This window comes from Marinobacter alkaliphilus, from assembly GCF_055394375.1.
Window position 1 is genome coordinate 3774850 of sequence record NZ_AP043751.1, and the last position, 54973, is coordinate 3829822.

The 54973-nt window shown below is 56.0% G+C and carries 62 protein-coding genes and 2 pseudogenes (1 of these 64 cut by a window edge); 44 read left to right on the top strand and 20 right to left on the bottom strand.

Features of this window, described 5'->3' with window-relative positions:
• The first annotated feature begins 116 nt into the window (after positions 1-116).
• The 5 genes and pseudogenes from ACZ5Q2_RS17245 to ACZ5Q2_RS17265 all read left to right on the top strand — a co-directional run.
• Complete coding sequence (locus ACZ5Q2_RS17245; protein ID WP_061331653.1) at positions 117-851, top strand: hypothetical protein; 735 nt, start codon at positions 117-119, stop codon at positions 849-851.
• Positions 852-1324: 473 nt separating this feature from the next.
• Positions 1325-1879 carry a DUF4352 domain-containing protein gene (locus tag ACZ5Q2_RS17250; protein WP_230715995.1) on the top strand — a complete coding sequence of 185 codons (555 nt, stop codon included), beginning with the start codon at positions 1325-1327 and terminating at the stop codon, positions 1877-1879.
• Positions 1854-2408 (top strand): hypothetical protein, encoded by a 555-nt coding sequence (locus ACZ5Q2_RS17255; RefSeq protein WP_432210634.1) that lies wholly within the window; start codon positions 1854-1856, stop codon positions 2406-2408. The genes ACZ5Q2_RS17250 and ACZ5Q2_RS17255 overlap by 26 nt, the downstream gene beginning before the upstream one ends.
• Before the next feature lie 340 nt (positions 2409-2748).
• Positions 2749-3120 carry a transposase gene (locus ACZ5Q2_RS17260; protein WP_432210633.1) on the top strand — a complete coding sequence of 124 codons (372 nt, stop codon included), beginning with the start codon at positions 2749-2751 and terminating at the stop codon, positions 3118-3120.
• Positions 3009-3827: pseudogene (locus tag ACZ5Q2_RS17265) on the top strand (IS3 family transposase); the annotation flags it as partial. The gene ACZ5Q2_RS17260 and the pseudogene ACZ5Q2_RS17265, both read left to right, overlap by 112 nt.
• Positions 3828-3863: 36 nt before the next feature.
• Here the strand turns inward: ACZ5Q2_RS17265 and ACZ5Q2_RS17270 are convergent.
• Entirely contained in the window at positions 3864-4892 is a 1029-nt protein-coding gene (locus ACZ5Q2_RS17270) for an IS630 family transposase (RefSeq protein WP_054645368.1), read from the bottom strand.
• 89 nt (positions 4893-4981) lie between these two features.
• On the opposite strand from ACZ5Q2_RS17270, the gene ACZ5Q2_RS17275 reads away from it, so the two are divergent.
• From ACZ5Q2_RS17275 to ACZ5Q2_RS17285, 3 genes are all read left to right on the top strand, one after another.
• Entirely contained in the window at positions 4982-5062 is an 81-nt protein-coding gene (locus tag ACZ5Q2_RS17275; RefSeq protein ID WP_464597180.1) for a hypothetical protein, read from the top strand.
• A 108-nt stretch (positions 5063-5170) separates the two neighbouring features.
• Positions 5171-5512, top strand: a complete 342-nt coding sequence (locus ACZ5Q2_RS17280; protein ID WP_061334043.1) for a hypothetical protein — start codon at positions 5171-5173, stop codon at positions 5510-5512.
• 123 nt (positions 5513-5635) lie between these two features.
• Positions 5636-6097, top strand: a complete 462-nt coding sequence (locus ACZ5Q2_RS17285) for a GNAT family N-acetyltransferase (RefSeq protein WP_061334041.1) — start codon at positions 5636-5638, stop codon at positions 6095-6097.
• Between the two features lie 78 nt (positions 6098-6175).
• Here ACZ5Q2_RS17285 and vapC read toward each other — a convergent pair whose 3' ends face one another.
• A complete protein-coding gene (gene vapC, locus ACZ5Q2_RS17290; RefSeq protein ID WP_061334040.1) occupies positions 6176-6577 on the bottom strand; it encodes a type II toxin-antitoxin system VapC family toxin in 402 nt (133 codons plus the stop codon).
• On the bottom strand, positions 6574-6768 hold the full coding sequence (locus tag ACZ5Q2_RS17295) for a type II toxin-antitoxin system VapB family antitoxin (RefSeq protein WP_061334038.1): 195 nt from the start codon (positions 6766-6768) through the stop codon (positions 6574-6576). The genes vapC and ACZ5Q2_RS17295 overlap by 4 nt, the downstream gene beginning before the upstream one ends.
• A gap of 147 nt (positions 6769-6915) precedes the next feature.
• On the opposite strand from ACZ5Q2_RS17295, the gene ACZ5Q2_RS17300 reads away from it, so the two are divergent.
• Together ACZ5Q2_RS17300 and ACZ5Q2_RS17305 are read left to right on the top strand one after the other, a co-directional pair.
• Entirely contained in the window at positions 6916-7521 is a 606-nt protein-coding gene (locus ACZ5Q2_RS17300; RefSeq protein WP_061334036.1) for a DUF6338 family protein, read from the top strand.
• Entirely contained in the window at positions 7514-7657 is a 144-nt protein-coding gene (locus ACZ5Q2_RS17305; protein ID WP_156471803.1) for a hypothetical protein, read from the top strand. Before ACZ5Q2_RS17300 ends, ACZ5Q2_RS17305 begins: the two co-directional genes overlap by 8 nt.
• A 132-nt stretch (positions 7658-7789) precedes the next feature.
• Here ACZ5Q2_RS17305 and ACZ5Q2_RS17310 read toward each other — a convergent pair.
• Positions 7790-8922 (bottom strand): IS3 family transposase gene (locus ACZ5Q2_RS17310; protein ID WP_156471801.1). Its coding sequence is split into 2 segments (ribosomal slippage): positions 7790-8652 and positions 8652-8922, totalling 1134 coding nucleotides; the frame shifts between segments, so codons are not numbered across the junction.
• A 132-nt stretch (positions 8923-9054) separates the two neighbouring features.
• On the opposite strand from ACZ5Q2_RS17310, the gene ACZ5Q2_RS17315 reads away from it, so the two are divergent.
• From ACZ5Q2_RS17315 to ACZ5Q2_RS17355, 9 genes and pseudogenes are all read left to right on the top strand, one after another.
• Positions 9055-9402 carry a DUF3024 domain-containing protein gene (locus ACZ5Q2_RS17315; RefSeq protein WP_061333984.1) on the top strand — a complete coding sequence of 116 codons (348 nt, stop codon included), beginning with the start codon at positions 9055-9057 and terminating at the stop codon, positions 9400-9402.
• A 474-nt stretch (positions 9403-9876) separates the two neighbouring features.
• Positions 9877-10275 carry an ankyrin repeat domain-containing protein gene (locus ACZ5Q2_RS17320; protein WP_061333986.1) on the top strand — a complete coding sequence of 133 codons (399 nt, stop codon included), beginning with the start codon at positions 9877-9879 and terminating at the stop codon, positions 10273-10275.
• Between the two features lie 137 nt (positions 10276-10412).
• Positions 10413-11984 carry a transposase gene (locus ACZ5Q2_RS17325; RefSeq protein WP_061333987.1) on the top strand — a complete coding sequence of 524 codons (1572 nt, stop codon included), beginning with the start codon at positions 10413-10415 and terminating at the stop codon, positions 11982-11984.
• Positions 11985-12203: 219 nt separating this feature from the next.
• Positions 12204-12578 carry a hypothetical protein gene (locus tag ACZ5Q2_RS17330; RefSeq protein ID WP_061333989.1) on the top strand — a complete coding sequence of 125 codons (375 nt, stop codon included), beginning with the start codon at positions 12204-12206 and terminating at the stop codon, positions 12576-12578.
• 117 nt (positions 12579-12695) lie between these two features.
• Entirely contained in the window at positions 12696-13010 is a 315-nt protein-coding gene (locus ACZ5Q2_RS17335) for a hypothetical protein (protein WP_041335042.1), read from the top strand.
• A 509-nt stretch (positions 13011-13519) separates the two neighbouring features.
• Positions 13520-14848, top strand: a complete 1329-nt coding sequence (ltrA, locus tag ACZ5Q2_RS17340) for a group II intron reverse transcriptase/maturase (RefSeq protein WP_432210632.1) — start codon at positions 13520-13522, stop codon at positions 14846-14848.
• A gap of 293 nt (positions 14849-15141) precedes the next feature.
• Complete coding sequence (locus tag ACZ5Q2_RS17345) at positions 15142-15444, top strand: CopG family antitoxin (protein ID WP_061333528.1); 303 nt, start codon at positions 15142-15144, stop codon at positions 15442-15444.
• Positions 15445-15728: 284 nt separating this feature from the next.
• Positions 15729-16463 (top strand): sporulation protein, encoded by a 735-nt coding sequence (locus tag ACZ5Q2_RS17350; RefSeq protein WP_227510283.1) that lies wholly within the window; start codon positions 15729-15731, stop codon positions 16461-16463.
• 67 nt (positions 16464-16530) lie between these two features.
• Positions 16531-16686: pseudogene (locus ACZ5Q2_RS17355) on the top strand (aspartate/glutamate racemase); the annotation flags it as partial.
• Between the two features lie 8 nt (positions 16687-16694).
• Here ACZ5Q2_RS17355 and ACZ5Q2_RS17360 read toward each other — a convergent pair.
• Positions 16695-17972 carry an MFS transporter gene (locus ACZ5Q2_RS17360; RefSeq protein ID WP_432210631.1) on the bottom strand — a complete coding sequence of 426 codons (1278 nt, stop codon included), beginning with the start codon at positions 17970-17972 and terminating at the stop codon, positions 16695-16697.
• Positions 17973-18009: 37 nt separating this feature from the next.
• Positions 18010-18900 (bottom strand): LysR family transcriptional regulator, encoded by an 891-nt coding sequence (locus ACZ5Q2_RS17365; RefSeq protein WP_432210630.1) that lies wholly within the window; start codon positions 18898-18900, stop codon positions 18010-18012.
• 109 nt (positions 18901-19009) lie between these two features.
• Here ACZ5Q2_RS17365 and ACZ5Q2_RS17370 point away from each other — a divergent pair, with 109 nt between their 5' ends.
• The 9 genes from ACZ5Q2_RS17370 to ACZ5Q2_RS17410 all read left to right on the top strand — a co-directional run bounded on the left by ACZ5Q2_RS17370 (position 19010) and on the right by ACZ5Q2_RS17410 (position 26874).
• Positions 19010-19450 carry a DoxX family protein gene (locus tag ACZ5Q2_RS17370; RefSeq protein ID WP_058092349.1) on the top strand — a complete coding sequence of 147 codons (441 nt, stop codon included), beginning with the start codon at positions 19010-19012 and terminating at the stop codon, positions 19448-19450.
• A 37-nt stretch (positions 19451-19487) separates the two neighbouring features.
• Positions 19488-20252: a dioxygenase family protein gene (locus tag ACZ5Q2_RS17375; RefSeq protein ID WP_342632046.1), complete on the top strand. Its 765-nt coding sequence runs from the start codon at positions 19488-19490 to the stop codon at positions 20250-20252.
• 111 nt (positions 20253-20363) lie between these two features.
• Positions 20364-20750 (top strand): cupin domain-containing protein, encoded by a 387-nt coding sequence (locus tag ACZ5Q2_RS17380; protein ID WP_286921760.1) that lies wholly within the window; start codon positions 20364-20366, stop codon positions 20748-20750.
• A 245-nt stretch (positions 20751-20995) separates the two neighbouring features.
• The gene (phnC, locus tag ACZ5Q2_RS17385) at positions 20996-21841 is read left to right on the top strand and encodes a phosphonate ABC transporter ATP-binding protein (RefSeq protein WP_432210629.1); all 846 of its coding nucleotides are present in this window, start codon (positions 20996-20998) and stop codon (positions 21839-21841) included.
• A complete protein-coding gene (gene phnD / locus ACZ5Q2_RS17390) occupies positions 21838-22698 on the top strand; it encodes a phosphate/phosphite/phosphonate ABC transporter substrate-binding protein (RefSeq protein WP_432210628.1) in 861 nt (286 codons plus the stop codon). Before phnC ends, phnD begins: the two co-directional genes overlap by 4 nt.
• A gap of 8 nt (positions 22699-22706) precedes the next feature.
• The gene (phnE, locus tag ACZ5Q2_RS17395) at positions 22707-23537 is read left to right on the top strand and encodes a phosphonate ABC transporter, permease protein PhnE (protein WP_286921763.1); all 831 of its coding nucleotides are present in this window, start codon (positions 22707-22709) and stop codon (positions 23535-23537) included.
• A 9-nt stretch (positions 23538-23546) separates the two neighbouring features.
• Positions 23547-24557, top strand: coding sequence for a phosphonate dehydrogenase (locus tag ACZ5Q2_RS17400; protein ID WP_286921764.1), 1011 nt, complete (start codon positions 23547-23549; stop codon positions 24555-24557).
• Entirely contained in the window at positions 24551-25411 is an 861-nt protein-coding gene (locus ACZ5Q2_RS17405) for a LysR family transcriptional regulator (protein ID WP_432210627.1), read from the top strand. Before ACZ5Q2_RS17400 ends, ACZ5Q2_RS17405 begins: the two co-directional genes overlap by 7 nt.
• 155 nt (positions 25412-25566) lie before the next feature.
• Entirely contained in the window at positions 25567-26874 is a 1308-nt protein-coding gene (locus ACZ5Q2_RS17410) for a short-chain fatty acid transporter (RefSeq protein WP_286921766.1), read from the top strand.
• Between the two features lie 52 nt (positions 26875-26926).
• On the opposite strand, the gene ACZ5Q2_RS17415 is transcribed toward ACZ5Q2_RS17410, so the two are convergent.
• The 8 genes from ACZ5Q2_RS17415 to ACZ5Q2_RS17450 form a co-directional block, all read right to left on the bottom strand.
• Positions 26927-27922: a branched-chain amino acid ABC transporter permease gene (locus tag ACZ5Q2_RS17415; RefSeq protein ID WP_152437593.1), complete on the bottom strand. Its 996-nt coding sequence runs from the start codon at positions 27920-27922 to the stop codon at positions 26927-26929.
• A 2-nt stretch (positions 27923-27924) separates the two neighbouring features.
• Positions 27925-28812, bottom strand: coding sequence for a branched-chain amino acid ABC transporter permease (locus tag ACZ5Q2_RS17420; protein WP_432210626.1), 888 nt, complete (start codon positions 28810-28812; stop codon positions 27925-27927).
• Positions 28813-28919: 107 nt separating this feature from the next.
• Positions 28920-30131, bottom strand: coding sequence for an ABC transporter substrate-binding protein (locus ACZ5Q2_RS17425; RefSeq protein WP_061333516.1), 1212 nt, complete (start codon positions 30129-30131; stop codon positions 28920-28922).
• 79 nt (positions 30132-30210) lie between these two features.
• The gene (locus ACZ5Q2_RS17430) at positions 30211-30933 is read right to left on the bottom strand and encodes an ABC transporter ATP-binding protein (protein ID WP_061333515.1); all 723 of its coding nucleotides are present in this window, start codon (positions 30931-30933) and stop codon (positions 30211-30213) included.
• Positions 30930-31733 (bottom strand): ABC transporter ATP-binding protein, encoded by an 804-nt coding sequence (locus ACZ5Q2_RS17435; RefSeq protein ID WP_061333514.1) that lies wholly within the window; start codon positions 31731-31733, stop codon positions 30930-30932. The genes ACZ5Q2_RS17430 and ACZ5Q2_RS17435 overlap by 4 nt, the downstream gene beginning before the upstream one ends.
• Before the next feature lie 88 nt (positions 31734-31821).
• A complete protein-coding gene (locus tag ACZ5Q2_RS17440) occupies positions 31822-32238 on the bottom strand; it encodes a PaaI family thioesterase (RefSeq protein WP_061333513.1) in 417 nt (138 codons plus the stop codon).
• On the bottom strand, positions 32235-33884 hold the full coding sequence (locus ACZ5Q2_RS17445) for an AMP-binding protein (RefSeq protein ID WP_061333512.1): 1650 nt from the start codon (positions 33882-33884) through the stop codon (positions 32235-32237). The genes ACZ5Q2_RS17440 and ACZ5Q2_RS17445 overlap by 4 nt, the downstream gene beginning before the upstream one ends.
• Positions 33885-34125: 241 nt before the next feature.
• Positions 34126-34695, bottom strand: coding sequence for a hypothetical protein (locus tag ACZ5Q2_RS17450; RefSeq protein WP_464597167.1), 570 nt, complete (start codon positions 34693-34695; stop codon positions 34126-34128).
• A gap of 218 nt (positions 34696-34913) precedes the next feature.
• On the opposite strand from ACZ5Q2_RS17450, the gene ACZ5Q2_RS17455 reads away from it, so the two are divergent.
• The 5 genes from ACZ5Q2_RS17455 (at position 34914) to ACZ5Q2_RS17475 (ending at position 38468) form a co-directional block, all read left to right on the top strand.
• A complete protein-coding gene (locus ACZ5Q2_RS17455; RefSeq protein WP_058091653.1) occupies positions 34914-35153 on the top strand; it encodes a type II toxin-antitoxin system ParD family antitoxin in 240 nt (79 codons plus the stop codon).
• Positions 35153-35449 carry a type II toxin-antitoxin system RelE/ParE family toxin gene (locus ACZ5Q2_RS17460; protein WP_061333510.1) on the top strand — a complete coding sequence of 99 codons (297 nt, stop codon included), beginning with the start codon at positions 35153-35155 and terminating at the stop codon, positions 35447-35449. Before ACZ5Q2_RS17455 ends, ACZ5Q2_RS17460 begins: the two co-directional genes overlap by 1 nt.
• A gap of 155 nt (positions 35450-35604) precedes the next feature.
• Positions 35605-36345: a phospholipase effector Tle1 domain-containing protein gene (locus ACZ5Q2_RS17465; RefSeq protein WP_061333509.1), complete on the top strand. Its 741-nt coding sequence runs from the start codon at positions 35605-35607 to the stop codon at positions 36343-36345.
• A gap of 79 nt (positions 36346-36424) precedes the next feature.
• Positions 36425-37129, top strand: coding sequence for an SGNH/GDSL hydrolase family protein (locus ACZ5Q2_RS17470; protein WP_061333508.1), 705 nt, complete (start codon positions 36425-36427; stop codon positions 37127-37129).
• Between the two features lie 7 nt (positions 37130-37136).
• A complete protein-coding gene (locus ACZ5Q2_RS17475) occupies positions 37137-38468 on the top strand; it encodes an acyltransferase family protein (protein ID WP_061333507.1) in 1332 nt (443 codons plus the stop codon).
• Positions 38469-38506: 38 nt separating this feature from the next.
• Here the strand turns inward: ACZ5Q2_RS17475 and mmsB are convergent, their stop codons facing one another.
• Genes mmsB through ACZ5Q2_RS17500 form a run of 5 tightly spaced genes read right to left on the bottom strand, consistent with a single transcriptional unit; the run spans position 38507 to position 44021 of the window.
• Complete coding sequence (gene mmsB / locus ACZ5Q2_RS17480) at positions 38507-39394, bottom strand: 3-hydroxyisobutyrate dehydrogenase (RefSeq protein ID WP_061333506.1); 888 nt, start codon at positions 39392-39394, stop codon at positions 38507-38509.
• A gap of 42 nt (positions 39395-39436) precedes the next feature.
• Positions 39437-40522 carry an enoyl-CoA hydratase/isomerase family protein gene (locus tag ACZ5Q2_RS17485; RefSeq protein ID WP_061333505.1) on the bottom strand — a complete coding sequence of 362 codons (1086 nt, stop codon included), beginning with the start codon at positions 40520-40522 and terminating at the stop codon, positions 39437-39439.
• A gap of 14 nt (positions 40523-40536) precedes the next feature.
• Entirely contained in the window at positions 40537-41316 is a 780-nt protein-coding gene (locus tag ACZ5Q2_RS17490) for an enoyl-CoA hydratase (protein WP_061333504.1), read from the bottom strand.
• A gap of 29 nt (positions 41317-41345) precedes the next feature.
• Complete coding sequence (locus ACZ5Q2_RS17495) at positions 41346-42512, bottom strand: acyl-CoA dehydrogenase family protein (protein ID WP_061333503.1); 1167 nt, start codon at positions 42510-42512, stop codon at positions 41346-41348.
• A 15-nt stretch (positions 42513-42527) separates the two neighbouring features.
• Positions 42528-44021 (bottom strand): CoA-acylating methylmalonate-semialdehyde dehydrogenase, encoded by a 1494-nt coding sequence (locus ACZ5Q2_RS17500; RefSeq protein ID WP_061333502.1) that lies wholly within the window; start codon positions 44019-44021, stop codon positions 42528-42530.
• Positions 44022-44136: 115 nt separating this feature from the next.
• On the opposite strand from ACZ5Q2_RS17500, the gene ACZ5Q2_RS17505 reads away from it, so the two are divergent.
• The 10 genes from ACZ5Q2_RS17505 to ACZ5Q2_RS17550 all read left to right on the top strand — a co-directional run bounded on the left by ACZ5Q2_RS17505 (position 44137) and on the right by ACZ5Q2_RS17550 (position 53616).
• Positions 44137-45057, top strand: a complete 921-nt coding sequence (locus tag ACZ5Q2_RS17505) for an AraC family transcriptional regulator (protein WP_061333501.1) — start codon at positions 44137-44139, stop codon at positions 45055-45057.
• Positions 45058-45109: 52 nt separating this feature from the next.
• Positions 45110-46090 (top strand): XdhC family protein, encoded by a 981-nt coding sequence (locus ACZ5Q2_RS17510; RefSeq protein WP_061333500.1) that lies wholly within the window; start codon positions 45110-45112, stop codon positions 46088-46090.
• A gap of 206 nt (positions 46091-46296) precedes the next feature.
• On the top strand, positions 46297-46707 hold the full coding sequence (locus ACZ5Q2_RS17515) for a hypothetical protein (protein ID WP_286921782.1): 411 nt from the start codon (positions 46297-46299) through the stop codon (positions 46705-46707).
• Between the two features lie 7 nt (positions 46708-46714).
• Entirely contained in the window at positions 46715-47323 is a 609-nt protein-coding gene (locus tag ACZ5Q2_RS17520; protein ID WP_082780640.1) for a sigma-70 family RNA polymerase sigma factor, read from the top strand.
• Positions 47320-48078, top strand: coding sequence for an anti-sigma factor (locus ACZ5Q2_RS17525; protein ID WP_061333498.1), 759 nt, complete (start codon positions 47320-47322; stop codon positions 48076-48078). The genes ACZ5Q2_RS17520 and ACZ5Q2_RS17525 overlap by 4 nt, the downstream gene beginning before the upstream one ends.
• Positions 48079-48182: 104 nt before the next feature.
• A complete protein-coding gene (locus tag ACZ5Q2_RS17530) occupies positions 48183-48620 on the top strand; it encodes a DUF7282 domain-containing protein (protein WP_061333497.1) in 438 nt (145 codons plus the stop codon).
• A 422-nt stretch (positions 48621-49042) separates the two neighbouring features.
• Positions 49043-50284: a TolC family protein gene (locus ACZ5Q2_RS17535; RefSeq protein ID WP_156471782.1), complete on the top strand. Its 1242-nt coding sequence runs from the start codon at positions 49043-49045 to the stop codon at positions 50282-50284.
• Positions 50281-51258 carry an HlyD family secretion protein gene (locus ACZ5Q2_RS17540; protein ID WP_061333495.1) on the top strand — a complete coding sequence of 326 codons (978 nt, stop codon included), beginning with the start codon at positions 50281-50283 and terminating at the stop codon, positions 51256-51258. The genes ACZ5Q2_RS17535 and ACZ5Q2_RS17540 overlap by 4 nt, the downstream gene beginning before the upstream one ends.
• Positions 51259-51373: 115 nt before the next feature.
• The gene (locus ACZ5Q2_RS17545; protein ID WP_197463880.1) at positions 51374-52429 is read left to right on the top strand and encodes an ABC transporter permease; all 1056 of its coding nucleotides are present in this window, start codon (positions 51374-51376) and stop codon (positions 52427-52429) included.
• Positions 52429-53616: an ABC transporter permease gene (locus tag ACZ5Q2_RS17550; protein ID WP_061333493.1), complete on the top strand. Its 1188-nt coding sequence runs from the start codon at positions 52429-52431 to the stop codon at positions 53614-53616. Before ACZ5Q2_RS17545 ends, ACZ5Q2_RS17550 begins: the two co-directional genes overlap by 1 nt.
• On the opposite strand, the gene ACZ5Q2_RS17555 is transcribed toward ACZ5Q2_RS17550, so the two are convergent.
• A complete protein-coding gene (locus tag ACZ5Q2_RS17555) occupies positions 53596-54561 on the bottom strand; it encodes a hypothetical protein (protein ID WP_156471781.1) in 966 nt (321 codons plus the stop codon). The two genes, ACZ5Q2_RS17550 and ACZ5Q2_RS17555, sit on opposite strands and share 21 nt — an antisense overlap.
• Positions 54562-54827: 266 nt before the next feature.
• Here ACZ5Q2_RS17555 and ACZ5Q2_RS17560 point away from each other — a divergent pair, with 266 nt between their 5' ends.
• Positions 54828-54973, top strand: the beginning of a protein-coding gene (locus tag ACZ5Q2_RS17560; protein ID WP_061333491.1) for a polyamine ABC transporter substrate-binding protein. 961 nt of this gene lie beyond the right edge of the window; 146 of the gene's 1107 nt are visible here — the first part of the coding sequence; it begins with the start codon at positions 54828-54830; its stop codon lies off the right edge, out of view.

Consider the following 54973-nt stretch of genomic DNA (forward strand, 5'->3'; position numbering starts at 1 on the left):
ATAGGTGGCTTTTCTAACAAGGCAATTAAATTCATTCCGGCCTACGGCCTCCACCGGACGCCCTTGTCAGGGCGCCGTTTATTGCTGGCGTTATTGGCTTCCGCTACTGAGGGAACATGAAGCAACCTGATAACGATTGGCGGATGGATGATTTTGTCACTCTTGCTAAAGACTGGCGCTCGCCTTGGTCTGGCCAGTTAGTTCCGAAAGGTAGTCAGATCACGAAGGTATCTGTTGCTCAGCTAACAAAGAAAAAAATGGTCCGTATTACGCTCCCAAATGCCACCGCACTTTTTTTGAGCGCGTCACGGAGGTCTTGGGAAAGCGCTCGGAGCATAAGAGAGCACTCGAAAATTGACCGTTCCATCAAATCAGAGGTCGCTTTCGATACCACTTCCGATTCATTCGACTACTTAGAGCAAGTGATGGAGTCGATAGTAATGGCCTTCACTGCTCTCGAAGCATTTGTAAATGAGCTAATTCCGGATGATTTTGTTTATCACACGCACAAAAGAAGTGAGATCGTCCTTGAGCGGATGAAAAAATCAGAGATTGAGAGGTTCTTGTCGTTGGACGAGAAGCTTTCGAAAGTCCTTCCAGAGGCGCTGAACGTGGAGTCACCAAAAGGAACGAAGTGCTGGAAAGGATTTGTAAAGCTCAAGCGCGTGCGGGACAGAATCATCCACATGAAGAAAGATGATCGCCGGTCGTCAGGTCCAGATATTCCGACACTATGGCATGAACTTTTCAGAGTTGAGCCACCCTTTCGTCAGGCAAAGGACATTTGCGACTTTTTTGTTCGCAGGCTCAACGTGGCCCCAAGGTGGGTGGATGAGTATCCAAGCAAATAACAAATCGCAGCAGTACGCGGCCGGTGGCCGCCGGACGTCCCTGACGGGCCGCCGCTGTGCTCCGCGTTATAAATTTTGAGAAGGCTTTGTTGGGCAGTAGACGGACAGTGGATAGCTGCTATTAGATTAAGGCCGAGGCAGGGCTTCTGGGGCATATGAGTAAATGGATCAAACTACTACAGCTACTTTTGCCAGCTTTTCTGATCTGCGCAGGAGTACTGCATGCATTGGCAATTTTGGTGGGCTCTGGTCTTGATACTGCTATAAGCCAGTTTGGGTCTCCGTTTATCTTTATCTTTACAGGTCTAGTTCTGGGAGACATCAACAAGCGCCGCAAGGATCTAAACTGAGGTTCCATGTCCCAATTTATAACAAGGCCAGGCACAGCGACGCCTACTACATTGCGGCTTCGCCTCCATTTCGCAGCCGCGCATGCTGGCTGGCGTTACACCAATTAAATGCAGGATTGATTTGTGGAAGTATCCGACAAAATAGCTCTAGGCGCCTTGGCTATTTCTATGGGGTCACTGCTTTTGGCCTTCTTCAGTTATCTTTCTTCGCGCAGAGCATTGAAATTATCGGAACAAGAGGTATCGGAACGTAAACTTCCAATAATCTCGTACCTGATAGACTGCTTTGTTTTTTATAACGGCGATGAAAAGTTCTGCTCGTTTGCAATTTCCTATACAAACCAATCGTCTAGCCCTCGAACGTTTTCTTCCTTAATTCTAGAGGCTGAATTCGTTGATAACGAAGGGGTTTCCGGTAAAGCAATTTCGGAACCCAGTTTGGAGGTAGAACCTCCAGGCCTCTCATATGGGTACAAAAAGCTGGAAATACCAATCAACTTACCTCCCAAGGAAACAGTGACTGGCTGGATTTCATTCAAGCTACCAAAAGGTGAAGATCGAGCGTTTCACATAAATTCGTACAGGGTTGTTGGCCGGTCTCCGGATGGCGGAGAGGCAGAGCTATATGCTTTTTTGATGAGGTTAGTTAGGAATGAAACGCAAGACGAAGATGGATGATAGTCATTTCGTCCCGATCGTTAGTGACGGGGCGATTGCCACAGGTGGTACTGCAGATGGGCGTGCAATTCCGGTACTGGTTGTGGACTGTGAAAACCATAAAGAAGTGCTCAACCTGGTGCATCTTCATACCGATTCCCCCCCAGGCGATGTTAACTGCACGTGGGGGATAAACAAAAAGTATGCGTTCTTGCTCTTTTCGTTTTCCAAACCTTCAGAGGTGAACTTTGGAGTCAAGTTCGACCTTCAAAGCCAAGCGAACCTCGCCGACGGCATAGTTCAGTCTCAAGGGGTCTATATTCAGCCAAGTGTTTTCGGGAAGCGCGTGGCAGAGGGCTTGGATAGTCCAAAAGTTCTGGTCGAGGTTGCGCCGCGAACCAAGATTCCTGATTGGGATGAAAGGTTAGTCAAAGCTATGACCAAGAAGATGAGAAGTCATGGAATGTCTAGGCGCCAAGCGAAAGAGGCAGCGAAAGACTACTTTCAAAGGACCAGAGAATTGTGGGCCCTGCGCATGGGCAGTGTGTAACAAAACGCGTAAGGCGGACGGCTTTCAGCCGCCGCTTCGCTCTGCGTTATTGGCCCAGGCCTCGGAAGGATTCAGTCGGTAGAGCAGGGAGTTGCTTTCAAGTGTTTACCACCGTCCAGCACTTCTCCCCGCAAATCTCTGCAAAATCCGAAAATTCCGTGTTCTGGTTCCTCACGCTATGGGCCAAGTTCGGTGCAAGCTAGTCAGTACACGGCATTCGGGTTTGGATGCCAGAGATTATCCACGGGGTATCCGGCCACTAACAAGGCGGTCAACCGGACGCTGGACTTCCCCCAGTTCAGTGGACACGCATCGATAACTCCGCAACAGGAGAAGAGCGATGCCAAAGATGCTCTCGGGGAAGAAGACCCAACGCTATAGTGTCGAGTTCAAAGTCAAAGCAGTGGAATGGAGCTACCAGGCGCACCGGAGCGTGAAAGGGGTAGCGGAAGCGCTGGATATTCACCCCTTCATGCTGTCACGCTGGCGAAAGGAATACAGAGAGGGAAAGTTCGCCATGAAACGGGTCAAGAAAGCTCCGGCGGGAGCCAAAGAACTGATGAAGGAGCGGGATGAGATCAATCGCCTGAAACGCCGAGTATCAGAGCTTCAGGAGGAAAACGACATCCTAAAAAAGTTTCAACGTTTTCAGGCCGAGGAACGACGGAAGCGTTCAGATTCGTCTGGAAACACCGGGGAGAACATGGGGTAAAGGCTCTGTGTCGCCACCTGAGCATCTCCCGCTCTGGTTACTATGCCTGGGCAAGCCGGAAGCCCAGTCAGAGAGCCGCTGCGAATGCCGATTTGCTGTTGAAGGTCAGTAGAGTCTACAACGACAGCAAGGGGCGCTACGGCAGTCCCAGGGTGTATCAGGCGCTGCGCCGTGAAGGCGAAGTGGTTGGCGAGAATCGGGTTGCCCGGTTAATGCAGGAATGGGGTATGAAAGCTCGAGTCATGCGCGTATACCGCCGTATGACAAAGCTCAGAGAGGATTTAAAAGCCCTTCCAAATCATCGGCTAGATGCGGATAAGCCGGTTGCTGTAAATCAGCACTGGAGCAGCGATGTCACCTACATCAAGCTGGGAAAGAAGTATGTGTTCCTGGCGGTAGTGCTGGACCTCTACTCACGACGCATCATCAGTTGGCGATTGGGCGAAAACCTGAGTGCAGACTTTACTAAGGCAACCCTAAGGGAAGCTTTTATATCGCGAAAGCCAGCCCCCAATCTGTTGTTCCACACGGATCGTGGCATCGAATATCGCGCTCACAAGACCCAGGCGCTGCTGAATCAGCATCGGGTACGACACAGCATGAACCGACCTGGACAGTGCACGGATAATGCGGAGGTGGAGTCCTTCTTCAAGACGTTGAAGGGAGAATTGCTGCATGCCACCAGCTTCGTGACAATGCGGCAGTTACGGAAACATACTAATTCGAAATAAAGTAAGCGAACATTACCCGGAGATATAAGCCAAATCCGGATGGCCAAAAAACGATTTCAATAGTCGTGGCAATTTTTGCAAACGTCGAAGCTGCCGGTAAACAGTGCTCCGAAGTTGTTCTTTGCTGTTAATGATCTTTTTACCGACGTGATGGTATTTGATATAGCCCCAAACAGACTCGTCAGGATTCAGCTCCGGCGAGTACGGCGGCAGGAAGAACAACCTGAGCTTGCCGTCGAGACTCTCAACATAGTCTCGAACCCGACGAGCATGATGAACCGGGTGGTTATCGAGGATCAGGAAAACCGGCTTGTCAACGTCTTGCACCAGAGCCTTGAGGAAACCAAGAAACGCATCGGTGTTCATGTTGCCCTGAATGGTCTTAAAGCGAAGCTCGCCGCGAGGCGAGATGGCCGAGATCAGATTGATGCTGAAGCGACTGCCCGTATTACGGATGATCGGAGTTTCACCCCTGGGTGCCCAGGTGGTGCCACTGTGATAATCAGACCGAATGCTGGCTTCATCGCCGAAATAGATGGTGGCGCCGACTTTTTTTGCTTCCTTGCGAATTTCCGGGTAGGTCTCTTCTTTCCATTGTTTCACGGCCTCTGGCTTTTGCTGGTAGGCCCGATGCAGGGGTTTCTGAGGCGTCAGCCCCAGGTTTCGAAGCAGACGACCGACCGAGACATCGCTTAACCGGACGTTGAACTTTTGCCGGATGAGCTCACGCACTCGGCCCCGAGTCCACAGGGCAAAATCAAACTTCAACTGGTCCGGCGTAAAGGTCGTTATCCAGATATACAGCTCCCGGATCTGAGCACCGCTCAGTTTCTTGGGACGACCGGAAATCTGCTTGGCCTTGAGCGCGTCAAAGCCACCCTCGCGGTAGGCAGCCAGCCATTCATAGATTCGTGCTCGGCTCATCCCCAGCGCTTTGATGACGACTTCTGGACTCTCGCCATCCATGACCCGTTGAACGGCGCGAACGCGAATGGCTTCTAATGTTTTGTGATCAAGTTTACGACCGTCATCGTGGCGCATGTGTGTAAATATCCGATAAGCTTGGCGAACGGAGCCTACATTATAAATGATGTTCGCTTACTTTCGAACTCATTAGTATATGTAACTATATTGAATGCTTTTATAACAGCCTACGGCTGCACAGTAGCCTTGGTTACCGGACTCCGATAGAGTTCGAGGGAATTAACTGATGGGGCGTGTCCATTTTATTGGGGGAAGTCCACGCCAAAAGCGTACCGCTTTTGGTTCCCTCCGCTACGCTCCGGCGCCGGTTACCTTCAGCGTTAGAGTTTTAAAAAATGGAAGAAATTGGAAGTTTGATAGGGAAGATTTTGCTCGTCGGAATCACTTTAATGGATGATGAAGAGCAGCTTATTGGCCAAGTGCAAGTATATGGTCCTATCACCCACGTAGATGGGAGCGGTATTATCATAAAGAGAAATGGCAGCGGAACCGAGTTCTACTTGCCTCCCGATTTCTCGAATATCCTGCCAGCGGATGAGGGCGAGTATCGTCTCAGGTCGACTGGAGAAGTTGTTGTCGACCCCGACTACCTCTCGAGCTGGACGGTTCGAGGGGCCAAGCCTGGGTCACTCGAAGAGTATTCCAACAATGGATTTCCGGGTTTTGAGCCTGAATGACTCTAACTATACATTCCAGTTCGTTCCGGCCCTGAAGGGCCTCCACCGGACGGCCTTTTCTCCGCTTCGCTACGCAAAGGCCGCCGCTGAATATCGGCGTTAGGCAAGCCTAGAGTCAAACGGATGGAAATACGGATCGACAATCTTAAAGGGAAGGAAATCGCCAACTTCCTGCAGCAGCATATTGAGGACATGAAGGCTGTCTCTCCGCCTGAAAGCAAGCATGCCCTGGATCTACAAGGCTTACAGGTGCCAGAGATAACCTTTTGGACAATCTATGACGATGGAAAGGTTTTAGGGTGTGGCGCACTCAAAGAGGTTGACCCATATCATGGTGAAGTCAAATCCATGAGAGTTTGTGCATCAGCTAGGGGCCAGGGTATCGGATCCAAATTGCTCAGCCACATTGTGGAAGAGGCGAGGAGCAGGAACTATCGGTCTCTCAAGTTGGAAACCGGCTCAATGCCGTTCTTCGATCCGGCCAGAAAGCTTTATTCAAAACACGGGTTTTCCTATTGCGGGCCTTTTGGCTCATATAAAGAAGACCCAAACAGCGTGTTTATGGAGCTACATATCAATGCCTAACAATCACAAGCACGCTCGCACCACTGCGTGGTGCTGGACCTCCGCACGCTGCGCGTGCTCCGGCCCGTGTTGTTGGCGTTATGTTTCTCTCAGGGCCGGCTCAAGTCCAAGATGATCAACAAAGGGGATAAAGTCGCGATCAAGGAACAACAGGGGTAGGTCCTTCTCTATGCAAAATGTCGCGATGATCACATCGGCAGTCTTTCTGATCGTGATGCCCTTTTTACGAAGGGCTCGATAATTGTCGGCGCACTTGGCTGCCATGTCTTTGCCAAACATTTCATATTGTTCCAGCGCCATCAGGCTTTGTTTGGTCTGACGATATTGTTTGTCGCTGCGGATGCCTTGCAGGATTTCCAGAAATATGAGGTCCCCGATAGCGACAGATCCTTGGACTATCGAGGCATCCAACAGGTCAGTATGTGGGTTAGTGACTCCGTTGAAATAGTCGATCCAGACGCTGGTATCCACCAGAATCATCGGGCGCTCCGCATTTCGTCCAGGTCGCCTTCCCACTTGATCTTGCCTCGCAGCTTTCGAATTTCCTGCTGCTTGCTCAACTGGACCAGAAGTTTCAGGCCTTGCTCAACCGCTTCTTTTTTGGTTTCGTAGCCAGAGGCTTTGAGGGCTTCGGCCATCAACTGGTCGTCAATGACAATGTTCGTTCTCATGGAGCACCTATGTGTATAGTTTTAGGTTTCTATACACAATTTAGCACTTCAGGGGAAACATAACAATCGGCTGCACAGCGACCGATTTTACGCCGCTTTGCGGCTCCAAACCGGCGCGTGAGCCGGGCGTTATATCGGGAGTAATCTTTGAATATCTGGGATGAAAGCAAGCTAATAATTTTCATCGCATTCGTGGTTCCAGGTTTCATTGCGATCAAAACCTACGAATTGCTAGCCCCCTCGCGCTATACCGAATCCTCAAAGCAGCTAATTGATGCGGTGTCATACAGCTGCCTTAATTACGCAATACTACTCTGGCCAATTTACTTGATCGAGAGCTGCTCAATTTCCGAGAGCCACCCGAATCTATATATTATTTTTTGGTCTTTCGTTCTATTTGTAGCGCCAATATGTTGGGTTTTTGCGTGGAAGTTTTTGCGCCAGAGGAGTTTTATACAAAACCTCATTCCACATCCCATCCAAAAACCTTGGGACTTTGTTTTTGGCCAGCGTCGGTGTTACTGGATTATAGTTACCCTGAAGGATGGCCAGAAGGTGGCCGGAAAATTTGGTCCAAACTCTTTCGCCTCAAGCGCACCTTCCGAAGAGCAGTTATACCTCGAGGAAGAATGGATATTGAACGAAGACGGTGGGTTTGAAAGGCAAGCTGAACAGTCTGCAGGAGTGATCATACTCTCCTCAGAAATACGTTCTGTTGAGTTCTACCACGGTGGAGAAGATGACGATGAGTGACCCTAAAAAAGGCAATTTCAGAGATGGCTATGTCCCCGAGAAAAAGGGGTGGCAGCCGCAGAAAGAGCCGGCGACAAATGGCCATAAACCAGAGACATCTGAAATGGCTCCGAAGAACCCGCCGAAGAAAAAATAAGATATAACAAATCGCTGTAGTACGCGGCCGATGGCCGCCGGACGCCCTTTTCATTGCGGCTTTGTGAGGTGGACCCATTCAGTTGGACAACCTGATGGTGTCCCTAAGCTATGATCCGGTTGTTTCCCTGGCTCAGGCTGCCAGAGATATGGGTTGCCCGTAGTACACCTCATCGGGCGTTTGGTAATCAAGGGTTTGGTGGTACCGGGTCTGATTGTAATGCCGGAAGTACCGGTGAAGCGCCTGCTTCAAGTGTCGGCCATCCTCAAAGGCAGTGAGGTAGACGCACTCGTGTTTGACGCTGCGCCAGAGCCGTTCCACGAAGATGTTGTCATGGTAGCAGCCCTTGCCGTCCATGCTGATCCGGATGCTATGTTCTTTGAGAACGCTTGTGAAGGCTTCACTGGTGAACTGGACACCCTGATCGGTGTTGAAGATCTCTGGCGTTCCATGGCGCTGTAAGGCCTCCTCCAGGGCATCAATACAGAAATCTGTGTCCATGGTATTGGAGACCCGCCAGGACAACACTTTGCGGCTGTACCAGTCGATGATGGCGACCAGGTACATGAAGCCCCTGGCCAGCGGAATATAGCTGATATCTGTTGCCCACACCTGGTTGGGGCGGTCAATTTTCAGCCCTTTGAGCAGGTACGGATAAACCTTGTGCCCGTCGCCCGGAATGCTGGTTCTGGGGCGTGGATACACCGCCTGAATGCCCATGGTGCGCATCAGGCGCTGAACCCGCTTGCGGTTTATCCGGTGGCCTTGGCGTTCCAGGTGGACACGCCTCTTACGAGAGCCATAGTACGGCGTTTCCAGATGCTGCTGGTCAATCAGGTACATCAGATCCAGATCCTCCTGACACTGTTTACGAGGGACGTAATACACCGACGAGCGGCTCAGTTTGAGCAGCTCGCACTGGCGTACAAGGCTGATTTGGGGATGACCACGCTCGATCATCGCCAATCGGCGTTGACGGCTTACTGATCGAGCTTGCGCGACAAAAAATCGCGTTCAACCGTCAGTCGGCCGATCTCGCGATAGAGTTCGTCAGAACTGGGCTCGTTGGACTGTTTGCCGGACTTTTTCTTGCCTTCGAAGAGGTCCGGGGCATTCTCTAGCAGCTCTCGCTTCCAGGTGCTGACCATGGTCGGGTGGATCTGGAAACGGGCGGCAATTTCGGATGTGGTCTGGTCACCCTTGAGGGCGGCCAGGGCGACTTTGGACTTGAATGATGCGCTGTATTGCTTGCGTTTCTTGCTCATGATTCTCCTCCTTGTGGAGATGATGAATCAGAGCTTAGGCACCTGTCCAAATTTCGGGGTCCACTTCATTGCCTCCATTGCAAGGGCGCCGCTAAGCTCAGCGTTATGTGGGCGTTCCCATTGAGAATCCATATGGCATTCAGTGAGTTTGAAGCAAAGAAAATTGAGCGGGCCGCCTCAGAATTTCTTGAAGCCCGGAGGCCGCCAGTCGAGATCCGGCCCAAGTTAGATCTAGACGTTCGAGTTTCTGGCCAAAGCGTGCAGATTGTCGAGATTCGCCCCCATTTCCGCGAGCCAGCCACGATCATTGAGTCGCCGGTTGCAAAAGCTACCTACGTCAAAAAATCTCAACGCTGGAAAATCTACTGGATGCGTAGCGATTTAAAGTGGCACTCCTACACGCCAGAACCTGAGTCACGCTCCATCGAGGAATTTTTTGCTATCGTAAATGCCGACGAGAATGGCTGTTTCTTCGGGTAGCACATAACCAGTCATTCAAGTTCGTTCCCGGCCTGGCGGCCGTCCACCGGACGCCCTAGTCGGGCGCCGCTTAATATTAGCGTTAGAACGTGAGGTAGCAGTATCAAAACCTGTCCCTATTGCTCTGAAACCCTGCCGTTCTTCAATCTGATCCGTCAGAGGCTCACCCCATCGGAGAACAAGGCAATTGAATGTCCTCACTGCAGATCAACCATTTCGGTGCAGGGGGGAGCCAGTATGTGGGTTTCTCTTGGTGCTGCGCCTATCCCTGGCTACCTGTTGGGGAAGCTATTCGGCGGATTTAGCGTCGAGGTGGTGCTGGTTTCTGTAGTTCTCGGGATTCTAGTTTTTATTTTTTTATCCTATTTCACGGCCCCAATTCGTCATGGGTAGTATTGTTCTAACAAGTCGCGTCACTCGGACGGCCTTGTGAGGCCGCCGGTGCGCTCAGCGTTAAGGCTCCAGGGGGATACCGTGAGTAGAGATAGAGATGGCAGAAATGAACTACTGAACGCCATTTTCAGAAAAGATGTTGATTTGTCCATCGAACTCATTGAATCAGGAAATTTTGACCTCGACGAGCAGGACAACAACGGCTATGCGCCCATTCATGCAGCCGCACAGTATCAGCTTGTTTCCGTCGTAGACCGTCTTCTTCTCTGTGGCGCATCCGTTAACTTGCTGGATGAATGGGGGAATCCGCCCATTCAGAGAGCGCTCGGAAACAAACCGGAAAATGCACTGATCATTAGCAAGTTGTTAGAGGCTGGTGCGGATATCCATATTCAGAACAAAAGTGGAAACTCGGTAGCCACGCACGTAGGCAAATTAAAAAACCATCCGAACTATGAACAACTTCAAAGCTACCTCTAGTTTAGGGTGGCCTTAACAATTACAGGCAAGGGACGCTCCTTACGTCGCGCCCCTGCTGTTGGCGTTGAGGCTGTAGAAAAACCCCGAAATCACCCTGTGTTTTGATAGGATCAGGCAAACGGACAAGGAGTGGTCAGATGCCCCGCTTCAAGCACTACAACTACGACCAGGACACCATGGTCGTCATCAACTACCAGGAACAGCTCCAGCCCGGCACCTTTGAACACGCGGTGCACTACCTGATCGAGCACAAGCTGGACCTGGCGGTGTTTCATCCCAAGTACCGCAACGAAGACACTGGCCGGCTGGCCTACGATCCGGCCATCCTGCTGAAGATCATCCTGTTTGCCTACTCCAAGGGCATCACCTCCAGTCGCGAAATGCAGTGGTGTTGCGAGACCAACATCCTCTTCAAAGCCCTCTCCTGCGATACCGTTCCGCATTTCACCACCCTGGCCAAGTTTGTCAGCAGCCACGCCGATGAGATCGAAGCGCTGTTCGAACAAGTTCTGCTGGTGTGCCACGAAGAAGGTCTGTTGGGTAACGAGCTGTTTGCCATCGACGGCTGCAAAATGTCCTCCAACGCGGCCAAGGAATGGTCCGGCACCTTTAAAGAGCTGGGCGAGAAGCGGGAGAAACTGCGACGACTGATCCGTCATCACCTCAGGGCGCATTACGAGCGGGACGAGGCAGACACCGAGGCCGAACTGGACCGCGACATCCGCCGAGCGAAGACCATTCTGTCGTTGGATGAGGCCGCTAAAAAGATTGATCGTTTCCTAAAGACGAGCCGCCCACGGATGGGCCGGGGGAAACGGAGCAAGGAAGTGAAGAGCAACGTCACCGATAACGAAAGCGCCAAGATGACCACCAGCAAAGGCACGATCCAGGGCTACAATGGGGTCGCCACGGTGGATAAGAAACACCAAATCATCATCGACGCCCAGGCCTTTGGCGAAGGCCAGGAACATCATACCCTGCAACCGGTACTGGAAACCGTCGAAGCCCGTTTCAAGAAACTGGGTATCGCTGACAGCATTTATCAGCAAGGCACCATCGTTACCGCTGACACCGGCTTCGCCAACGAAGCCAATATGAAGTACCTGCACGAACGGCAGATCAATGGCTACGTGCCGGACAACAAATTCCGCAGCCGGGACCCGAAGTTCACAAACCAGAAAGACAAGTACGGCAAGCGGCATCAAAACCTGCCGGACAAGGGTTGGAAAGACATCATTCCGGCCAGTGAATTCCAGTTCGATCCCGTGAACCTGATCTGCGTCTGCCCGACTGACGAAGAGCTTACCTATTGGGGTCAAAGGGAAGCCGAGAATGGCAAGGTCCGAGTTCACTTCGAAGGTCGATTGCTGCAATGTCGCCACTGTCCCAAGAAGCACCAATGCATGCAGAACCCTGCATCCGCTAACCACCGAAATGGGTCTGGCCGACAGGTGTCGTTCACCATTGAGAACAAGCGTCTGCCGAACTACACGGACTGGATGAAGCACCGGGTCGACAGCCAACAGGGCAAAGAGATATACAGCCACCGAATGTCGGTGGTGGAGCCGGTGTTCGGCAACATCGGCACGAACAAACGGCTGAATCGCTTCAGCTTGCGAGGCAAGAAGAAGGTGCAAGGCCAATGGCAGCTATACTGCCTGGTGCACAATATTGAGAAGTTGGCGAATTACGGGCGGTTAGCAGCGTGATGTCGGGATCAGGCGGTTACAAATGTGTCTGCTGGATGTCAGCTATACCGGCACTGACACCGTCAAAAGGACTGAAACTCATGGCTGAACATCGGAACGATGATAATCGGCTAACTGATGGCCGCTAAGAAAATTTTAGGAACCAGGTGCTGGGGAAGGCTCGGAATCGGGTTTTTCTACAGCCTCGTTATGTGATCGCAAGGTACGAGCAGGTGTGTAATGCCAATAGCTGATGACCGATTCAGGCCAGATGAAGAATTGCTAAAAAAGTTCATTGTTGGCTTTTTGAACCCAAAAATTGACGAGCTGGCTTCAGAAGGCGTAGAGCTAGATCCAATTGAGATCATAGTGGTGGAGTCCAGTCGTGAAGAAGTAGTGAAAACAGACGATAGAAAGCGATCGGTTTGCAAAGTTGCTTTCTACAATACGTATACTCCTGATCGATATTTAATTAAGTCTTGCGTTAGGTTACTTGAAAGGCAATCTGATTCAGGTTTTACGGGTTTGAATTTTACTGGTGACATTAAGATGGGTGTGCCAAACATGAAAGGCTGCACTCTCGTTTACAACGAATTAAAGTTTGGCAAGGTGTAGCACATAACAATCGGCAGCACTCGGAGCCAGCTACGGCGCACCAATATGTGGTCGCTGCGCTCTTACCACATATTGGCACACCGCAGCTGGTCCGGTGTGCCGGGCGTTATGCACTAGATGACCATGGAACATTATATTGAGCTCGTGAGGATTGACGGCGATTGGGAGGGTGGTCATCACGGCCAGTATCCTAAAGTATTCGGAGTCAGCCTCGAAAGCGATAAACCATTTGTGGTTACCGAGGGTTCCGGATGGGGGCTAGGCGGGGCGAGCTATACATTGCCCGGATTATTTGAGGGTAACGCAGCATCGATATTTGATCGGGCTGAGTCTTTGGAGCTGTTTCAGATTTTATCATCAGCTTACCATTCCGGTGCAAGTGATGAGGTTTTAGTGTTGGAGTTGATGCAGCGGTATGGTGGGCATGCATAACCAATCGTTCAAGTTCGCTACCGGCCTGGTGGCCGTCCGCCGGACGCCTACTACGCTGCGCTCGTGTGTCATGACGAAAGACTTCAGTCTTTCTTGCTGTACTCAAGATGAGGGAAGGCCCCTCGGTCTCGGTGACCAGACACCGGGATCAAACCGCCCTGTGCGGCTTGCATTAAGAGTGCGGGTCGTGAGCGACATGGGAAAAGGCCGTCAAGAGCGGTCAGGTACGTACCCAAGGAGATGAACGAAAGTGAACCGCCGATAAGGGGTCGAAATGTAGACAGATGTTGTCAGAACCGGGGACCGAGCGTCTCCCCGGGATGAGCTGTGACGTGAGCTGGCACAACGGACACAGCGGCAGCCGGTCTTGAGGCGGCATGACCTGGGTACAGGCTTGAGTATGGAACATGAGAACCTGTCGTCCTGATGTTAAGGGAGAAGCACAAGTGGAGATCCCACGAGGCGAGAGTACCGATGCAGGACACAGGGACGGATTGGCCCGTAGTAGTGTGGAAACACCTGTAATGGGTGTGGAGCGAAGGGGGCAAGTTATCCCGTCGGATCTAGATGGCCAACCGAATTCCGGGAGGAGCCGTCAGGGTCAGGCAAAACCATTTACCATCCCGAAGGCCTTGGTCTATCAGGCCTACAAGCGGGTTCGAGCCAACAAAGGTAGCGCCGGGGTAGATCATCAGAGTCTGGAAGACTTTGATGGTGACCTCAGCAATAACCTTTACAAGCTTTGGAACCGTTTGTCCTCAGGAAGCTATCATCCACCACCGGTTTTGCGCGTGGAGATCGAAAAGGCGGATGGGGCAACCCGTCGTCTCGGCATCCCAACGGTTGCCGACCGCATTGCGCAGATGGTGGTCAAGCTGCTGATTGAACCGGAACTGGAACAACACTTCCACCCGGACTCTTACGGCTACCGCCCGGGAAAGTCAGCGCACGATGCGCTGAAACAGACTCAGGCCCGGTGCTGGAAGAAAGCCTGGGTGCTGGATATGGACATTCAAGGCTTCTTCGACAACATCGACCACAACCTATTAATTAAGGCCGTGGATCGTCATGTGACCGAGGACTGGCAGAAGCTGTACATCCGGCGCTGGCTAAGCGCGCCGGTTCAGTTGGCGGATGGTTCCGTGGAGGAACGCGATCGGGGCACGCCGCAAGGCGGTGTGATCAGTCCCTTACTGGCAAACCTGTTCCTGCACTACGTCTTTGATCGCTGGGTGGAGAAGCGCTGGGGTGGCATCCAGTTCGAACGCTATGCGGACGATATCGTATGCCATTGTTCCAGTGAACGGGAAGCTCAAGCACTGAAATCGGTCCTTGAGGCACGATTCACAGCGTGTGGCTTGACGCTCCATCCCCGCAAGACAAAGATTGTGTATTGTAAGAGCGAGTACAACCGGCGGGACTACCCGGAGATCGCGTTTGATTTTCTGGGTTACACCTTCCGACCGCGGCTGATCCGCAACCGGTTGGGACAAAAGAAAGTCTACTTCACGGCGGCCATCAGCCAGAGTGCAGCGAAAGAGATCCGCAAGCAGATCAACGAGTGGCCCTGGAAATGGTGGCGACAGAAAGAACTCGGGCAGTTCGCTCGATTCTGTCAGTCCCGCCTCCGAGGCTGGATGCAGTACTATAGCCTGTTTGGCCGCAGTTACATTCGGAATGTGCTGTTTCATTTCGATCTGAGGTTGAGCCGGTGGGCATTAGGGAAGTATCGGAAACTCAGAGGTCTGTTACAGGCTGCCCGGAGAGTGAATGGACTGCGTCGGCGACGGCCGGATCTATTTTCGCACTGGGCAGGATCAAGGGCAGTGGTTGGATAACAAGAGCCGTATGAATCGAGAGGTTCACGTACGGTTCTGTGAGAGGCTTTGGGGGTGGTTCCCAGGGCCTACTCGACCGCAGGCGCCGCTTAACATTCAGCGTTAAGTTTTCTAGGAGAGGAGAAATGTCGCAAAAATTACTACTAGGAGCTTTCCTCTTCTGGATTTCGATTCCTGGGGCCTCCTCAAACCCGGGGCGGTTCAGGTGCCGTACGTTGAAAATGATAGCGAAATTTTTCTCAAGACGGTCATCCCCAGTCGCAAGGCCACCAAGAAATTTCTAGGGAGGTAGCATGGCTAAGACCAAATTAGATCCCGAAGAGCAAGAACTGCTGGAGGCTTACGAGTCCGGAGAGTTCGAGTCAGATCTGGATGCCGATCGTCGGGAGTACTTGGCGAAGGCAGCGGAAGAAACGTTCAAGAAGGACAAGCGAATCAATATACGCATCTCCAGTCGAGATCTGGAAGCACTGCAACGTCGAGCCCTGGAAGAGGGACTTCCTTACCAGTCTCTGGTTTCCAGTGTACTGCACAAGTATGTCTCCGGCGGTCTCAAAGACATCTGTGCCAACAAGTCGGGCCAGCGGACGCGCTAAAGCGCGCCACCGCCTTCTGCGTTAGCCAGGAAAGACAGCACGGTAAAAACGATACTTCTTGGAAATGCTGACGCTGGTAATAGCACTCTCGCAAAGAGATTAGTTGCCAAACAGCCAGCCCCTCGCCTTTCTCTTGATGAGGTGCATTTCACAACGGGGCGCAGCGGCGCCCGATCCAAGCTAGCATCACGACTGATGCTCATAATTGTTAGCTGAAACAGAGAAAGCATCGTTTGGCTGTGGCAACCTCTGCGAACGGTGTACTTCAGGGAAGAGTAGTATTTATGTCAGGAGCAGAGTGTCGCGAAACAAGTCCGCAAACAATTTCCGTAAGTCAGCGAAGCCCTGCTCTGGGCTTTAGTGTGTCATACAAAAAAAGCATTCCGATCCCCGGCCTGAAACCAATGTCCCGTGAGGAGCTGGGATATCCGGGAGTTGGCCGTTGGACACGCAGTGCGCAGGCAACAGGATCAAAGATACAGTATCTCATCGGGCTGTTTTTTCTGCTGTTGCCACTGACTGTCTACGCGGTAACGCTGGGCAACTATTTCCATCCTAATCTGTTGTGCGGTCCGTTTTTCGGGATTTGCATGCTTTCCTCTCGACTGAACACCACACGGAAGCTGCTCAAATACGGAACCACATTGCTAAAACTGGATACGGAACCTGAGGTTGGTGGCAACGCTTCAGGAATCATACGTTTTCTGAAGCCTCTGCGGGGAAACCAGTCAGTGGAGGTGAAGCTGGTTTGTTATAAGAAGGACGCAATCGTTAGTAATAATAATTCGTCGCGTGACGCTGAATACTGGAGCATAAAGCAGCAGATTCGGGTGAAGCCCGACGGCAGGGAGCGTGTTGTGCCGTTCAGTTTTGATGTGCCTTCAGGACTGCCCGTTAATGACCTACCATGTTACTACTGGCTACTGGAATTGCGGGGGACGCATGGTCAGAAAAGTCTGTATCGCTCCTGGCGCATGCCGATCGACTCAACCAATAGTGACCGCTCCGAATCGGGCTGAGAGGCCACGCGAAGTGGTGATTCCTTGCTCCCGGACTACCCTAGAAAAGTGCGGGGTATGTGAAGACAAGGTCGCCGCCGGGATTGAACGGGCGATGAGCATTCCCCTGCTTCACATTGCAGACGCCACCGCCAAAGTCCTCAAAGAGAATGGGGTAACCTACGTCCGGCTGCTGGGCACACGATTTACGATGGAACAGACGTTTTACCTTAGTCGTCTTCAGGATCATAGTTAGTTGCCCTCACTCGGTGCTTCGATTTTGACGGCCCGATACGGCTCCCCCTCCTCAGTCTGCAACTGATAATCATAAGCCGCCTGCAAGCCGGTTTCGTCCTCGCCCTGCTCTTCTGCGCTCGGTTCAAGGGAGCGCGGGTAAAGCGGCGACAGCAGTGCCGCCAGTATGCCGATGGCGGCAAACATGGCAAACGCATCCGCATAACTGAACTCGTTCACCAACATACCCACGATGGGCGAGCCGACGGCCTGGCCAAGGGATACCGATATAAAGGGTAACACCGGCCCCACAGACAACCGGCCGGGTAGCAGGCGGATGCCGGTCATCAGGTACAGGCCGGTCAGGCTCATGTAGGCCAGGCCGAATACCAGGGCGGAAAACACCGCAATCACTATATTGCCGGGGCTGGCTGCCAGCAGGGCCAGGCTGGCAGACAGCATCATCAGCATCAGGGCCTGGGTGATGGGTGGGTTGTTGCGATCGGCAAGGTCTGCAACCACGGCACCGCCCAGCCCAGCCAGGCCTACCCCCAGCCACAGCCAACCGGTGGAACCCGATGGCAAGGCACCCACGGTAACCGCCAGGTCCGGCGCAAAAATCCAGTACGCGGCGGACACAAAGCCCATCACAAAGGCGAACAATGAGAGCCGCAGCAGGCGCACCCACTGCAGGGTAGTAATGGCAGGCGGCGGCGCTGCATTCGCCGGCATGACTCGTGAAACCGAGGGGATGAAATACCAGGTTGCCAACACCCCGATCATGGCCAAAACCGCGAAGGAGAAATAGGCATAACGCCAGGCCCCGGCCAGTAACAGAATGGCCGACGCGGCAATCACCACACCCACACTGGTACCGGCGTTCATCACCGAGCTCACGCGCCCATGAAGTGAGCGTTTTACCAGCGCCTGCATGGCGGCGGTCAGTGCAGGCATCATCAGGCCGGTGCAGATACCACAAGCGACTACGCCCAAGCCCAGCGACAAAACGCCCGATGCCTGGCTGATTAACACCAGACCCACCGCACCAAAGCCACCAGACAGCACCGCCGTGTTGCGGGCGCCCAATCGATCAGCCGCCAGCGGCGCGACCAGGGTAGCCAGGATAAAACTGATGAGGGGAAGCGCGCCGATGATGCCGATCATGTCTGGCGAGAGTTCCAGCTCCGCCCGGATCGGCGGCACGAACAAGCCGAAGGCAAAGCGGGCCAGCCCGAAGCTGATGGCTATCAGGGCGGCACCCAGGAGAGCAAACGAGGTACTTGAAGGAAACTTCATGTCACCTCCGGCAGGCTACTGTAAATTTACGGCGGCACTACACAGCGTCTGGCAACGTTGCCACCAGGAAGTCCACCAACGCCCTCACCTTGGGCGTAACAAACTTGCGGGTGGGATAAACCGCATACACCCCCAGCTCGGTAGAGCAGTATTCCGGCAGCAACTCCACCAGCCTGCCCGAGTCCAGATCATCACGCAACAGGAAGCTCGGCTGGTACACCACCCCCTGGTGAGCCACCGCGGCGGCGCAACAGGTGTCACCGTTGTTGGCGTACATCCACGGGCGTACCCGCGTGCTGACCGGCCCCTCCGGCCCCTGAAACTGCCATTCGTTACCGCTGGCCAGGTATCTGTAGGCAATGACCTTGTGGTGCATCAGGTCTTCAGGCGTTTCCGGGGCTCCGTGCGCCCGGATGTATTCGGGCGAGGCGCACACCATCAGCCGGGTGTTGGTGAGGCGACGGCTCACCAGGGTGGAGGTTCGCAGGCTGGCAATACGAATGGCCAGGTCAAACCCTTCTTCAACGATATCCACGATGCGATCAGACAGCTCGATGTTCAGTTCCACATCCGGAAACCGGGCGTGGAACTCACCCCACAGCGGGCCCAGATGTCGAATACCGAAACTCACCGGTGCGTTGATGCGCAGCACCCCTTTGGCCACGCTGGTGCGCGAGGTCAGTTCTGCTTCGGCTTCTTCCACCCCCGCCAGCAGTTCCCGGCAACGAACGTAAAACACCTCCCCTTCCGCTGTCAGGGACAACCGCCGGGTGGTGCGGTGTAGCAGCCGCACGGTAAGGCGCGACTCCAGCTCGTTGATGTAGCGCGATACGGCAGCCTTGGACATACCCATGGTCTCGGAGGCGGCGACAAAACTGCCGGCTTCCACAACGGCGCAGAAGGTCTGCATTTCCAGTAAACGATCCATCCTATTGTTCCATTTTTTGAAACAGTCAATCTATTAAGCGCATATTTATCCCAAAAATAGATCCCCGTAAAGTAGCCCCATACTCAACCACACAGAAGGAAACACGATCATGAACAACGCACTCATCAACAAACTGCTCGATACCAACGCTGGCTGGGGCGCCCTCGCCCTGCGTATTCCGGTGGGTATTATCTTCGCCGCCCACGGTGCCCAGAAGCTGTTCGGCTGGTTCGGAGGCTACGGCCTTGAAGGCACTGGGCAATGGATGGATTCTATTGGTTTAAGCCCGGGCTACCTGATGGCCTTGCTGGCCGGCGGTACGGAGTTCTTCGGCGGTCTGGCGCTGATCATCGGCCTGCTGGTTCGCCCTGCCAGCGCGGCTCTGGCCTTCGCCATGGTGATTGCCATTTTCAGCGTGCACATCCAGAACGGCCTGTTCATGAGCAACAATGGCTACGAATTCGGACTGGCCTTGCTGGCGGCTTCTGTTTCGCTGATGTTCAGCGGTGCCGGGCGCGCATCGGTTGACCGGCTTGTGGCCGCTCGCTAAACGGTACAACGAACTCAACCCAAAGGAGCAACGCGCCATGACCAGTCTGTTCGTATCCCACGGCGCCCCCACCTTTGCACTGGAGCCGGGCCTGGCAGGCCCGGCCCTCACCCGGCTGGGGCAGCAACTTCCACGGCCGGCTGCTGTGCTGGTGGTGTCGCCCCACTGGATGACGCCCGAGGTGCGGGTAGGCCTTGCCGAAACACCGGCAACCATCCACGACTTCAACGGATTCGAACCCGCGCTTTATGAGCTCGAATACCCGGCTCCCGGCCACCCGGCTTTTGCCAGAATGGCGCTTTCTCTCCTTGAGGAAGCGGGCTGGAAGCCCTTCGCCGACGCTCAACGCGGCCTCGACCACGGGGCTTGGGTGCCGTTGCGGCATCTTTACCCGGATGCGTCCGTGCCGGTATTTCAGGTATCCCTGCCGGATTGGCTCGACAGCCACTCTGCCTGGCGCCTGGGCCAGACGCTCGCCCCTTTGCAAAAAGAGGGTGTTCTGATCGTCGGCTCCGGCAGCCTGACCCACAACCTGTATGAGGTCCGCTGGCGCGACGAACAGGCAAGCGAATACGCCCGGGACTTCAGCCACTGGATTCGGGAAGCGGCCATTGCAGGCGATCACGAGCGGCTGGTAAACGCCCTGACCTTGGCTCCCCATGCTCGCCGCGCACACCCCACGGTTGAGCATTTCCTGCCGCTACTGGTTGCCCTTGGAGCTGCTGATTCCAATGCCCCGGCCACGGTTATTGAAGGTGGCATTGAGCACGGGGTGCTTTCGATGGATTCGTTTGTTTTCTGAGGGGCGAGCGTTAATCCCGCCTCGATTCTTTCTGCTACCTTTATAAATAGCTGCCGAGATGTATGTATGAAGTAGGAGCAGCCAGAAAGAAGCACCACGGAGGTGATTTCTATGCGTATCGCAAAAGAGGATATACCTGTTCGAATTGATGTACCGGGGGCAAAAGCACGACAACAAACCGAATTTGGCGATGTATCCGGTTACAACACCATGGGGGCCGAATACTTCTCCTTTGGTGCTGGCACCGACATCACCGAGTTGCTACACGGGCTTGAGGGCAACCGTTGCCAATGCCCCCACTGGGGTTATGTGGTGAAAGGGGAAATCACGGCACTGTATTTGGACGGCAGTGAAGAAACCTCCCGTAACGGGGATCTGTTCTACTGGCCACCCGGGCACAGTGTGCGCGCCGAGCAAGACACCGACATTGTGATGTTCAGCCCGCAGCATGAGCACGGGTTGGTGATTGATCACATCCGGAGACAGGTCGCTGGCTGAATCGGTCAAACCCTGAAACTTAATCTTTCGCCGCCGATTGGCGGCGGCTTTTCGCGAATTGCCGGTTCTCATCGACGCAATGTCGATCGCCTCAGACAGTTTTTAGTATGCAGTGGATGCTGAGAACCGCCCCCAAAATCATCACCGTCCTGTCATTTGAATGACACGGCTTTGTCACCGTTTGGATTTACCGTTTCATTGTAAGTCGCAATCAAGCGAGCTTATCAATTGTAAAAGGTGATCCGATGGCATCTATCCCATCCCAAAGCATGATGCTCCGTATCGAAGACATGGGTGTGACCTACCCCGGAAATGTACTTGCGCTGCGGCCCACCACCGTCGATTTTCACAGGGGCGAGTTTACTGTTTTGCTCGGCCTATCTGGCGCTGGCAAATCCACCTTGCTCCGCTCACTCAATCATCTTGTTCTGCCCACCGCCGGGAGCGTGATCTCGGCAGAGTTTGGCCCACTAAATAGCCGGCGTACCGTTAGACAGCACCGGTCGCGCACCGCCATGGTGTTTCAGCATCACCAATTGATTGAACGTCACACGGCGCTGCAGAATGTTCTAACTGGCCGCCTGGCCTATCACAGCACCTTACGCAGTCTTCTGCCCTTTCCCAGACAGGATCTTGAGCTGGCCCTGCACTGCCTTGAGCGAGTTGGCCTAGCGGACAAAGCCCTTACTCGAGTTGACCAGCTTTCTGGCGGCCAGCAACAGCGTGTGGGCATCGCACGGGCGCTGGCGCAGCAGCCTTCCATGATTCTGGCCGACGAACCGGTAGCCAGCCTCGACCCGGCAACCTCGGAGAAAGTTCTCGGCTTGCTTCGCGATATCTGCCGCGAAGATGGCATTACCACAGTAATTTCGCTGCACCAATTGGAATACGCACAGCGCTTCGCCGACCGGATTATCGGTCTGGCTAACGCCCAGATCGTGTTCGATGCAGCACCAGAGGAGCTGCAACCACACCACCTTAACGAGATCTACCACGGTGGATCGAACTCAACACCGATGCCGGGCAAAGCCCCAGCAGCCAAAACCCAACCTGTAATGCCCCAACCCACGCAACTGGAGATAGCACGATGAAATTCGTAATCAATGCTCTGATAGCAATATGTTTAATGGCAGGATTCAGTCTGCACGCCGCTGCTGATTCCAATCCTGACTTATTGAAAGCCGCTTTGCTCCCGGATGAAAACGCATCAGAACTGATCAAGCGCAACCAGCCGCTGAAGGATTACCTTGAAACGACCCTTGGCAAGGAAGTGAAGCTCATCGTAACCACGGATTATTCCTCCATGATCGAAGCCATGCGCTTCGGCCGCATCGACCTGGCATACTTTGGCCCACTCTCCTATGTGATGGCTAAAAGCAAGAGCGACATCGAACCATTTGCCGCCATGATGGTGGATGGCAAACCAACTTATCGCTCTATTATCATCGCCAATACTGAATCGGGTGTAGAGACCTATGCTGATATCAAAGGAAAAAAAATGGCGTATGGCGACCGTGCTTCTACGTCCAGCCACCTGATCCCCAAGACAGTGCTCATGGAATCCGCCGGCCTGGAAGCTGAACGAGATTATGAAGCTCACTTTGTGGGCTCCCATGATTCGGTAGCGGTGAATGTGGCCAACGGCAATGCCCAGGCTGGTGGTCTGTCCGAAGTTATTTTCCAACACGTTATGGACCGAGGCCTGATCGACAGAAAGAAAGTGCGGGTGCTCGGCTACAGCGGTGAATTTCCCCAGTATCCCTGGGCCATGCGGTCAAACCTGGATCCGGAGCTCAAAGCCAGTGTACGGGAAGCCTTCCTAAATATTGACGACGAAGAGATTCTCGGCAATCTGAAGGCCGAAGGCTTCGCCGCCATATCCGATGCCGATTATGACGTTATCCGCAAGATGGGCAGTCTACTCAACCTAGATTTCGCGAAGATGTAAGGAGCCCCATGACACACACCAAGACGGAACCGGCGACCCTGTCGCCGGCCCCGTCAGCTTCCGTGCTGGATGAGCATGCACGGGGCTGGCGGAAAACATTCTGGCAAGCAGCCTTGGTACTGGCGGTGATTTTCGTAGCCAGCTGGTACGTGGATCTGCTGGATTTCCGTACCCTGGCCAATGGTATACCTGCCATCGGGACACTGTTGGGTGAGTCACTTCCACCGGATTTCACCAACGCCCTGGACTGGGTCTCGCCGTTGATCGACACTCTGGCCATGAGCATAGCCGGCACGGCCATCGCGGTTAGCGTCTCTGTGCCGCTGGCATTCCTGGCGGCTCGGAACACTTCACCACATCCGGCGGTATTCCACATAACTCGTACGATCCTGAATGGCCTGCGTTCGGTGCCTGAACTGATCATGGGCATAATCTTCGTAGCAGCAGTTGGCTTTGGTGCCCTGCCCGGTGTTCTCGCCCTTGGGCTTCACTCCATTGGTATGGTCGGCAAGTTCTTTGCCGAGGCGATCGAACATGTGGATGCAGCTCCGGTGGAAGCGGCCGATGCAGCAGGCGCAACCCGGCTGCAGGTGCTCTGGCATGCAGTTCTGCCCCAGGTGCTTCCACAGTTTGCTGACGTTTCTATCTATCGCTGGGAATACAACTTCCGCGCCTCAACAGTGATGGGCATGGTCGGTGCAGGCGGCATAGGTTTCGAGCTGATGGGATCGTTACGCATCATGCAATACCAGGAAGTCAGCGCCATCCTGATTGTCATCCTTATTATGGTGACGATGGTTGACAGCCTGAGTGGTCATCTCCGTAAAAAATTCAAGTAAGGACAACGAATGAAACCACGAGTCATCATCACTCATCGGGTGCATGAGAGCGTGCTAGCTAACATGGAACCTCATTGTGAGCTAATTACCAACCAGTCAGACATCACCCTGCCGGCGAGCTGCATCAGATCACACGTTGCCAACGCCGATGCTATGATGGCTTTCATGCCAGACACGGTCAGCGACGATTTTCTGGCCGCCTGTCCGAACCTGAAGGTGATTGGGGCTGCCCTAAAAGGCTACGACAATTTCGACGTGCACGCCTGTACTCGTCATGGCGTGTGGCTGACCTTCGTGCCGGATCTTCTTACAGTGCCCACTGCAGAGCTGACCGTCGGGCTGACCATCGGCTTGACACGGCAGATTCGAGCAGCTGACCAGTTTGTCCGTTCCGGTGATTTCGTAGGCTGGCAGCCGCAGTTCTACGGCCTTGGAATTGAAGGTTCGACCCTCGGTATTGTGGGTATGGGCGCCATCGGTAAAGCGGTCGCCAAGCGCTTTCAGGGCTGGGGTGCCAACTTACTTTACGCCCAACCAGATGCCCTGCCGGGAGAGGAGGAAGCTGCGCTCAGCCTGACCCGCGCCAGTTTGGATGATGTTCTCTCACAGTCAGATATCGTTGTACTGGCTCTGGCCTTGAACACTCATACTCTCCATACCATGAATGCTGCACGCCTGAGGCACATGAAACCAGGCGCGTTCCTGGTGAATCCGTGCCGGGGGTCGGTGGTAGACGAATCTGCAGTACTTGAAGCACTGGCTTCCGGACACCTGGGCGGCTACGCGGCCGATGTTTTCGAGATGGAGGATTGGGCGAGAGCAGACCGTCCGAGGCAAATCAGCGAAGCACTGAGAGCGCACCCCAATACATTATTTACGGCCCACATTGGCTCAGCAGTGAAAAATGTGCGTTTGGCCATTGAGCAGCGAGCGGCTGATAATATTCTCCAGGCTTTGCGAGGAGAGCGTCCCCGAGATGCAGTGAACACACCACAGGCTGCGGAGAAACAGCCATGCTGAGCCTGGTCTGGCTGAAAAGCTTCACAACGCTGGTAAACCATAGGAGCTTTCATGCTGCGGCCCAGCATCTAGGGATTGCCCAACCTACGCTATCCCAGCATATCCAGAAGCTTGAGGGGCAGTTGGATACACTGTTGATTCGCAGAAGCAAAGCCGGATGCGAGCCCACCCGCGCCGCCCTCGCGCTAATGCCGATTGCCCTCAGCATGTTGCGCCTGGAGCAGCGCGCTCGTGACGCCGTTGGTGGAACCCGGCTCCGGGTCGGGGCTAGCTCAAACATTGGAATCTACTTGCTGCAACCCCATGTGCGCTCATTCCGAAACGCTCCCACCGCTCCGGAAGTAGACCTGGTGATTGATAACAACCCCGCTATTGCCGATCAGCTGACCCAGGGAGAGCTGGATATCGCTATCATGGAATGGTGGCGTCCGACATCGGGCTTCCTGGCCAGAGACTGGCGACAGGAACCGATCGTACTGATCACGCCACCTGACCACCCGTGCGCCCATATGAAAGAAATTGATCGCGATACGTTATCGGGTATGACTCTGCTGGGCGGCGAGCCCGGGACAGGAACAGGCCGGATTCTGGCCAACTTCTTTGGTGATTCGGGACCGTTTCCCAGCGTGTCAATGCAACTGGGCAGCACCGAGGCCGTGAAGCAAGCGGTTAAAGCCGGGCTGGGTGTTTCGCTGGTGCTGGCGGCGTGCGTCAGTGACGAAGTGCAGGCGGGCACCCTGAAAGCCATTCCTGTGAGTGATTCAGGGCTGGCAAAGTCGCTGATGGTGATCAACCCGGAAGCCCTGACATCACACCCATCCGTGTCTGCCTTTGTTCGACACCTCTGTCACTGATGAGTTGGAACTGAACCTGTTTTGCGACAATGCGGCTTGGGGATATACCTGATGCCGGCGTGGGAACCACGAGTTCTGCGATTAAGGGCTTATGGTGCGTTTTTCCGTTTGATTGCTAAGCTTGTGATGACCCAAAAATAATAAAGGAGAACACCATGTTAGACAGAGCATCCAAACCCTTTGTCAGTCTGGTGGAGAAGTACCTGCCAGACCCCTACCTGTTCGTTATTATCCTCACGCTACTGTCGTTCATCGCCGCCATGGTCTTTGAAGGCCATGGCCCGTTGGCGGTGATCGAGATGTGGGGTAATGGCTTCTGGAACCTGCTGACGTTCTCCATGCAGATGCTGCTGGTGCTGGTTACCGGGTTTATGCTGGCCAGCACACCACTGGTGCGCGGCATACTCAACCGGATTGCGGGCCTGGCAAGAACGCCCGGGCAGGCAATTGTGCTGGTTACCTTCGTGGCCCTGATTGCCAGCTGGATCAACTGGGGGTTCGGCCTGGTGGTGGGGGCGCTGTTTGCCAAAGCCCTGGCCCGGCAGATTCGGGTGCACTATCCGCTGTTGATCGCCAGCGCCTACTCTGGGTTTATCGTGTGGCACGGCGGGCTGGCGGGGTCCATTCCGCTGGTAATTGCCACCGATGGCCACTTCACGGAAAACGTGATCGGCGTTATCGGTACCAGCGAAACCATTTTCGCGTTTTTCAACCTGGCCATCGTGGTGGCCCTGTTTATCGTGGTGCCGCTGGTTAACCGGCTCATGTTGCCCGAGGAACGAAACAGCGTGTACGCAGACCCGAAAGTGCTGGACGACGAGCCAGACACCGCCGTTGTGATCAATCGCCCGGCGGACCACCTGGAAAACAGCAGGATTCTGGCGTGGCTGATTGGCTTCAGCGGCATCGCGTTCATCTTCCAGTATTTCATTAACGGTGGCGGCCTGAACCTGAACATCGTCAACTTCATGTTCCTGTTCCTGGCAATCATTCTGCACCAGACTCCCAAACGCCTGTTGGCCAGTCTGAACGAGGCGGTTAAAGGTGGTTCCGGCATCGTGATTCAGTTCCCCTTCTATGCAGGCATCATGGGGGTTATGACTGCATCCGGCCTGGCCGCCAGCATTTCCTCGGGCTTCGTTTCCATCGCCAGCGCGCAAAGCCTGCCTTTCTGGAGCTTTATAAGCGCAGGCCTGGTGAACATTTTTGTGCCGTCTGGGGGTGGGCAATGGGCGGTGCAGGCGCCGGTCATGCTGCCAGCTGCCCAGGAACTGGGTGCCGATATCCCCAGGGTTGCCATGGCGGTAGCCTGGGGTGACGCCTGGACCAACCTGCTGCAACCTTTCTGGGCCCTGCCCGTGCTGGCGATTGCCGGGCTGAAAGCCAAAGACATCATGGGCTATTGTCTGATGCTGCTGTTTATTACCGGCGCCATCATTAGCATCGGCCTGACCTGGCTTTAACGCCTTGCCGGCTGTTGGCAAACCACTTTGTCAACAGCCGGCCAAGTCGGATTCAGCCAAGGTTCTTTTTCAGGAATTTCTGGATTTCGCCGACGATCCCGCTGCGGAACGCAAGTACGGTCAGTACGAAGATGCCGCCAAGGATCGGGTTCACCCAATCCCGCAGAGGCCCCTGGGACAACTGGTATTCAATGTTGACCACAAAGGTGGCGCCCACCACCGGGCCGAGCAAGGTTCCCATGCCGCCGACCAGTGTCATCAGGATGACCTCACCGGACATATGCCAGTGGGCGTCGTTGAGCGAAGCCAGCTGGAACACCACCGATTTCATGGAACCTGCCAGGCCCGCCAGTGCCGCCGAAATCACGAATGCCAGCACTTTGTAGCGATCCACGTTGTAGCCAAGTGACACCGCGCGGGGTTCGTTCTGCTTGATGGCCTTGAGCACCTGGCCATAGGGGCTGCTGACAATGCGTTGGACCAGCAGGTAGCAACCGATGAACACGGCCAGCACGAAGTAGTACATGTTCAGGTTTTCCGACAGGTCAATCAGCCCGAACAGGTGGCCCCGGGGGATGCCGTGCATGCCGTCTTCGCCGCCGGTAAATTCCGACTGTACGAAGAAGAAGTAGACCAACTGGGCCAGGGCCAGGGTGACCATGGCAAAGTAAATACCCTGCCGGCGAATGGACAACAAGGCGAACGCCAGGCCCAGAGCGGTTGCCACCAGGGTGCCTGCAATAATGCCCACTTCTGTGGTCAGGCCCGAGTAGTTGCTGAGCAGGTAACCGGTGGTATAGCCGCCGGTGGCGAGAAACGCGGCATGGCCAAAGGACAGCAGCCCGGTAAAACCGAACAGCAGGTTAAAGGCAACCGCAAAGAGTGCGAAGCACAGGATCTTCATCAGGAAGACCGGGTACATCGCGAAAGGCGCTGCCAGCAGCAAGAGCAGCAGTACGCCGTTGAGGAGCATCTTCCGGCGATCCTGGGCCTTTTGCTGGTCGATGATCGCCTTTCGCACATCGGCGGGATTAAAGGATTGGCTCATGATTATGCTTCCTTACCAAACAGGCCGGAGGGTCGGAACATCAACACCACCACCATGACCAGGAAAATAACGGCAGACGACGCGGGTGGGTAAAAGGTTTTGGTGAGGCCTTCAATCACGCCCATCAGAATGCCGGTGATAATCGCCCCGCCAATGGAGCCCATACCGCCAATCACCACTACGGCAAACACCACGATCAGCGTATTGGCGCCCATTCCGGGCGTGACGGAGTAGATGGGTGCGGCAAGCACACCGGCAAAAGCCGCCAGCGCCACACCAAAGCCGTAAGTGAGACTGACCAGCAAGGGCACGTTGATGCCAAAGCCCTGCATGAGCTGGGAATCTTCCGTGCCGGCACGCAAGTAGGCCCCCAGCTTGGTTTTTTCAATCATGAACCAGGTGCCAAAACACACCAGCAGCGCCACCACAATCACCCAGGCCCGGTAATAAGGCAGGAACATAAAGTCCAGTTTAATGCCGCCCTTGAACATATCGGGCATGGCATAGCGCAGGCCAGACACACCGTAGATATTGGTGAGCACGCCCTGAATAATCAGCGCCACCCCGAAGGTGAGCAGCAGGCTGTATATGTGATCCTGCCCGGCAATTCGCCGCAGCAGGAAAAATTCGATCAGCACCCCGAACACGCCGACCAATAGCGGCGCCATAAACAGGGCGACCCAATAGTTGACGCCCAGGGTGTTGAACATAACCACCGTCAACAGGGCACCCAGCATATACATGGCACCGTGGGCGAAGTTGATGATCTTCAACAGGCCGAAGATGATGGCAAGGCCCAGGCTTAACAGGGCATAAAAGGCGCCATTGATGAACCCGATCAAAAGCTGACCGGAGAGCACAGCAAGAGGGACGCCGAAAATCATGGTCATGGGTTTAACTCCACAAGCAGCACGTACGTTGGTATTGAGCTTGTTGGCTCAGTGATATGCCGGGCGCACCCTGCCCTGTTGCAGGGCGCGCCCGGCTTTCCTCAGCCTCAGTTAGTCACCAGTTTGCACTTGCTCTCAGAGAGTGGGCGGTAGGCTTCGTCGGCCGGTATGGTCCGCAGGATCTTGTAAAGATCCCATTCGTTCTTGGACTCCGCCGGCGTTTTCACCTCGGCCAGATACATGTCGTGCACCATCCGGCCGTCTTCGCGGATACGACCATTGGTGGCGAACATGTCGTTGATGGGTGTGTCCATCATCTGCTTGCGAACGGTTTGGGCATCGTCCGAGCCTGCCGCGGCTACCGCATTCAGGTAATGCAGGGTGCTGGAATAGATACCCGCATGCACCATGGTGGGCCGCACACCGGTTTCTTTCATGAAGCGGTCTGACCACTCACGGGTGTCGTCGTTCATGTCCCAGTACCACCCGGTGGTGAGCTGGATACCTTGCGCTGTGTCGACACCCAGCGCATGCACGTCGGTCAGGAACAGCAGCAAGGCGGCCAGGGTTTGGCCCGCCTGGGTAACACCGAATTCACTGGCGGTGGTGATGGCGTTGGTGGTGTCTGAACCGGCGTTGGCCAGGCCAACGACATCCGCACCGGAAGCCTGGGCCTGTAGCACGAAGGAGGAGAAATCCTGGGTCGGGAACGGATGGCGAACAGAACCGACGATCTCACCTCCGTTGGCCTCCACCACGCGGGTAACGTCTGCTTCCAGGGCGTGGCCGAAGGCGTAGTCTGCAGTCATCAGGTACCAGCTCTTGCCGCCCTCTTTAACCACCGCACTGGCGGTGCCGTTGGCCAGCGGATAGGTGTCATACACATAGTGGATGTGGTTGGGGGTGCAGTGCTCATTGGTGATGCTTGAGGCGGCAGAACCGGAGACAATGCCCAGTCTGTCGTTTTCTTCAAGGATCTTGCTGACTGCGATGGTGACAGACGAAGCCACCAGGCCGGCAACCATGTCTACCTTGTCGTTTTCCACCCATCGGCGAACCGTGCTGGAAGACGCATCGGGGTTGTTACGGTCATCGGCACTGAGGACTTCGATCTTGGCGCCGTTCACAGTGCCACCGAAATCCTTGATGGCCATCTGCAGGGCCTTGAGGCCATTGGGGCCCGCCAGGTCACGATAGGTACCAGACATATCGGCCAGGTAGCCGATCTTCACCGTATTGTCGGAAATGGCCGCCTGCGCGCCACTCACCATCAGAGCTGAGGCAACGGCTGAGGTCAGAAGCTTTTTGGTCATTGTCATTATTGTATCTCCGCTACTGTCTTGCGTTGGTTGATGTTGTTGGAGTTATTGGTTTTGTTGCACCTGTTCTATCCGGAGTTCAGACCCCCAAATAGCCGTCCAGCACCGATTGTTTGGCACTCAGTTCATCGGCGTGGATTTCTTCCACAATCTGCCCATGCTCAACCACGTAATGCCGGTCAGCCAGCGGGGCTGCAAAGTGGAAATTCTGTTCAACCAGTATGATGGTCAGGCCTTTCTCTTTGAGCGCCATCAGCACCTCGCCCAACTTTTCTACGATCACGGGCGCAAGCCCTTCTGTGATCTCATCCAGCAGGAGCATGTTGGCGCCGGTGCGCAGGATACGGGCCATCGCCAGCATCTGCTGCTCACCACCGGACAGCTTGGTGCCCTGGCTGAACCGACGTTCATACAGGTTTGGGAACATGTTGTAGATGTCTTCCAGGCTCATACCGCCACTGCGCACCACCGGCGGCAAAGTGAGGTTTTCCTGGACGTTGAGAGATGAAAAAATGCCCCGATGTTCGGGGCAATACCCCACTCCCAACCTCGCAATATGGTGCGGCGCGCACTGCATGGTTTCTTCGCCGTTGATCATGATGGACCCGGTGCGGCGGCCCACCATATTCATAATGGCCTTGAGGGTGGTGCTGCGGCCGGCGCCGTTGCGGCCAAGCAGGGTGACCAGCTCGCCACGCTTAACCACCAGGTCGACGCCATGGAGAATGTGAGATTCGCCGTAAAAGGCGTGCAGGCCAGACACCCGCAACTGTTCGTAGTCTTTCTGGGGATTCTGGCTCATTGTGCTGCCTCCGCCTGCTCGGCGGGACTGTTGCCACCGCGTTCTCCGCTGCCATCGCTGCCCATGTACACTTCGCGCACTCTCGGGTCTGCAGAGACCGCTTGATAATCGCCTTCCGTCAGCACAGCACCCTGGGCCAGCACCGTAATGCGGTCGCACAATTTGCTGACCACACTCAGGTTGTGCTCCACCATCAAGACGGTGCGGCCTGCGGCGGCCTTGCGCACCAACTCCACCACCCGCTCTACGTCTTCCGAGCCCATGCCCTGGGTTGGTTCGTCCAGCAACAGCAGCTTGGGCTCCATCGCCAGGGTGGTGGCCAGTTCCAGCGCGCGCTTGCGGCCATAGGCCAGTTCTACGGTGGTGGTGTTGGCAAATTCGATAAGGCCGACGGAATCGAGCAATTCCATGCAGCGCTGGTTCAGCCTGTTCAGGGAGGCGCCGGATTTCCAGAAGCTGAAAGACGTGCCCTCTGCGGTTTGCAACGCAATGCGGATATTCTCCAGCGCCGTCATATGGGGAAACACCGCCGATATCTGGAAAGAGCGGACGATACCCTTACGGGCAATGGCGGCAGACTTCAGGGAGGTAATGTCTTCACCGTGGTAGAGGATCTGGCCTCTGGTCGGGCTCAGGAATTTGGTCAGCAGGTTAAAGACCGTGGTCTTGCCCGCGCCATTGGGCCCGATCAGTGCATGGATATCACCCTGCCGGACCTGCAGGTTGACGTTATCAACCGCTACAAATCCTTTGAATTCCTTGACCAGGTTACGGGTCTCGAGAACGAACTGTTCACTCATGAGCCACTTCACCTTTTGTTATTGTTGTATTTAACAATCAACCCACAGATTAGATTGACGTATACGTAAACGTCAAGAACAAACTTGGTTATTTTTCCGGCGGTATGGAATAGGTCATGGTGGAGTGCGCAACGGGCTCTTCCGAGCCCTCGGAATACACAAATACTTCACCCACACCGATGGTTCGCCCCACCTTGAGAATGGTCGCCCTGGCCCAGATAGGCGCATGAGCCACGGGCTTCCTGAGGAAGTTGATATTCAGGTTGGTGGTGACGGCCAAAGGCACCAGGCCAATCTTGCTGAGCAACGCGGCATACATGGCAACATCGGCCAGCCCCATCATGGCGGGGCCAGACACGGTCCCCCCGGGGCGCAGGTGTTCTTCGTCTACCTCCAGCTTCATTTCTGCCCAGCCATCACCCAGTTCCTGCAGGGTGCCGTATGAGGCCCCCTGCGGAAACTGCTCTTCAAGGAAATAGCGCAGCTCCTCAAAGGTAATCTTCATACGGCGACTTCCTCTTTGGCCCGGTTGCGCAACACAAAGCGTTGGATCTTGCCGCTGGGTGTTTTCGGCAACTCTTCCACAAACTCGATTTCCCGCGGGTAGGCATGGGTCGACAAGCGGTGGCGAACCAGGTCCTGCAGCTCTTCCTTGAGCACGGCGTCGTCTGCCGGCTCCTGACCGGATTTGATAACCACATAAGCCTTGATGATCGAGCCACGCTTTTCATCCGGCTTGGCCACCACACCGGATTCGGCCACCGCCGCGTGCTCCAGCAGGGTACTTTCAACATCCGCTGGCCCTACGCGGTAACCTGCTGTGGTGATAATGTCGTCGTCACGGCCGCTGAAGGAGAAACTGCCATCGCCATGGCAGATCACCATGTCGCCGGTCAGGTAGTAGCCGTTCACGAACGGGTCTTTCTCGCCCCAGGTGTAGCCATCAAAATGGAACAGCGGCGACGCCTTGAGATCCACTGCCAACTGGCCGATTTCGCCCTCGCCCACTTCTTCATTTTTTTCGTTCAACGCCACTACTCTGTGGCCAGGCGATGAGAACCCCATGGAGCCCTGGCGAATCGGGTGGTCCAGGCCGTGGAAGTTGCAACAGGTCATGCCGGTTTCAGTCTGGCCATAATGATCCTTCACCGGGCAGAAGTGACGTCGAGCAATCCAGTTCACCACCTCCGGATTCAGGGGCTCGCCGGCGCTGCTGCACACCCTCAGGCCAAGATTCTCCCCTTCCGGCAGAACCTGATCGTTCGCCTTGAGCAAACGATAGGCCGTCGGCGCCGCTGCGAGGTTGGTGATCCGGTACTTGCGGATCATCTCGTAGGTGGATTCCGGGGTGAACGGATTGGGATTGAAATGGGTGGCGTGGCCCATCAGCAGCGGACCGGTTACCGCGTAGTACAGGCCATAGGCCCAACCGGGGTCTGCCACGTTCCAGAATACGTCGTCTTCGCGCAGGTCGATGGCGTATTTCATGTAAACGTAGAATGCCAGCAACGCTTTGGCGGGCACGGCTACACCTTTGGCCTTGCCAACAGTACCGGAGGTAAACATCTGCAGGAACGGATCGTTGCCAGTGATCATTACCGGCTCGCACTGGTCTGACTGCTCCGCCAACACCGCATCGAAATCGCGCACATCCGCACCGGTGGCCGCCGCGTTCAGGCACAGTACCGGCGGGCAATTTTTGACTTCTTCCAGCTTGGGGTAGTTGTCTGGATCGGTCACCACCAGCCGGGTGCTAGCCTTCTCCAGGCGATACTCGATAGCGCCGGAACCAAAGGCGGTGAACAACGGCTGGTACACCGCGCCCAGGCGCAGGGTTCCAGCAATCACAATCAGCAGCTCCGGCCCCCTGGGCAGAAGGCCGGCTACCCGGTCACCTTTGGTGACACCAAGAGACTTCAGGTAGTTGGCGAAACGTGCAGACGCGGCTTTGAGCTCAGCGAAGGTCAGGGTTCCCTCACCACCGCCGATTTTTTCGTAGTAGAGCGCAACCTTTTGCGGGTCAACGGCCCATCGGTCACAAATTTCGTGGCATACGTTCAGGCCACTCTCCAGGCGTCCGTCCAGGATGTCCGCTTCCAGTGCGGCCGCATCAAACTGGTTGTACACGTCATTGTATTGCGGAAGGCTCATCGTACACTCCGTTTGTTGTCGTTGTTGGTTGTACAAACTTCAATCAGGTTTAGCACAGCCTTCACTTTACGTAAAGGTAAACTTTTGGCTAAAGGACGACCAACAAACGGAAGTCTCCGACGGAAACTAATCCCTGTTTTAGATTATGAGCTGCGATTGAGGCGGATAGCCAAATCTCCTGGATTTGGTCGGCATCTGCCTGTTTATTATTCTCGAATCATATGACTGCTTCCGGAGAGGCTCATATGTGTTGGACGCCGGACGTGTTGAGCCCACTAATCTCCGTCATGATCCTTTCAATAACCTGTGTCCGCACCGCAGGTTTGATCCTTTCTTCTGGATAACACCTGACCAGATCAATATGACTTACGCCCTCGTGCGCATGGAACATGTGGTTTTCGACCCGTTGCGTTGCACTGCTCCCGAAAGCCTCGTTCATTTGGTGACTTTGGTCGCACCCGAGCAAGTCTCCCTGCGAGAAGAAATTAAGGCACACATCAACATTTGTCGGTACGTTACGAGGATCAAACCCCCACCGTCCGGGGAATACTCGCCCCAGCCCTCCTGCGGCGATGCTGACGAGCAGGGCAATCTCCACACCTCGTCGCTCAAGCTCGCGTGCAACCTTGACCGCATGAAACCCGCCCTGACTATACCCGAGAATCACGAGCTTCCGCCCCTCGCGACGTGATGCTTGCAAGTCATCTGATATCGCATCAACCGAGTGCAGGTGGCCGTACATTGTCACGTCTGACAACCCCTTGCTTCTAAGGTAACGCAGCAGGTTGCGCTGCATCAGTCGTCGGGCCATGAAGCCGTGAATCACCGCAACTCGCGGACCAGCGTAGCCGCTGTTTGTCTTTGGTCGGTCAGGGACCTGCAACCGTTGAACTAAGCTCAGAAGTTTTCTATCCAAGAAGCGCCACCTTGCATGCCTAACGCCCGCAATCGAGCGCTTGTCGCGTGGATTGATTTGTTATGCCACCTGAACCAAAATATACCAATTATTGGTACTAGCGAGATAGCATCATGCAAAAGAACACCAGCATCACTTTAGGCCAACATTTTGATGCGTTCATTGCGGAACAACTCAAAACTGGCCGATACAGCTCAACCAGCGAAGTTGTTCGTGCAGGATTGCGCCTGCTTGAAGAGTCCGAAACCCGCCTGACTACGCTCCGCAAACTTCTTAAGGAAGGCGAAGATAGTGGCTTTGAGGACTACTCCTATGACTCTTTCATTCGCGAACTGGACAACGAAGAGCGCTAATGCTGAATTTCAAGCTTTCCAGGAAGGCCAAAGCTGATCTCAAATCTATTGCACTGTACGCGGAGCGTAAATGGGGCCGAGATCAACGAAACCACTACATTCTCCAGTTTGACCAGTGCTTCCACCTACTGGGCGAAAACCCGAATCTGGGGCAAACCTGCGATGGGATCCGCGCGGACTACCGACAGTATCCCCAAGGAAGTCACATCATATTCTATCGGGTAGCGACCGACAGTGTCGTTGAGATTATCCGTATTCTACACAAACGCATGTTACCAGATGGGCATCTCCTTTAGGGCATAACGCCCGCCAGGGTTCGCTGGCGCACGCCTCACCTATCGGCTTTAATTATCTGAGTTACTCATTCACAACAGCCAGGCGGTACTTGCCTGCCGGAGTTTTAGCTCTGGTGTATGTCAGCAAGGTGTGGGCGTGACAGGAGGTCATCACCATGAAGCGCATCGCCATTTGCTTTGACGGCACCTGGAATCGGCCAGAGGAAAACATCGGCGAGGATTTCCCCACCAATGTTCTGCAGTTTGCCCGGGCTATTCGGCCCACGGATGATCAGGGCGTGGAGCAGGTGGTGTTTTACGGGAAGAAGACACATTCGTTAGAGCTGCGCACTCCCATCAAGTTTGTGGGTGTGTGGGATACCGTAGGTGCCCTGGGGCTGCCGTTTACCTTTTTCGGGCTGATTAAGGATAAAGACCTGTTTTATGACAGGGAGATTGGCAGCAACATCGCAACGGCCCGGCACGCGTTGTCTCTGGATGAGCAGCGGGAGGATTTTGAACCCACGCTGTGGGAGCCGAGGAACGGCACAGACATCCAGCAGGTGTGGTTTGCCGGGGTGCACTCGGATGTGGGTGGCGGCTACGGCCCGGACAAGTCGAATCAGATTCTGGCAGACATTCCGCTACTCTGGATGGCAGACGAGGCAAAGAAACAGAAACTGTTGTTCAATAACAATCTGCCCTCCCAAACCCATGTAACGGCCGAGCAGCACAATGAATACAAGGGCAAGTACCGGCTGCTGGGCAAGCTGGTTCGCACCATCCCCGTACCCGAGGCCAACCTGACCTACGTACACCCCAGCGTTAAGACGCGCTACAGCAGCGGTTACCGCAGCGAGCCGATTGAGCAGTACATCAAAAGCCATGGCCAGTGGCCACCACTCTGGGGCGGGTGATCAGCCCTTTGTGTTTCGTGCTAGTCTGGTGAGATTAACTGTAGCCCCAAGTTGGTTAATTAAAGCTGAGACCCACGCAATGCATCTTCCATTCTGGCTAACAACGGCCCTGCTGTTTCCAGTTTTGCTGTACCAGGGTAAGCGCACCCGGCGCGCCACTCCTCGGCTGCCGGAGGCCTCTGGCTCTCCGTGTGGGCAGTATGGCGAGGGCGAGCCCGCCAGGCGGGTTCTGGTGATCGGAGAATCCACCGCCGCCGGCGTGGGCGTTGACAAACATGAGCAAGGGCTGGCCAGCCAGTTGGCGAAGCAGATCCATGAACGTACCGGCCAGGCCATTGCCTGGCATACCTTTGGGGTGAACGGTATTCGCCTGGGTGCCTTGAACAAGCAGCTCGCGAAGGCGGACCTGCCAGAGGCAGACCTGGTGATCCTGAGCATGGGGGTGAACGACACCACCGGCTTCACGCCCAGGTACAAGTTTCGCCAACAACTGCTGGAGCTGCGCCAGTTGCTCGATGCCCGTTACCCGGCACCGCTGATGCTTCTGAGTGTTCCGCCCATGCACCTGTTTACCGCCCTGCCCGCGCCGTTGCGGCAGGTTATCGGGTGGCGAGCGCGGCTGCTGGATCACCTGTACAAGACACTTGCCAGCGAGATGCCAGAGCGGTTCTCTTACGTTCACTACCCTGTCATTTCAGACCCGGAATTGCTGGCCAGTGATGGCTATCACCCCGGGGAGAAAGGTTACCGTTACATCGCGCAAGCGCTGGCAGCCCTTCCTTAGGAGTTTCATGGCAACACAATCCACGCCGTCATCCGATAAACACACCAAGTCACCTTCCGAGCGGGACCTGTACCTGGATGCCCTGCGTGCCGGTGCCTTGCTGGTGGTGGTATTCGGGCACTGGATAGCCACCCTGCCCCGGTTTGATGGTGGCCTGGAAATTCAAACAGAACACCTGTTAAAGATCTGGGAGCCGTCAGGGTTTATCACCTGGTTTGTGCAGGTGGTGCCGCTGTTCGTGTTTGTATCTGCCACCGTCAGTGCCGATGGTGTGGCGCACCGGATGGCTCAGGGGCACCGGCAAATGCATTGGTGGGCAGGGAGAGCGCTGGCGCTGGCCAGGCCTACGGTGACGTATCTTGCCGCCATTACCCTGATTGCCCTGCTTTCACTCTACACCGGCGGCCGGGTGTTGGGGCCGTTTAACCAGTCGCTCACCATACACTTGTGGTTTCTGATCATGCTGCTGGCCGTGCAGGCGCTGTTGCCCCTGAGCGTGGAGGCCGACAGGCGCTGGGGCCTGGGGGCGGTCGTTGGGCTGGTTGTGGCAGCCGCGGTGGTGGATGTTGTGCGGGCCATGCCCGGCTCAGCGGCGGATATTCTGCGCCTGGGACACCGGGTAACGGATTCGGCAGACAGCATCGGCTGGATCAATGCCGTGCTGGTTTGGCTGTTACCCCAGCAGCTGGGCATCGCCTGGAAGCGGGGTCGCTTCAGGGGCGTGTGGACAGGTCTATTTTTCTTGGTGCTGGGCGGCTTCTGGCTGGTGGCTGCCCTGGCTAGTGGTTATCCCATCGGCATGGTAGGCCGGGATTTTCACGGCGACAGCAACATGCTGCCCCCCACCCTGGCGCTGGTGGGCGTGATGTGGCTTCAGGTTGGCGCGGTTCTGTTCTTCGAGCGGCCGGGGCGTTGGCTGCTGGACAGGCGCAGAATCAGCGGGGCGGTCACCATGCTCAGTGCCCTGAGTATGCCCCTGTACCTCTGGCACAAACTTGCAGAACTACCAGCCGCCTGGCTGGGCGACCGTTTCGGGTTGCCTGTCGACGCCGGTTTGCCCGGTGAACCCGGCTTCTGGATGGGGCGATTCTGGTGGATTGTGCTCTGCGGCCTGATGGTGGTGCCGGTCATCGCGCTGGTGGTGGCTTTTGAAATGCGCCGCAAGCAAGGCGTTGTGACAACCTCCAGGCCCCGAATCATCCTGGCCGGCGGCTTCTCGCTGATGGCCGGGCTGGTTGTCAGCCTGGCACTCGGTGCACTACCGGGCGCCCTGATTGGTCTGCTCGGAGTTGCGGCTGCGTCCTGGCTGTTGCGGGTGCATCCCCAGCCAGGACGATAACCGGATCTTTACAGCGCCGCCTTACAAAGCTGAGCCGCTCAGTCCGCCTTGTAGAGCCGGAGGATGCTGGAAAAATCCAGCTCACCATTACCCTGCCCTGCATGTAGCTGGAACAGGTTGCGGGCCAGTGAGCCCATGGGGATAGACGCCTGGTTCTTCACCGCGTTATCAAACGCCAGGCCCAAATCTTTGGTCATCAGGTTCACAAGGAAACCACCCTGGTACTCTCGCGATGCCGGTACGCCCTCCATCACACCCGGCCAGGGGTTGTACACGTTCAGCGCCCAGTTGCCGCCAGAGCTCTGCTTCATGATTTCCGACAGTACCGCTGGGTCCAGGCCGTTCTTGGCGCCCAGAGCCAGGGCCTCGCTGGTCCCTGCCATCAGGATGGCCAGCATCATGTTGTTGCAGATCTTGGCCACCTGGCCGGCGCCGTGGGGGCCCGCGTGGAAGATGTTTTTTCCCATGCCTTCCAGGACAGGTTTGGCGCGATTGAAAGTGTCTTCTTCGCCACCGCAGATGAAGGTGAGGGTGCCGGCTTTGGCACCGCCTACGCCACCGGACACCGGGGCATCGATGAACGCCAGGCGCCGTGCTGCAGCGGCTTCCGCCACGGCGCGGGCAGTCTCCGGGGCAATGGTGGAGGAATCAATCACCAGGGTGCCTTCCGGCAAGGCCGAGAGCAGGCCGTCGTCGCCCAGGTACACCGCTTCCACATGTTTGCCGGCCGGCAGCATGGTGATGATGCACTCTGCCCCTTCGGCAGCGGCCTTGCCGGAATCGGCGGTGCTGGCGCCTTCGGCCACCAGCGCCTCAACGGCATGATGTGACAGATCGAATACGGTCACATCATGCCCGGCCTTGAGCAGGTTAGAGGCCATGGGTGCGCCCATGTTGCCCAGGCCGATAAAGGTAATCTTCGCCATGTTGCTTCTCCTTGTTGTTGTCGTTAAGCCAAGGGGCAGTGGTTAGCCCTCGGCTTCCTGGCTGAAAAACTCGTCTACCCAGCTGTTGTCGATTTCCCCCAGCGAGGCGTAGCGCCAGCGGGGTTGCATGTCTTTATCAATCAGCAGGGCGCGGATGCCCTCGGCAAACTCACCTTTTCTCAGGCATTGCTTCGCCATGACCAGTTCGTTGTCCAATACCTGGGCCAGGCTTTGCAAACGGCTGCGGTGGTAATGCTGCCAATGCAGCGCCAGCGACGTCGGGCTGGCCGAGGCCAGGCCTTTCACAGATCTGCCCAGCCAGTCGTTACGGCTGCCGAATTCCTGCAGGCGACCAACCACCTGTTCCAGGGAATCGGCATCGGTGGCTTGCTGGATCTCGTCGTAATGCTGCCGCACCGGTGATTCCAGCACAGCATCCTGGCTTTGCTGCTCGTACCTGCGCAGTACCTGACTGACCACGGCGTGGCTATTGGAACCCTGCCAGTCGGCCGCAACCAGAGTGTCGACCACCTGCGCTTTAAGTTCCTGCTTCACGAACCGGTCCGCCATGCCAGTGAACAACGCGTCGGCAGCGTTCATCCGGGCACCAGTCAAGCCCAGGAACAGGCCGATTCGCCCGGGCATGCGATTGAGGAACCAGCCGGCGCCGATGTCCGGGTACAGGCCGATGCTTACTTCCGGCATCGCCAGTTTCGAGTGCTCGGTAACCACCCGGTGGGAAGCGCCCACCAACAGGCCGATGCCGCCGCCCATCACAATGCCGTGGCCCCAGCAAATGATCGGTTTCGGGAAGGTGTGAATCTGGTAGTCCAGCTCGTACTCTTCGGTGAAGAACTGGTCGCCCTCGACGAGTTTTCCCGGCTCGGTCATGCTGCGGTACAGAGACACGATGTCTCCGCCGGCGCAAAAGGCCTTGTCACCCTCGGCTTCCAGCCAGACCGCGCACACCCTTTCGTCTTCCGCCCAGCGGGTCAGTTGGGGTTTGAGCAGGCGGATCATCTCCATCGACAACGAGTTGAGGTTGCGCGGTGTGTTCAGCCGCGCCACGGCAATCAGCTCACCACCGGTGGTTGTCCACTCTTCAAAAATAATGGGTTGCTCGCTCATAGCAGTCTCAACGGTTATTGGTTCTTCCAGGCTGGCTTGCGCTTTTCCAGGAAGGCATTCACGCCTTCTTTCTGGTCTTCGGTGTGGAACAGTTCTACGAACAGTTCCCGCTCCATGCGCCAGCCATCGCTGTGGCTGCGACCGTCACGGGCACTCATCACCAGTTGCTTGCAGCGCGCAATGGACGACGGGCTTTGCTTGCAGGCGCCTTCGGCCAGTTTCAGGGCGGCTGCCAGCCCCTCGCCAGAGGGCACCACCTCTTCCACCAGGCCAATCTGCAGGGCTTTCTGGGCATCCACCCGTTCGCCACACAGAATCATGCGCTTGGCCCAGCCTTCACCCACCAGCCAGGGCAGGTTCTGGGTGCCGCCAGCACAGGGCAACAGGCCAACGCTGGCTTCCGGCAGGGCCATCTGGGCGCGCTCCTCGGCGATGCGGATATCGCAGGACAACGCACACTCCAGGCCACCGCCCATGGCGTAGCCGTTGATGGCGGCGATAGACACGCCCCGGAAAGCGGTAAGCGCGGCGAAGGCTTCGCCAAAACGCTGGGCCATGTCGTTGGCCCGGGCAAGATCCCCGTCGGCGAAAGTTTTCAGGTCCGCCCCGGCGGAGAAGAACTTTTCGCCCTGGCCGGTAACCACCAGGGCAAAGATGTTGCGGTCCTGGTTGAGTTCTTCCACCAGTTTCGCCAGTGCTGCCAGGGAATCCGCCGTCCAGGTGTTGGCCGGTGGATTGGCGATGGTCAGGATGGCAATGTGGTCGCGTTTCTCAAGTTGAATCAGGTCACTCATGATCGGTTCCTTGTTTTGTCTCTGGTCGGTTACTGGATGGCTTCTACCACGCCATCCTCCAGCAGCCGGCGGGCGATAATCAGGCGCATGATTTCGTTGGTGCCTTCCAGGATCTGGTGCACCCGTATATCCCGCAGGTAGCGTTCCAGCGGATACTCCCGGATATAACCATAGCCGCCGTGCAGCTGCAGGGCCTCGTTGGCCACGTCAAAACAGGCGTCGGTGGCAAAACGTTTGGCCATGGCGCAATGCAGGGTGGCTTCCGGATCACCGCTGTCCAGCCTGAAGGCCCCCAAACGCACCATTTGCCGGGCCGCTACCAGGTTGGTGGCCATATCCGCCAGCTTGAACTGCAAGGCCTGGAATGCCGCTAACGGTTTGCCGAATTGCTGGCGTTCGTGCATATAATTGCGGGCCCGCAACAGGGCCGCCTGGGCTCCACCCAGGGAACAGGTGGCAATGTTCAGGCGACCGCCGTCCAGCCCTTTCATGGCAATGGCAAAGCCGTCGCCTTCCTCACCAACCCGGTTACTGGCGGGAATGCGCACATCTTCCAGGGTGACCATACGGGTTGGCTGGCTGTGCCAGCCCATTTTCTCTTCGTTCTTGCCGTAGGAAATGCCTTCGGCATCAGCCGGAATCACGAAGGTCGAGATGCCCCTGGCACCGCTGTCGGCATCTCCGGTTCGGGCCATCAACACTAGAATATCGGTGGCACCGGCACCGGAGATAAACATCTTGCTGCCGTTGATCACATAGCTGTCGCCGTCTCGCACCGCGCGGGTACGCAGGCTGGCGGCATCGGAGCCGGCACCCGGTTCGGTCAGGCAGTAGCTGGCCAGCCATTCGCCGCTGGCCAGCTTGGGCACATAGGCCTGCTTCAGGTCGTCCGAGGCAAAGCTGGCCACCATCCAGGTGGCCATGTTATGGATGGTGATAAACGCAGCGGTGGAGGGGCAGGCCATGGCCAGCTCTTCCACGATCACCGAGGTGTCCAGGCGAGACAGCCCCATGCCGCCCAGGGCTTCGGGCGTGTACATGCCCATAAAGCCCATCTCACCCGCCTGCCTCATCACCTCCACCGGGAAGATGTGTTCGGCATCCCATTGGGCCGCGTGCGGTGCCATGGATTTCTCGGCGAAGGCACGGGCGGCATCCCGGAAGGCCAGTTGGTCTTCGGTCAGGTTGAAGTCCATTACCCGGCTCCTCCTTTAGCGAAGCTGAATTGAGAAGTTCGCCTCGGATGAGGTGGCTTCGCTGGAGAACCACCGGGATGTCACGGTTTTGGTTTCGGTGTAGAAGCGAACCGCCTGCTTGCCATAGGCGTGCTGATCGCCGTAGAAGGAACCTTTCCAGCCGGTGAACGAGAAGAACGGCAGGGGCACCGGAATCGGCACGTTGATACCCACCTGGCCCACATCAATCTCATGCTGGAACCGGCGCGCGGCGCCACCGTGGTTGGTGAAGATAGAGGTACCGTTACCGTAGGGGCTGTTGTTGATCAGCGCGATGGCTTCGCCCAGGTCGTTGGCATTCATGCAGGTCAGCACCGGCCCGAAGATTTCCTCCTTATAGATATCCATCTCCGGAGTCACGTTGCCGAACAGGGTTGGCCCAACCCAGTTGCCATCGGGCAGGCCATCCACGGTGCAGTTCCGGCCGTCCAGCAGGAGTTGAGCGCCCTGCTTCTCGCCTGTGGCGATCAGTTGTTCAATACGCTCCTTGGCCTTGGGGCTGATCACCGGGCCGTAGCTGGCACCGGAATCGTTCCAGGCGCCGGGGCGCACTTTCGCCATGGCCTCTTTCAGTTCCGGAATCCACTCCTGCGCCGCGCCCACGAATACCGCGACGGAAATGGCCATGCAACGCTGACCGGCGGCTCCCACGGAGGCGCCTACCAGGGCATTGATCACTTGCTGTTTGTCGGCATCCGGCATGATCACCATGTGGTTCTTGGCGCCCGCAAAGCTCTGTACCCGCTTCATGTGGCTGGTGCCGGTTTCGTAGATGTAACGCCCCACCGGCACCGAGCCGACGAAGGAAATGGCTTTGATGGCCGGGTCTGTGAGCAAGGTATCCACTTGCTCTTTCGCGCCATGCACCACCTGAAGAACGCCCTTCGGCGCACCCGCCTGCTCGAACAGTTCGGCCAGGCGCATGGGGGTCATCGGGTCTTGCTCGGAGGGCTTCAGGATAAAGGTGTTACCGCAGGCGATGGCCATGGGGAACATCCACAGCGGGATCATCGCCGGGAAGTTAAACGGGGTGATGCCCGCACACACGCCCAGAGGCTGAACCCAGGAATGGGTATCCACTTCGCGGGCTACGTTCTCTACCGTTTCCCCCATCATCATGGAGGCGACATTGGCAGCGTGCTCCACCACCTCGATACCGCGCCAGACATCGCCCTTGGCGTCGTCAAAAGTTTTGCCGGTTTCCTGGGACAGGATTTCGGCAATCTCATCGTGGTGCTGTTTCAGCAGTGCCTGGTAACGCAGCATCACCCGGGCACGCTCGGACACCGGGGTTTCTTTCCAGCTCTTGAACACTTCCCCGGCGTTATCGATGGCCCGGCGCATTTCGGCTTCGGTGGCACAGGGCACCTGGGCGATCACTTCGTTGGTGGCGGGGTTGGTGACGTCGATCCAGTTTTCGGTCTGGCTCTGGGCAAATTCACCGGCGATGTACTGAGGTATCTTCTTCATGCTGATAATCCCTGTTTGTTGTTATGCGGGAGCGCCGTTTCCCAGCGGGAAGCGGCACGATATGAAAAGAGCGTAGCATGGGGTTTGGCAAAGGGTGATTGACTAAATTTCGCCCATGATGGATTATTTTTCGATGCCACAGGAACCGAGAACCCCGAAAACCACCCAAACCTCGCAATGGCCGGTGCCGCCAGACAGCGTGCGCTATGTGGTGCCGGAACCAATTGTGCGCTTGCTGGCCAAGCACCCATTAACCCGCGAGCTGTACCCATTGGCTTTTGGCCACTACCGCAGGGCCGCTGGCCATCACATGCACCGGGAACACCATCGTGACAATCTTTTGATCTATTGCACTGAAGGCCAGGCCTTCCTGAATGTCGCGGGCGAGCCCCTGACGGTTAACGCGGGGGATCTTCTGCTGTTACCCGCCGGTGCCAGCCATCGCTACACCGCCGCACCGGACAACCCATGGACCATTCACTGGGTGCACTACACCGGGCCGCTGGCAGAAGAGTTCAGAAATTACATGGGCTTTGATGGCAACAACCACGTTCGCCATCTGGGCCGGCAACCGAGGCTGTTGGTGGATTTCAACGGACTGTTGTCGGTTCGCCAGACCGGGTTTCGCGCCCGGGGGCTGATTCATGCCAGCAATCGCTTGCGACAACTGCTGGCCGCCGTGCCCCTGAATGCCGATGAGACCGGCCTGGCACAACAGGCGGAGCTGGAGACCATCCACAACTACATGCGGGAACATCTTGAGGAACGGCTAACGTTGCAGCAACTGGCGGAGCTGTCCGGCCTGTCGCCGGCGCACTTTGCCACCCGCTACCGGGCGCAGACCGGCACCTCACCCATTCAGCACTTCCTGCACCTGAAGGTGGAGCGGGCCTGCCAGTTGCTGGATACCACCAGCCAGAGCTTCGCCGACATCAGCCGGCAGCTGGGTTATGACGACGCCTATTACTTTTCCCGGTTGTTCAAGAAGGTGATGGGCAAGTCCCCCAGTGACTATCGCCACACGGCCAGACACTGATAGATTAACCAGCCGGTTACATTCAACAAGCACAGGAAATCGACAGAACATCATGCAGCCACTGGATATCAAGGTTGTTGAACAAGCCCTGCACTGGTTCGACGAAGGCCATGATTTCTGGCTTTGTACCGTGGTGAGCACATTTGGTTCTTCACCCCGAGCGCCGGGTTCCTGGTTGATCGCCCGGCAGGATGGTGCCCACTGTGGCTCGCTTTCTGGCGGGTGTGTGGAAGAAGATTTTCTGGCCCGCTTGCAGGACAACACCTTCAAAGGGCGCATTAATCGCATTCGCTACGGCGCTCCGGACGGCCCAGATAATGCCCGCGTAACCCTCCCCTGCGGCGGAGTACTGGATGTTCTGATAGAGCACTGGCCTGCATCCTCCGCTACCCGAAAACATTTCCTGGCGCTTCAGTCCGCGTTATCGGGCGAGGGGCCGATTGCCCGGGTGGTATCACTGGAAACCGGAGACATTCACCTGGAGCCTGAGAGTGAGCTGGGCGCCCGGGTCACCGAAGATGCTGACCAGGCCCGCCTGAGATTGCGTGTTGGCCCGGTTTCGCGATTGGTTATTGCAGGACTGTCACCGGTTGCCACCGCCTGCGCGAGCTTTGCACACAGCCTGGGGTTTGAGGTCATTGTGTGCGACCCAAGGCCCGAGGAAGTTCGGCACTTCAACCTGGCAGACGTCACACTCCAACAGGAGTTGCCCTCGGTGTTTATTGCCCGTGAGGGCTGCCATCGCGCTACCGCAGTGGTCGCGCTCACCCATGACCCGCGCATTGACGATACCGCCATGATGGAGGCCGTGAAAACCGACGCTTTTTACATCGGCGTGATGGGGTCCATGAAAACCTCTGAGAAGCGCCAGGAGCGGCTGGCTCGTATTGGCGGGCTGAACGAGCAACAGATCCGCAGGATCCATATGCCCGTAGGTTTGAATATTGGCAGCAAAACGCCCGCAGAAATTGCCCTGGCGGTGATGGCAGATATTATCCGGGTTCGGCAAGGCATCTCGCGCCAACAACTTTGATCTTGCTTGTCTGGCCTTTGCATCGCTTCTACAGTTAAGCTCAAATGCTCTTTGCCCCCCCTATTCAGCGAAGGAACCGATTGATGGTCAGAAACTCAACCGCGGCTCTCATTTTGACCCTGACGAGCGCGGCACTTGCCGGCTGTAGCAGTTTTCAGCCTGTCACCAGCGGTACGGAAGATCCCTGCGCTACTCTTCAGAACATAGTGGCAGATTATCCCACCGGCTTTGCCGATTTCCGGGGAGGCAGCAGCAACTTCAATTCTGTGACGATCTACCGGGCGAAAGAGCACCTGATCAAGGGCCATTGCGAGATCTGGGCCTGGGGCAACGGAGACTCCGCCTATACCTGCACAGTGTCTGCTCCGGATAAGGAGGTTGCGGAAACCATGCACGCCCGTGCCGCAAGCGAACTGTCTGAGTGCCTTGGGCCGGATTGGCAGGCCGAAAAGGGTGTCCGAGAGCGTGATGGCAAGCCGGCGGGCGAGCGAATCCAGTTTACAAGCGGCGAAGCCAAGGCACCGGCTGTCGCTCTGCACCGGGTAGAAGACCACCGCCGCCATTCTGTGTACCTGTACATCGGGACCGGCGCCCGCTCCCCCCAACAGACCGACTGAGGCGCGCATGTACTCTGACTCACATCAGCCAGATGCGTCTCCCGGCGCCACTGACTACCTGAGCACTGATCAGGAGGGCAGCTCCGGTATCACCCGGCTCCTTCACCGGGTTGCCCAGCAGGATAGAAAAGCATTTGCCGAATTATACGAAGCCACCGCCCCGAAACTTATGGCCACCGTGCTTCGTATCCTTAAGGACAGAAGCTGGGCAGATGATGTGATTCACGATACCTATATCAAAGTTTGGCAAAAGGCGGACCAGTTCGATGCAGAGCGTTCCTCACCGATCACCTGGCTTGCAGCCATTGCCCGGCACGGCGCTATCGACGAATTACGGCGGCATCCCGCAAGGCGAGAGACCGCAAGCAACGAACTCGACAATATTGCGGACCATGCGCCCGCGGCCCATGAAGAAATCTCAGATCAACAAACGGTAAAGCACTTGAACCATTGCATTGACCAACTCGAAAAAGATCGCCAGGACATGGTTCGTCTGGCGTATCTGAATGGTTGGTCCCGGGATCAGCTGGCGCTGCATTTTGACCAGCCGATCAACACTGTGAAAACCTGGTTGCACCGAGCTTTGAAACAGATCAAAAGGTGTCTTGAACCATGAGCGAACGCGACGACCTGGATATGATGGTTGCGGAGTTCGTTCTGGGAACTCTGCCACAAGTAGAGCGGGATGCCTTGCAGGCCCGCCGTGCCCGCGAACCTGAGCTGGAAGCGTTGATTCAGCAATGGGAGGCCCGGCTGGCTGGCATGCTTGATGGGGTTGAACCTGTAGCGCCCGGCCCCGAGCTGTTTGCCAGAATTCAGCGAACGATCGACCAGAACACTGACCAGCAATACGCTGTGCCAGAAGCGCAGAGCGCAGCACCAGACAATGTCATCAGCCTGCGCAAACAGCTGACCCGCTGGCGCTGGAGCACGGCCATTGCTTCGGCAGCGGCGCTGGTACTGGTTGCCGTGCTGGCCACGCAACCGGAGCCGGACCCACAGGCGCAATCCTTTGTGGCGGTATTCCAGCACAACGATGAACAGCCTGCGTTCCTGTTGACGGTGGACCTGAACAGCCGCCAGCTGAATATCCAGCCGGTAACCGCCGAACCTCAACCGGACAAATCTTACCAGCTCTGGATGGTGGCAGAGGAGTATGGCCCTAACCCACGATCGGTGGGCGTGATCGGCGAAAACTTCACCCTGGACCAGGCTGCACTGCGTGATTACGACCCGGAGACTCTGCGGGGCGCCACGTTTGGTATCAGCCTGGAGCCAAAGGGCGGTTCACCCACCGGACAACCGACTGGCCCGGCCATTCACGGCTTCCTCTACCCCACCTCTGCCGACCAAGGCAAAGGTCGCAACTAAATTGTGATGGCGCCTGAAACTTTTCAGGCGCCGCTCCGTAGCTGCTTGTACTCCCATCAAAAACAAGGTGATGGATGGGTACAACCGAACTTAAGGAGCACACAATGAAAAAACACTTAAAGACAACTGCATTCCTGGCGGCCACTCTGGTTTCCGGCGTATTCGCCTCCGGCTCAGCATTGGCGATGAATCACGGCGACAAGGTGGGTGTCTGGGGCGATGACCAATCTGTATCCGAAGGCACCGTAACCGCCAAGAAAGTGGTGACTGAAGAGAATGGCTGGCTGGTAGTGCATCGTACTGATGAAGCCATGAAGCCTGGCCCGGTCGTGGGTCACGCGCCTCTGAAAAAAGGCAAGAACATGGACGTGGCCGCCATCCTGACCGAGGAAGTGGCCAGCGGCGACAAGCTGATGCTGATGATTCACAACGAAGAAGGCGGCAGCAAGACCGGTATTTTTGAATACACCCTGGGTGCCAAGGAAGACGGCCCGATTCGCCGGGATGGCAAGCTGGTAATGACCGTTATTACCGCTCAGTAGTCTATTCAAGCTTTTGTGATGTTCTCTCCACAACACCCTGGCAGCATCTCCTGTCAGGGTGTTTTCTGAGTGTATGGTGAGGTCATTGCGTTACCAGGGACCATCAACCCGGATTAAGAAATTTAAGAAAATTCTCAAAACCACAAAGCCCTGAGCACGTGTGGAGACAATTAGACTAGACTTGGCGTACATCGATATAAATCGCTTTCGCTCCAGAACACGAGGTCAACGTGCGGGAAAAGGTAAAATGTTTGCCGTTCATATTAGCTGTCTGCTTGAGTGTCAGCGCGTATGGTGAGAACAGACCGTCCTCTCTGAACTTATCTGAATCCTGGCAAGCACTTCTCCAAAACGACGATCTGCTGTCCGCAAATCAGTCAGCCAGTCTTCGGGCGGAAGCCTTGGCATCAACGGCGAACAGCTTGTATCTGCCCCAAGTTGACCTGGTGGGGTCTTACACGCGGCTCGACTCCCAGATAGAACTGGATGCGCTGTCTCTGAACCCCCTCAACAGCGCATCGGAAACCATACCAGGGCAATTGCTGATCGACTTGATTGGCGGCCCCGGAGCTTTCCAGACCCCCGTCACAAGCCGCAACATAACTCGAAGCTCAATAAACACTCTGTGGCCGATTTATACCGGCGGAAAAATCACGGCCAAGAAAAATCTGCTTCAACTCGAGCAGACCGAAGCATCACATGTCCTGGAGGAAGTCCGGCGGGCCCGGTTTACGGAGCTGGTTGCGACCTACTTCGGTTTGGTAATGGCGGAGCGCGCGTTGAACACTCAGCAACAGGTAGAAAGCGCTCTTTCCAGGCATCTGCATGTGGCAACAGCCCTGGAGGATCAGGCACAGATTTCCGGCGTGGAGCGCCTGGCTGCGGAAGCCGCTTATGACAGAGCCAGGATTACCACCCGAGCGGTTGAGGAACAACGAGACACGGCGCACAACGCGTTTGCGTCGTTGATACATATGGATTTCCAGGATAACGGGCACCGGGTTGAATCGCGCCGGCTGGATCCAACAACGCCTCTGTTCACCCTCCCGCAATTACCTCCGCGGGATACGTTCGAGGCAGGGTTAAGCGAACACCCTAGCCTGCGGATTCTGTCCACCAAGCATGAGCAGGCGAAGAACATTGCCCAAGCGAGCCGGGGCCTGTATCGCCCGGACGTTTTTCTGTTCGGCAGCTACAACGTGTATGAGAACGATTCTTTGGCGAGCGATCTCACGCCGGATTGGCTGGTTGGCGTGGGCGTCCGAATCGCGCTGGTGGATCGTAGTGGCCGCAAAGGCAAGGTAGGCGCAGCCGACAACACCGTTCGTGAGGTCGATTCACTGCAAAAGGCCACTCAACGAAGGCTGGAGTTGCTACTCGACCGGAACTACCGTGAAGCCCGGCAGGCCCTTGCTGAGCACCGGGACCTGGCATCGACCGTGGCCCTGGCAGAGCAGACCTTAAGATTGCAGGAACGCGCATTTGCTGAAGGGCTCGGGCGCTCGCTTGATGTCATCGATGCCCAAACCTTCCTGGCGACCACACAGACCCGTCGTGATGCAGCGGCTCTCCGTTTCGTGCTGGCATTTACTCAGTTACTGACCCTGAGCGGCGACTATGAAAGCCTGTTTTCCTACGTGCTTGAAGGAGATGAAATTCAGTGACTGCGAAACGAATTGCCATTCCTCTTATCGTTGTTGTCATCCTGTTAGGTATTGTCATCGTCTTCTGGAAAGCCTACGCACCTGCCCCCATCCAGTTACAGGGGCAGATTGAGGCCAGGCAACATATGGTGGCGTCCAAAATTCCGGGGCGGGTTGCAGACATTAGCGTCCGCCGTGGGGATCGCGTAGAGGCAGGCACTGAGGTTTTCCGCATCGACAGCCCGGAGCTTGAGGCCAAACTGACTCAGATAGAAGCGCTTGAAACCATAAGCCAATCTCTCGCTCAAGCCGTTGAGGGTGGAACGCGTGAAGAACGTATCGCCGCAGCTCGCAGCGAGTATGAAAAAGCACTGGCCGCCGAGGCACTGGCAAAAACCACCTTTGAACGTATTCGTGCGCTTGCAGATGAGGGTCTGGTTGCCAGGCAAAGAGCCGACGATACGTTCACACTGTGGAAGGTGGCCGAGAAAACACGGGTTACGGCATCTGAGATATTGAAACTGGCCGAAGCAGGCCCACGGCAGGAAGCCCGCACCGCGGCGCAAGCCGGTGAAGCAGCCACCTCAAGTTTGAGAGACGAAGTTGCTGAACTGCTGGATGATACTGTGGCGCGGGCCCACAGAGGTGGCATTGTCAGTAATGTGCTGTTGAACGAGGGAGAGCTTGCCCCCCAGGGTTTCCCGGTGATTATTGTCACTGATCTTGATGATTCGTGGGCATTATTCAACGTCAGGGAAGATTTGCTCAGCCGAGTCACGGAAGGCAGTGAATTTGATCTGAAAATCCCTGCCCTTGATCAATCCGCACGATTCCGTGTCAGCCATATTTCTGTGCTCGGGGACTACGCAACATGGCGTGCAACAACGCCAGGGCGCGGATTTGATATGAGAACGTTCGAGGTAGAAATGCAACCTGTGGAGCCAATCGCTGGATTAAGGGCGGGCATGAGTGTTCTTCTTGAGATGGCACCATAAGCTCGGAAACGGACCGGAGAGCCCGATGGGTCGTGAGCATCTGACTGGCTGGAAAGCTCTGCGGGAGCAGCCCTGGCTGCTTGCGGTGGTCGTTTGGCTACCGCCGGTTCTGTTCGTGTTGTTGATCAGTATCTTCCGAATTGGAACACCGCAATCTCTTCCCGTGGGTGTTGTCAATCTGGACCATAGCCATGAATCCTATACGGTTGAACGTCAGTTGGACGCAAGCCCGGGCCTGAGCCTGTTAAGGTCATACACCTCAGCGTCCGCTGGCGCAGATGCCCTTCAGCGATCTGAAATCCTTGCCCTTGTTATCATTCCGGAAAATTTTGGGCGAGACCTTCGGCTTTCGATCAGCCCGACGGTGACCGCCTTTTACAACAATCAATATCTGTTGTCCGGAAAATTCATCAATTCATCGTTAATAAGCGCCTCCATGGATCTGGCCGCGCGCACGGGTGTTGGCCTTAAGATCAGCCATGGCCAGACTGCCCCTGAAGCCATCACCTCGGCAGTGCCAGTGCGCCCGCAAGTCACATCGCTCTATAACCCCAACATGAGCTACGCGCGCTTTCTGGTGACGTCAATATCGCCGGCTCTCTGGCAAATTATCATCGTTATCTCAACGGTTCTGACGTTAAGCTGGCGACTCGAAAAACAAGCCATCCCGGCACCATTGATTGAGCGGAGCAAAGCGATCACTGCCGCGCTTGCGCCTGTCAGCCTGCTCCTCTGGCTCCAGGGGTTGCTGATGCTCGTATTGTTTCGCCTCTTTCTGGGGTGGCAGCCATCCGGCAACATCGTCTGGCTTCTTCTTGGTTTGGCCCTGACCATCTTCAGCGTTCAGGCCATGGCAGTCCTCATTGTCGCTCTCGTTCGGGACCGGGTAAAAGCAATGAGTGTTAGCGCTGCGTATCTTGCCCCTGCGTTTGCATTTATGGGTATTACCTTCCCCCGAGGTGATATGAATGTGATCGCATGGGCCTGGGGAGGCTTGATGCCATCCACTCACTACATCAAGTTGCAGGTGGACATTGCCGACCACGGCGCCTCCCTGCCGCTCATTGTCAGTTCACTGATTGCGTTGCTGCTTTTCCTACTTGTCTTGCCAATAGCGCTGAAGCTACTTCCGGCAAGGCTTGACCCCAAACTTGCAGAGCAGGTGAGCTGATGATCCGCAACACCAGTCTGTGGGGTACCTGGAAAGCCGAGCTGTCGAATATCATCCACGACAGATCGGTGATGCTGGTTATGATCGGTGGCATCTTATTCTATGCACTGCTTTACCCGCTGCCCTACCAGAAGAACGTTCCGGGGCAACAGGCCCTGGCGGTTCTGGATCAGGACCGCTCAGCGCTCGCCCGGCAATTGATACGCATGGCCGACGCAACGCCTCAGTTGCGCGTGGCTGCCGTCCCACAAAGCATGGGTGAGGCAACCGTCCTGTTGGAGAACGATGTCGTTCACGGGCTGCTGGTCATCCCCGCCAACTTCGAGCGAGACGTCTATCTCGGGCGCCCGGTGAATATTGCGTTCGCCGGTGACGCCAGCTATTTTCTGATTTATGGGAATATTGTCGAAGGCCTGCTGAAGGCAACAACCACGCTTTCCGTTGAAACACAGATTATCAGCAGCTTCCGAAAAGGCAGCAGCCCCGCCAACATTCCCGGTGAAATCATGCCGTTCAGGATGTCTCCACATGGGGTGTTCAACCCAACGGGCGGATACATCAACTATATTGTGCCTGCCGTCTTTGTTCTGATCCTGCACCAGACCCTGTTGATTGCAGCAGGCACGGTCACCATCAAGGATCGGGCCCGCCGGTTATCAGGGCTTGTCACTACCCCGCTCCGACAGGCACTTTCGATCAGATTAGTAACGTTTGTGTTCGCCTACCTGATCCTGGCGCTTTTGTATTTCGGCTTTTTCTTTCAGCTTTATGGCGTCCCGCACGCTGCACCGCAGTTCGCATTAATCGGTTTCAGCCTGTTGTTTCTCACTTCAACAACACTCTTTGCAATCCTGCTCGGTTACCTCTTGCCCAGGCCCGAACTGACGACCGTTATTGTTCTGCTGTCGTCGTTGCCCATCGTCTTCACGGCAGGGTTTGCCTGGCCGGCGTCTAATCTCCCGGAGTGGCTAGACTCACTCACCATGATGATTCCCGCCAAACCCGGCATTCAGGGCTTCCTGTCCCTCAATCAGATGGGGGCCCCAATCCAAAGCCTGACCTCCGAGATTGCGTACCTGTCCGGCCTCTCGTTGTTTTTTGGGCTGGGCATCCTGCTGCTCGCAATGTCAGAAAGAAGACGCAGCAGCAACCGGATGAATGCTGAATCAGCCGCCCGCTCCTACTAGGGAATGGTAGTCCGCCCGAAAACGGGCAAAGCTCAGGTACCGCCCCCGATGGTCCACCAGCTCCATGGCATCAAAGGCTTCCACAAAGGCCCGTGATTCGCCCGTGCTGATCACCCCGCGGTAGTCACCCGTCCAGTCCATAAACTGAACCAGATCCAGCAGCAGCGTCATCTCCAGAGCGCCGTTGGCCCGCTCCAGATAGCGGTAGGCCAGCGCGTAATGTTCGAAACGGTAGCTGACATTGCTGGCGTCGTTTCTGGTGGCGTCTCGCAGGGGGTCATAGTCGAAATGCCGATAGGCAGGTGCTACGGGATCACCGGCCACCAGGGCTGCCTGGCCTTCCGCAAACCAGTACGGTAGCAAAGACGTGGAGGCAGTGTAGCGGCTCAGGTTTTCCTGAACGTAGTGGGCCAGTTCATGGGTGAAGATCTGCCCGGCCTCGTAGGGCCAGCTTCGGTGATAGGGGGCGACGGCCACGGCGGCGAGGGTACCTGAGGCAAGATTGCTGTTGCTGACTCTCGGGCTCAAGCAGGCGATGACCTTTTCCGGGTACGGCACGGCTGAGCTGCGCTCATCGACGAAATCACGCCAGCTCATTCTGAACCGGTTAAGCACGACGTCTATGCGGTTGCTCACCTCTGTTGCGGCAGCACGAAAGGTATTTTCGCTGAAGGCGGGTGAGCCGTAGACACGTACCCGCCGGTCCGCTGTTTCAAAATACAGGGTGTCGCCAATGCACGCTTCCGTCTCGTAATTCAGGCTCCATCGGCCCTCGGGGAAGTAGCGCCCGGTGTCTCGGGCATCCAGGAAATAGCCGCGGCTAAAGTGCTGTTCATCCCGGTCGTAGTAGCGATCCCCGGATGTGGCGCTCACCTTGCAGCCAGACAACGTCATGGCTGCAAGTGTCAGCAACCCCATCGTCCACAACCTCCTGGATTTTTCCATGTTTTTACTCCGCAACCCGTTGTTTGCCTCTATTATTCGTCAGGCCGCGCTTTGTGTCCGTCAACCCATGTAAAGACCGGGTAAAGGCCCACCGGACCAGGCGTTTGCTCAGAGTGAAATCAGCTACGTACAACCCCCAATCCCAACATTGAAATTTTTGTAGCGCGCGCCGGGTTCTCGTGTTAAAAATCGCTCGAATCCCACCAAGAACTGCGTGCGTCCTGCACGCTTTGTATCCATCCCTTTTCAGTGAGGGACACCATCCAATGTTCAAGTTGTGTAAGCCACAGGCGCTTGCCGCCGCTGTTGCGTTGTCTCTGGGTGCCTCTTCGGTTTTTGCCGCCGGAGAAGTGCGTGTTTATAACTGGTCTGACTACATCGCCGAGGACACCCTGGCGAAGTTCACCCAGGA

Coding starts and splice junctions, on each gene's coding strand:
- ACZ5Q2_RS17245 (WP_061331653.1), top strand. CDS start 117: ATGAAGCAACCTGATAACGATTGGCGGATGGATGATTTTGTCACTCTT.
- ACZ5Q2_RS17255 (WP_432210634.1), top strand. CDS start 1,854: ATGAAACGCAAGACGAAGATGGATGATAGTCATTTCGTCCCGATCGTT.
- ACZ5Q2_RS17260 (WP_432210633.1), top strand. CDS start 2,749: ATGCCAAAGATGCTCTCGGGGAAGAAGACCCAACGCTATAGTGTCGAG.
- ACZ5Q2_RS17270 (WP_054645368.1), bottom strand. CDS start 4,892: ATGCGCCACGATGACGGTCGTAAACTTGATCACAAAACATTAGAAGCC.
- ACZ5Q2_RS17280 (WP_061334043.1), top strand. CDS start 5,171: ATGGAAGAAATTGGAAGTTTGATAGGGAAGATTTTGCTCGTCGGAATC.
- ACZ5Q2_RS17285 (WP_061334041.1), top strand. CDS start 5,636: ATGGAAATACGGATCGACAATCTTAAAGGGAAGGAAATCGCCAACTTC.
- vapC (WP_061334040.1), bottom strand. CDS start 6,577: ATGATTCTGGTGGATACCAGCGTCTGGATCGACTATTTCAACGGAGTC.
- ACZ5Q2_RS17295 (WP_061334038.1), bottom strand. CDS start 6,768: ATGAGAACGAACATTGTCATTGACGACCAGTTGATGGCCGAAGCCCTC.
- ACZ5Q2_RS17305 (WP_156471803.1), top strand. CDS start 7,514: ATGAGTGACCCTAAAAAAGGCAATTTCAGAGATGGCTATGTCCCCGAG.
- ACZ5Q2_RS17315 (WP_061333984.1), top strand. CDS start 9,055: ATGGCATTCAGTGAGTTTGAAGCAAAGAAAATTGAGCGGGCCGCCTCA.
- ACZ5Q2_RS17325 (WP_061333987.1), top strand. CDS start 10,413: ATGCCCCGCTTCAAGCACTACAACTACGACCAGGACACCATGGTCGTC.
- ACZ5Q2_RS17330 (WP_061333989.1), top strand. CDS start 12,204: ATGCCAATAGCTGATGACCGATTCAGGCCAGATGAAGAATTGCTAAAA.
- ACZ5Q2_RS17335 (WP_041335042.1), top strand. CDS start 12,696: ATGACCATGGAACATTATATTGAGCTCGTGAGGATTGACGGCGATTGG.
- ACZ5Q2_RS17345 (WP_061333528.1), top strand. CDS start 15,142: ATGGCTAAGACCAAATTAGATCCCGAAGAGCAAGAACTGCTGGAGGCT.
- ACZ5Q2_RS17350 (WP_227510283.1), top strand. CDS start 15,729: ATGTCAGGAGCAGAGTGTCGCGAAACAAGTCCGCAAACAATTTCCGTA.
- ACZ5Q2_RS17360 (WP_432210631.1), bottom strand. CDS start 17,972: ATGAAGTTTCCTTCAAGTACCTCGTTTGCTCTCCTGGGTGCCGCCCTG.
- ACZ5Q2_RS17365 (WP_432210630.1), bottom strand. CDS start 18,900: ATGGATCGTTTACTGGAAATGCAGACCTTCTGCGCCGTTGTGGAAGCC.
- ACZ5Q2_RS17370 (WP_058092349.1), top strand. CDS start 19,010: ATGAACAACGCACTCATCAACAAACTGCTCGATACCAACGCTGGCTGG.
- ACZ5Q2_RS17375 (WP_342632046.1), top strand. CDS start 19,488: ATGACCAGTCTGTTCGTATCCCACGGCGCCCCCACCTTTGCACTGGAG.
- ACZ5Q2_RS17380 (WP_286921760.1), top strand. CDS start 20,364: ATGCGTATCGCAAAAGAGGATATACCTGTTCGAATTGATGTACCGGGG.
- phnC (WP_432210629.1), top strand. CDS start 20,996: ATGGCATCTATCCCATCCCAAAGCATGATGCTCCGTATCGAAGACATG.
- phnD (WP_432210628.1), top strand. CDS start 21,838: ATGAAATTCGTAATCAATGCTCTGATAGCAATATGTTTAATGGCAGGA.
- phnE (WP_286921763.1), top strand. CDS start 22,707: ATGACACACACCAAGACGGAACCGGCGACCCTGTCGCCGGCCCCGTCA.
- ACZ5Q2_RS17400 (WP_286921764.1), top strand. CDS start 23,547: ATGAAACCACGAGTCATCATCACTCATCGGGTGCATGAGAGCGTGCTA.
- ACZ5Q2_RS17405 (WP_432210627.1), top strand. CDS start 24,551: ATGCTGAGCCTGGTCTGGCTGAAAAGCTTCACAACGCTGGTAAACCAT.
- ACZ5Q2_RS17410 (WP_286921766.1), top strand. CDS start 25,567: ATGTTAGACAGAGCATCCAAACCCTTTGTCAGTCTGGTGGAGAAGTAC.
- ACZ5Q2_RS17415 (WP_152437593.1), bottom strand. CDS start 27,922: ATGAGCCAATCCTTTAATCCCGCCGATGTGCGAAAGGCGATCATCGAC.
- ACZ5Q2_RS17420 (WP_432210626.1), bottom strand. CDS start 28,812: ATGACCATGATTTTCGGCGTCCCTCTTGCTGTGCTCTCCGGTCAGCTT.
- ACZ5Q2_RS17425 (WP_061333516.1), bottom strand. CDS start 30,131: ATGACAATGACCAAAAAGCTTCTGACCTCAGCCGTTGCCTCAGCTCTG.
- ACZ5Q2_RS17430 (WP_061333515.1), bottom strand. CDS start 30,933: ATGAGCCAGAATCCCCAGAAAGACTACGAACAGTTGCGGGTGTCTGGC.
- ACZ5Q2_RS17435 (WP_061333514.1), bottom strand. CDS start 31,733: ATGAGTGAACAGTTCGTTCTCGAGACCCGTAACCTGGTCAAGGAATTC.
- ACZ5Q2_RS17440 (WP_061333513.1), bottom strand. CDS start 32,238: ATGAAGATTACCTTTGAGGAGCTGCGCTATTTCCTTGAAGAGCAGTTT.
- ACZ5Q2_RS17445 (WP_061333512.1), bottom strand. CDS start 33,884: ATGAGCCTTCCGCAATACAATGACGTGTACAACCAGTTTGATGCGGCC.
- ACZ5Q2_RS17450 (WP_464597167.1), bottom strand. CDS start 34,695: ATGGCCCGACGACTGATGCAGCGCAACCTGCTGCGTTACCTTAGAAGC.
- ACZ5Q2_RS17455 (WP_058091653.1), top strand. CDS start 34,914: ATGCAAAAGAACACCAGCATCACTTTAGGCCAACATTTTGATGCGTTC.
- ACZ5Q2_RS17460 (WP_061333510.1), top strand. CDS start 35,153: ATGCTGAATTTCAAGCTTTCCAGGAAGGCCAAAGCTGATCTCAAATCT.
- ACZ5Q2_RS17465 (WP_061333509.1), top strand. CDS start 35,605: ATGAAGCGCATCGCCATTTGCTTTGACGGCACCTGGAATCGGCCAGAG.
- ACZ5Q2_RS17470 (WP_061333508.1), top strand. CDS start 36,425: ATGCATCTTCCATTCTGGCTAACAACGGCCCTGCTGTTTCCAGTTTTG.
- ACZ5Q2_RS17475 (WP_061333507.1), top strand. CDS start 37,137: ATGGCAACACAATCCACGCCGTCATCCGATAAACACACCAAGTCACCT.
- mmsB (WP_061333506.1), bottom strand. CDS start 39,394: ATGGCGAAGATTACCTTTATCGGCCTGGGCAACATGGGCGCACCCATG.
- ACZ5Q2_RS17485 (WP_061333505.1), bottom strand. CDS start 40,522: ATGAGCGAGCAACCCATTATTTTTGAAGAGTGGACAACCACCGGTGGT.
- ACZ5Q2_RS17490 (WP_061333504.1), bottom strand. CDS start 41,316: ATGAGTGACCTGATTCAACTTGAGAAACGCGACCACATTGCCATCCTG.
- ACZ5Q2_RS17495 (WP_061333503.1), bottom strand. CDS start 42,512: ATGGACTTCAACCTGACCGAAGACCAACTGGCCTTCCGGGATGCCGCC.
- ACZ5Q2_RS17500 (WP_061333502.1), bottom strand. CDS start 44,021: ATGAAGAAGATACCTCAGTACATCGCCGGTGAATTTGCCCAGAGCCAG.
- ACZ5Q2_RS17505 (WP_061333501.1), top strand. CDS start 44,137: ATGATGGATTATTTTTCGATGCCACAGGAACCGAGAACCCCGAAAACC.
- ACZ5Q2_RS17510 (WP_061333500.1), top strand. CDS start 45,110: ATGCAGCCACTGGATATCAAGGTTGTTGAACAAGCCCTGCACTGGTTC.
- ACZ5Q2_RS17520 (WP_082780640.1), top strand. CDS start 46,715: ATGTACTCTGACTCACATCAGCCAGATGCGTCTCCCGGCGCCACTGAC.
- ACZ5Q2_RS17525 (WP_061333498.1), top strand. CDS start 47,320: ATGAGCGAACGCGACGACCTGGATATGATGGTTGCGGAGTTCGTTCTG.
- ACZ5Q2_RS17530 (WP_061333497.1), top strand. CDS start 48,183: ATGAAAAAACACTTAAAGACAACTGCATTCCTGGCGGCCACTCTGGTT.
- ACZ5Q2_RS17550 (WP_061333493.1), top strand. CDS start 52,429: ATGATCCGCAACACCAGTCTGTGGGGTACCTGGAAAGCCGAGCTGTCG.
- ACZ5Q2_RS17555 (WP_156471781.1), bottom strand. CDS start 54,561: ATGGAAAAATCCAGGAGGTTGTGGACGATGGGGTTGCTGACACTTGCA.